General features: G+C 68.0%; 53 protein-coding genes (1 of these 53 running past the window's edge). 23 read left to right on the top strand and 30 right to left on the bottom strand.

Translation table 11 applies throughout. The annotated features are described in order from the left end of the window. A protein-coding gene (locus tag AC3FKH_RS24065) for a DUF938 domain-containing protein (RefSeq protein WP_488678295.1) crosses the window boundary here: on the top strand, nucleotides 1-311 show its 3' portion. The gene continues 298 nt to the left of window position 1, outside the view; 311 of the gene's 609 nt are visible here — the last part of the coding sequence; its start codon lies beyond the left edge, outside the window; its stop codon occupies nucleotides 309-311. Nucleotides 312-371: 60 nt separating this feature from the next. On the opposite strand, the gene AC3FKH_RS24060 is transcribed toward AC3FKH_RS24065, so the two are convergent. Beyond that, complete coding sequence (locus AC3FKH_RS24060; RefSeq protein WP_488678294.1) at nucleotides 372-860, bottom strand: GFA family protein; 489 nt, start codon at nucleotides 858-860, stop codon at nucleotides 372-374. Nucleotides 861-957: 97 nt separating this feature from the next. Then, nucleotides 958-1,629 carry a DNA oxidative demethylase AlkB gene (gene alkB / locus AC3FKH_RS24055; RefSeq protein WP_488678293.1) on the bottom strand — a complete coding sequence of 224 codons (672 nt, stop codon included), beginning with the start codon at nucleotides 1,627-1,629 and terminating at the stop codon, nucleotides 958-960. 207 nt (nucleotides 1,630-1,836) lie between these two features. Here alkB and AC3FKH_RS24050 point away from each other — a divergent pair, with 207 nt between their 5' ends. Then, nucleotides 1,837-1,971, top strand: a complete 135-nt coding sequence (locus AC3FKH_RS24050; RefSeq protein ID WP_483713112.1) for a hypothetical protein — start codon at nucleotides 1,837-1,839, stop codon at nucleotides 1,969-1,971. Nucleotides 1,972-2,059: 88 nt separating this feature from the next. Here the strand turns inward: AC3FKH_RS24050 and AC3FKH_RS24045 are convergent, their stop codons facing one another. The 6 genes from AC3FKH_RS24045 to fliF are packed head-to-tail and all read right to left on the bottom strand — an operon-like array spanning nucleotide 2,060 to nucleotide 8,889. Beyond that, nucleotides 2,060-3,496, bottom strand: a complete 1,437-nt coding sequence (locus tag AC3FKH_RS24045) for a flagellar hook-length control protein FliK (protein ID WP_488678292.1) — start codon at nucleotides 3,494-3,496, stop codon at nucleotides 2,060-2,062. Nucleotides 3,497-3,515: 19 nt separating this feature from the next. Continuing rightward, nucleotides 3,516-3,968: a flagellar export protein FliJ gene (gene fliJ / locus AC3FKH_RS24040; RefSeq protein WP_488678291.1), complete on the bottom strand. Its 453-nt coding sequence runs from the start codon at nucleotides 3,966-3,968 to the stop codon at nucleotides 3,516-3,518. Beyond that, complete coding sequence (fliI, locus tag AC3FKH_RS24035; RefSeq protein WP_488678290.1) at nucleotides 3,961-5,412, bottom strand: flagellar protein export ATPase FliI; 1,452 nt, start codon at nucleotides 5,410-5,412, stop codon at nucleotides 3,961-3,963. The genes fliJ and fliI overlap by 8 nt, the downstream gene beginning before the upstream one ends. Continuing rightward, on the bottom strand, nucleotides 5,405-6,181 hold the full coding sequence (fliH, locus tag AC3FKH_RS24030) for a flagellar assembly protein FliH (RefSeq protein WP_488678289.1): 777 nt from the start codon (nucleotides 6,179-6,181) through the stop codon (nucleotides 5,405-5,407). The genes fliI and fliH overlap by 8 nt, the downstream gene beginning before the upstream one ends. Then, nucleotides 6,168-7,187: a flagellar motor switch protein FliG gene (gene fliG, locus AC3FKH_RS24025; protein WP_488678288.1), complete on the bottom strand. Its 1,020-nt coding sequence runs from the start codon at nucleotides 7,185-7,187 to the stop codon at nucleotides 6,168-6,170. The genes fliH and fliG overlap by 14 nt, the downstream gene beginning before the upstream one ends. Continuing rightward, the gene (fliF, locus tag AC3FKH_RS24020; protein ID WP_488678287.1) at nucleotides 7,174-8,889 is read right to left on the bottom strand and encodes a flagellar basal-body MS-ring/collar protein FliF; all 1,716 of its coding nucleotides are present in this window, start codon (nucleotides 8,887-8,889) and stop codon (nucleotides 7,174-7,176) included. Before fliF ends, fliG begins: the two co-directional genes overlap by 14 nt. Before the next feature lie 443 nt (nucleotides 8,890-9,332). On the opposite strand from fliF, the gene fliE reads away from it, so the two are divergent. After that, nucleotides 9,333-9,656: a flagellar hook-basal body complex protein FliE gene (fliE, locus tag AC3FKH_RS24015; RefSeq protein WP_488678286.1), complete on the top strand. Its 324-nt coding sequence runs from the start codon at nucleotides 9,333-9,335 to the stop codon at nucleotides 9,654-9,656. An 84-nt stretch (nucleotides 9,657-9,740) separates the two neighbouring features. On the opposite strand, the gene AC3FKH_RS24010 is transcribed toward fliE, so the two are convergent. The 8 genes from AC3FKH_RS24010 to AC3FKH_RS23975 all read right to left on the bottom strand — a co-directional run bounded on the left by AC3FKH_RS24010 (nucleotide 9,741) and on the right by AC3FKH_RS23975 (nucleotide 15,966). Continuing rightward, complete coding sequence (locus AC3FKH_RS24010; protein WP_488678285.1) at nucleotides 9,741-10,022, bottom strand: EscU/YscU/HrcU family type III secretion system export apparatus switch protein; 282 nt, start codon at nucleotides 10,020-10,022, stop codon at nucleotides 9,741-9,743. After that, a complete protein-coding gene (gene fliK, locus AC3FKH_RS24005; protein WP_488678284.1) occupies nucleotides 10,019-11,344 on the bottom strand; it encodes a flagellar hook-length control protein FliK in 1,326 nt (441 codons plus the stop codon). The genes AC3FKH_RS24010 and fliK overlap by 4 nt, the downstream gene beginning before the upstream one ends. Before the next feature lie 50 nt (nucleotides 11,345-11,394). After that, entirely contained in the window at nucleotides 11,395-11,727 is a 333-nt protein-coding gene (locus tag AC3FKH_RS24000; protein WP_488678283.1) for a flagellar protein FliT, read from the bottom strand. 1 nt (nucleotide 11,728) lies between these two features. Next, complete coding sequence (gene fliS / locus AC3FKH_RS23995; RefSeq protein ID WP_488678282.1) at nucleotides 11,729-12,154, bottom strand: flagellar export chaperone FliS; 426 nt, start codon at nucleotides 12,152-12,154, stop codon at nucleotides 11,729-11,731. Nucleotides 12,155-12,176: 22 nt separating this feature from the next. Continuing rightward, on the bottom strand, nucleotides 12,177-13,595 hold the full coding sequence (gene fliD / locus AC3FKH_RS23990) for a flagellar filament capping protein FliD (RefSeq protein ID WP_488678281.1): 1,419 nt from the start codon (nucleotides 13,593-13,595) through the stop codon (nucleotides 12,177-12,179). Nucleotides 13,596-13,644: 49 nt separating this feature from the next. Next, nucleotides 13,645-14,016: a flagellar protein FlaG gene (locus AC3FKH_RS23985; RefSeq protein ID WP_488678280.1), complete on the bottom strand. Its 372-nt coding sequence runs from the start codon at nucleotides 14,014-14,016 to the stop codon at nucleotides 13,645-13,647. A 134-nt stretch (nucleotides 14,017-14,150) separates the two neighbouring features. After that, nucleotides 14,151-15,437 carry a FliC/FljB family flagellin gene (locus tag AC3FKH_RS23980; protein ID WP_488678279.1) on the bottom strand — a complete coding sequence of 429 codons (1,287 nt, stop codon included), beginning with the start codon at nucleotides 15,435-15,437 and terminating at the stop codon, nucleotides 14,151-14,153. Between the two features lie 211 nt (nucleotides 15,438-15,648). Further along, complete coding sequence (locus AC3FKH_RS23975) at nucleotides 15,649-15,966, bottom strand: RNA chaperone Hfq (protein WP_488678278.1); 318 nt, start codon at nucleotides 15,964-15,966, stop codon at nucleotides 15,649-15,651. 858 nt (nucleotides 15,967-16,824) lie between these two features. On the opposite strand from AC3FKH_RS23975, the gene AC3FKH_RS23970 reads away from it, so the two are divergent. Beyond that, the gene (locus AC3FKH_RS23970) at nucleotides 16,825-18,717 is read left to right on the top strand and encodes a methyl-accepting chemotaxis protein (protein WP_488678277.1); all 1,893 of its coding nucleotides are present in this window, start codon (nucleotides 16,825-16,827) and stop codon (nucleotides 18,715-18,717) included. Between the two features lie 271 nt (nucleotides 18,718-18,988). Continuing rightward, nucleotides 18,989-20,473: an MDR family MFS transporter gene (locus AC3FKH_RS23965; RefSeq protein WP_488678276.1), complete on the top strand. Its 1,485-nt coding sequence runs from the start codon at nucleotides 18,989-18,991 to the stop codon at nucleotides 20,471-20,473. A 12-nt stretch (nucleotides 20,474-20,485) separates the two neighbouring features. On the opposite strand, the gene AC3FKH_RS23960 is transcribed toward AC3FKH_RS23965, so the two are convergent. After that, entirely contained in the window at nucleotides 20,486-21,418 is a 933-nt protein-coding gene (locus AC3FKH_RS23960; protein ID WP_488678275.1) for an oxygenase MpaB family protein, read from the bottom strand. A gap of 172 nt (nucleotides 21,419-21,590) precedes the next feature. Further along, on the bottom strand, nucleotides 21,591-21,881 hold the full coding sequence (locus AC3FKH_RS23955; protein ID WP_488678274.1) for a hypothetical protein: 291 nt from the start codon (nucleotides 21,879-21,881) through the stop codon (nucleotides 21,591-21,593). A gap of 308 nt (nucleotides 21,882-22,189) precedes the next feature. Between AC3FKH_RS23955 and AC3FKH_RS23950 the strand changes: the two genes are divergently transcribed. After that, nucleotides 22,190-22,648: a BON domain-containing protein gene (locus tag AC3FKH_RS23950; protein WP_488678273.1), complete on the top strand. Its 459-nt coding sequence runs from the start codon at nucleotides 22,190-22,192 to the stop codon at nucleotides 22,646-22,648. Nucleotides 22,649-22,769: 121 nt separating this feature from the next. Here AC3FKH_RS23950 and ku read toward each other — a convergent pair whose 3' ends face one another. The 4 genes from ku to ligD all read right to left on the bottom strand — a co-directional run bounded on the left by ku (nucleotide 22,770) and on the right by ligD (nucleotide 29,291). Next, nucleotides 22,770-23,777 carry a non-homologous end joining protein Ku gene (ku, locus tag AC3FKH_RS23945; protein WP_488678272.1) on the bottom strand — a complete coding sequence of 336 codons (1,008 nt, stop codon included), beginning with the start codon at nucleotides 23,775-23,777 and terminating at the stop codon, nucleotides 22,770-22,772. Nucleotides 23,778-24,009: 232 nt separating this feature from the next. Further along, nucleotides 24,010-25,986 carry a hybrid sensor histidine kinase/response regulator gene (locus AC3FKH_RS23940; RefSeq protein ID WP_488678271.1) on the bottom strand — a complete coding sequence of 659 codons (1,977 nt, stop codon included), beginning with the start codon at nucleotides 25,984-25,986 and terminating at the stop codon, nucleotides 24,010-24,012. 210 nt (nucleotides 25,987-26,196) lie between these two features. Further along, nucleotides 26,197-26,586, bottom strand: coding sequence for a hypothetical protein (locus AC3FKH_RS23935; protein ID WP_488678270.1), 390 nt, complete (start codon nucleotides 26,584-26,586; stop codon nucleotides 26,197-26,199). A gap of 2 nt (nucleotides 26,587-26,588) precedes the next feature. Next, nucleotides 26,589-29,291 carry a DNA ligase D gene (gene ligD / locus AC3FKH_RS23930; protein ID WP_488678269.1) on the bottom strand — a complete coding sequence of 901 codons (2,703 nt, stop codon included), beginning with the start codon at nucleotides 29,289-29,291 and terminating at the stop codon, nucleotides 26,589-26,591. A 311-nt stretch (nucleotides 29,292-29,602) separates the two neighbouring features. Here ligD and AC3FKH_RS23925 point away from each other — a divergent pair, with 311 nt between their 5' ends. Further along, nucleotides 29,603-30,616 (top strand): SDR family oxidoreductase, encoded by a 1,014-nt coding sequence (locus AC3FKH_RS23925; protein ID WP_488678268.1) that lies wholly within the window; start codon nucleotides 29,603-29,605, stop codon nucleotides 30,614-30,616. Nucleotides 30,617-30,647: 31 nt separating this feature from the next. On the opposite strand, the gene AC3FKH_RS23920 is transcribed toward AC3FKH_RS23925, so the two are convergent. Further along, a complete protein-coding gene (locus tag AC3FKH_RS23920) occupies nucleotides 30,648-31,664 on the bottom strand; it encodes a sigma-54 interaction domain-containing protein (RefSeq protein ID WP_488678267.1) in 1,017 nt (338 codons plus the stop codon). A 291-nt stretch (nucleotides 31,665-31,955) separates the two neighbouring features. Here AC3FKH_RS23920 and AC3FKH_RS23915 point away from each other — a divergent pair, with 291 nt between their 5' ends. The 5 genes from AC3FKH_RS23915 (at nucleotide 31,956) to AC3FKH_RS23895 (ending at nucleotide 36,055) form a co-directional block, all read left to right on the top strand. Further along, nucleotides 31,956-33,359, top strand: a complete 1,404-nt coding sequence (locus AC3FKH_RS23915) for a sigma-54-dependent transcriptional regulator (RefSeq protein ID WP_488678266.1) — start codon at nucleotides 31,956-31,958, stop codon at nucleotides 33,357-33,359. A gap of 95 nt (nucleotides 33,360-33,454) precedes the next feature. After that, nucleotides 33,455-34,273 carry a sensor histidine kinase gene (locus AC3FKH_RS23910; RefSeq protein WP_488678265.1) on the top strand — a complete coding sequence of 273 codons (819 nt, stop codon included), beginning with the start codon at nucleotides 33,455-33,457 and terminating at the stop codon, nucleotides 34,271-34,273. A gap of 161 nt (nucleotides 34,274-34,434) precedes the next feature. Then, a complete protein-coding gene (locus AC3FKH_RS23905; protein ID WP_488678264.1) occupies nucleotides 34,435-34,836 on the top strand; it encodes a hypothetical protein in 402 nt (133 codons plus the stop codon). Nucleotides 34,837-34,932: 96 nt separating this feature from the next. Next, nucleotides 34,933-35,526: a hypothetical protein gene (locus tag AC3FKH_RS23900; protein ID WP_488678263.1), complete on the top strand. Its 594-nt coding sequence runs from the start codon at nucleotides 34,933-34,935 to the stop codon at nucleotides 35,524-35,526. A 64-nt stretch (nucleotides 35,527-35,590) separates the two neighbouring features. Further along, nucleotides 35,591-36,055 carry a PRC-barrel domain-containing protein gene (locus AC3FKH_RS23895; RefSeq protein ID WP_483733540.1) on the top strand — a complete coding sequence of 155 codons (465 nt, stop codon included), beginning with the start codon at nucleotides 35,591-35,593 and terminating at the stop codon, nucleotides 36,053-36,055. Between the two features lie 99 nt (nucleotides 36,056-36,154). Here the strand turns inward: AC3FKH_RS23895 and AC3FKH_RS23890 are convergent, their stop codons facing one another. Then, a complete protein-coding gene (locus tag AC3FKH_RS23890; protein WP_488678262.1) occupies nucleotides 36,155-36,466 on the bottom strand; it encodes a BON domain-containing protein in 312 nt (103 codons plus the stop codon). Between the two features lie 186 nt (nucleotides 36,467-36,652). On the opposite strand from AC3FKH_RS23890, the gene AC3FKH_RS23885 reads away from it, so the two are divergent. From AC3FKH_RS23885 to AC3FKH_RS23875, 3 genes are read left to right on the top strand one after another with little or no spacing between them, the layout of a single operon-like run. Continuing rightward, nucleotides 36,653-37,243 carry a low affinity iron permease family protein gene (locus tag AC3FKH_RS23885; RefSeq protein ID WP_488678261.1) on the top strand — a complete coding sequence of 197 codons (591 nt, stop codon included), beginning with the start codon at nucleotides 36,653-36,655 and terminating at the stop codon, nucleotides 37,241-37,243. A 1-nt stretch (nucleotide 37,244) separates the two neighbouring features. Beyond that, on the top strand, nucleotides 37,245-38,387 hold the full coding sequence (locus tag AC3FKH_RS23880; RefSeq protein WP_488678260.1) for a DUF3182 family protein: 1,143 nt from the start codon (nucleotides 37,245-37,247) through the stop codon (nucleotides 38,385-38,387). Beyond that, the gene (locus AC3FKH_RS23875; RefSeq protein ID WP_488678259.1) at nucleotides 38,374-39,204 is read left to right on the top strand and encodes an alpha/beta hydrolase family protein; all 831 of its coding nucleotides are present in this window, start codon (nucleotides 38,374-38,376) and stop codon (nucleotides 39,202-39,204) included. The genes AC3FKH_RS23880 and AC3FKH_RS23875 overlap by 14 nt, the downstream gene beginning before the upstream one ends. A 64-nt stretch (nucleotides 39,205-39,268) precedes the next feature. Here AC3FKH_RS23875 and AC3FKH_RS23870 read toward each other — a convergent pair whose 3' ends face one another. The 4 genes from AC3FKH_RS23870 to AC3FKH_RS23855 form a co-directional block, all read right to left on the bottom strand. Next, the gene (locus AC3FKH_RS23870; protein ID WP_483713173.1) at nucleotides 39,269-39,457 is read right to left on the bottom strand and encodes a DUF3008 family protein; all 189 of its coding nucleotides are present in this window, start codon (nucleotides 39,455-39,457) and stop codon (nucleotides 39,269-39,271) included. An 82-nt stretch (nucleotides 39,458-39,539) separates the two neighbouring features. After that, a complete protein-coding gene (locus AC3FKH_RS23865; protein ID WP_483733545.1) occupies nucleotides 39,540-39,698 on the bottom strand; it encodes a DUF3309 family protein in 159 nt (52 codons plus the stop codon). A 196-nt stretch (nucleotides 39,699-39,894) separates the two neighbouring features. Continuing rightward, a complete protein-coding gene (locus AC3FKH_RS23860) occupies nucleotides 39,895-40,548 on the bottom strand; it encodes a response regulator (protein ID WP_488678258.1) in 654 nt (217 codons plus the stop codon). After that, nucleotides 40,545-42,596 carry a type IV pili methyl-accepting chemotaxis transducer N-terminal domain-containing protein gene (locus AC3FKH_RS23855; protein ID WP_488678257.1) on the bottom strand — a complete coding sequence of 684 codons (2,052 nt, stop codon included), beginning with the start codon at nucleotides 42,594-42,596 and terminating at the stop codon, nucleotides 40,545-40,547. Before AC3FKH_RS23855 ends, AC3FKH_RS23860 begins: the two co-directional genes overlap by 4 nt. A 345-nt stretch (nucleotides 42,597-42,941) precedes the next feature. Here AC3FKH_RS23855 and AC3FKH_RS23850 point away from each other — a divergent pair, with 345 nt between their 5' ends. Genes AC3FKH_RS23850 through AC3FKH_RS23840 form a run of 3 tightly spaced genes read left to right on the top strand, consistent with a single transcriptional unit; the run spans nucleotide 42,942 to nucleotide 45,476 of the window. After that, on the top strand, nucleotides 42,942-43,367 hold the full coding sequence (locus AC3FKH_RS23850; RefSeq protein WP_488678256.1) for a hemerythrin domain-containing protein: 426 nt from the start codon (nucleotides 42,942-42,944) through the stop codon (nucleotides 43,365-43,367). 23 nt (nucleotides 43,368-43,390) lie between these two features. Further along, nucleotides 43,391-44,713, top strand: coding sequence for a hypothetical protein (locus AC3FKH_RS23845; RefSeq protein ID WP_488678255.1), 1,323 nt, complete (start codon nucleotides 43,391-43,393; stop codon nucleotides 44,711-44,713). After that, nucleotides 44,706-45,476 (top strand): Crp/Fnr family transcriptional regulator, encoded by a 771-nt coding sequence (locus AC3FKH_RS23840; protein WP_488678254.1) that lies wholly within the window; start codon nucleotides 44,706-44,708, stop codon nucleotides 45,474-45,476. The genes AC3FKH_RS23845 and AC3FKH_RS23840 overlap by 8 nt, the downstream gene beginning before the upstream one ends. On the opposite strand, the gene AC3FKH_RS23835 is transcribed toward AC3FKH_RS23840, so the two are convergent. Next, nucleotides 45,407-46,588 (bottom strand): NAD(P)H-dependent flavin oxidoreductase, encoded by a 1,182-nt coding sequence (locus AC3FKH_RS23835; protein WP_488678253.1) that lies wholly within the window; start codon nucleotides 46,586-46,588, stop codon nucleotides 45,407-45,409. The two genes, AC3FKH_RS23840 and AC3FKH_RS23835, sit on opposite strands and share 70 nt — an antisense overlap. 255 nt (nucleotides 46,589-46,843) lie before the next feature. Here AC3FKH_RS23835 and ubiU point away from each other — a divergent pair, with 255 nt between their 5' ends. From ubiU to ubiT, 3 genes are read left to right on the top strand one after another with little or no spacing between them, the layout of a single operon-like run. After that, complete coding sequence (gene ubiU / locus AC3FKH_RS23830) at nucleotides 46,844-47,872, top strand: ubiquinone anaerobic biosynthesis protein UbiU (RefSeq protein WP_488678252.1); 1,029 nt, start codon at nucleotides 46,844-46,846, stop codon at nucleotides 47,870-47,872. 29 nt (nucleotides 47,873-47,901) lie between these two features. Then, nucleotides 47,902-48,816, top strand: coding sequence for a U32 family peptidase (locus tag AC3FKH_RS23825; protein ID WP_488678251.1), 915 nt, complete (start codon nucleotides 47,902-47,904; stop codon nucleotides 48,814-48,816). After that, entirely contained in the window at nucleotides 48,813-49,277 is a 465-nt protein-coding gene (ubiT, locus tag AC3FKH_RS23820) for a ubiquinone anaerobic biosynthesis accessory factor UbiT (RefSeq protein WP_483733554.1), read from the top strand. The genes AC3FKH_RS23825 and ubiT overlap by 4 nt, the downstream gene beginning before the upstream one ends. A 38-nt stretch (nucleotides 49,278-49,315) precedes the next feature. Here the strand turns inward: ubiT and norR are convergent, their stop codons facing one another. Beyond that, complete coding sequence (gene norR / locus AC3FKH_RS23815) at nucleotides 49,316-50,881, bottom strand: nitric oxide reductase transcriptional regulator NorR (RefSeq protein ID WP_488678250.1); 1,566 nt, start codon at nucleotides 50,879-50,881, stop codon at nucleotides 49,316-49,318. Between the two features lie 143 nt (nucleotides 50,882-51,024). Between norR and ytfE the strand changes: the two genes are divergently transcribed. Beyond that, entirely contained in the window at nucleotides 51,025-51,702 is a 678-nt protein-coding gene (gene ytfE, locus AC3FKH_RS23810) for an iron-sulfur cluster repair protein YtfE (protein WP_488678249.1), read from the top strand. 38 nt (nucleotides 51,703-51,740) lie between these two features. Then, entirely contained in the window at nucleotides 51,741-54,026 is a 2,286-nt protein-coding gene (locus tag AC3FKH_RS23805) for a nitric-oxide reductase large subunit (protein ID WP_488678248.1), read from the top strand. Nucleotides 54,027-54,049: the final 23 nt, after the last annotated feature.

The following is a 54,049-nucleotide window of genomic DNA, read 5'->3' as shown; positions in this document are numbered from 1 at the left end:
CAGCCGATGCCGTGGTCTGCATCAACATGATCCACATCTCCCCGTGGGCGGCCGCACAGGCGCTGTTTGCCGGTGCCGGAAAGCTGCTCGGACCCGGAGGCGTGCTGGTCCTGTACGGGCCCTACCAGCGGGGCGGCTCGCACACCGCGCCGAGCAATGCGGCATTCGACGCGCAACTGCGGGCCACGGACCCCGACTGGGGCGTGCGCGACATGGAAGACGTGATCGGCCTGGGTGAAGCGCAGGGCATGCGCTGCGACGCGCCGGTGGCCATGCCGGCCAACAATTTCATGCTGGTGTTCCGGAAGTAGGGCGGCGCCGGGTCCGCGCGTGCCGGCGTGCCGAGAAGGCTTCGTTGATGACGGATGGCCTCAGGTCGACAGCAGGCCGTGCCGGCGATGCCATTCCTGCAGCGACTCGGCCGGCCAGGTGCCGCAGTGCACGTGGCCCTTGCCGCGTGGCACGTCCACCCACGCCGGAACGAAGTCGAGCCCGGCTTCCACCACGTCGGGCGGTTTGGGCAGCGGAGTGTCGATGGCCGATGCGTGCGGATGGACCAGATGGGGCCAGCGCGGATCGAACAGCCACAGCGCGCTGCCGCACCTGACGCAGAAATGCCGCTGCGCCGGCGAGCGCGTGGCGCGCTTGCCGGGTTCGCGCATCACCGCGTGGTAGATGCCCAGGTACTTCTTGCCGCGCACGCGCAGCGTCGTGGCATCGCCGCCGAGGTTGATGGCATAGCCGCCGCTGCCCGCCGTCTTGCGGCAGATCGAACAGTGGCAGTGCATGAACGGATACGGCGAATCGGACTCCAGCGAGAAGTGCACGGCGCCGCAATGGCACGAGCCTTCGAGATGCATGGTATGGCCTCCAGTCAAGCGTCGCGGGATGCCATTGACTGTAGGAGACAGGCCGCCCGCCGCAAACCGGGCGATATGCGCGCGGTGGCTGCGCAGCCTACAGCGCCCGGCGGAAGGTCAGGTTGATCCGTTCGTGCCCGAGCAGCGGATGGTCGCCGTCGGCCAGCGGCGCCACGCCATGGAAGGCCAGCCGCGCGGGGCCGCCCCAAACGACCACGTCGCCATGCGCAAGCCGTGTACGGGCGGGGCGCTCGGCGCGGCGCAGCCCGCCGAACAGGAACACCGCCGGCAGGCCGAGCGAGACGGACACGATTGGCGCGCGCAGGTCGCGCTCGTCGCGGTCCTGGTGCAAGGACAGGCGTGTGCCGGGCACATAGCGGTTGACCAGGCAGGCGTCGGGCACAAAGCCGGCAAAGCCCGCTTCAGCGGCGGCGCGTGCGGCCAGGTCGAGAAAAGTCGCTGGCATGGCGGGCCACGGCGCGCCGCTGAGCGGATCGAGCCGGTCGTAGCGGTAGCCTGTCCGGTCCGAAACCCAGCCAGCCTGCCCGCAGTTGGTCATGGCCACCGACATCTGCAGTCCGCCCGGTGTCACCATATGACGCCAGGGGGCTTGCCCGACGACGTTCGCGACGTCCCTGAGCAGCTGCGGAGCCAGCGCGCGCGCAAAGCCGCGCAGCACGGCGGCGCCGGTCGCCAGCGGCTCGGTCACGCCAGCCGCGTCACGGCCTTCGCCGGGGGCATCCAGGTTGTCGAAGAGGTCGAACGTCATGGCACGGGACAGGGCAGGGCACTACGCGGGCATTATCGCCCCGGCGCCTGCGCGGCGCTCTCGGCAGTGTGGCGCCGTGTCGCGCACATTGGCAACCAGCGCGATTTTCTTCGCGGGGATCGATAAAGTCAGGGTTTATACTTAGTTCGCCTTTCCCGAACTCTCGCCGCATCGCGCCAGTCCGCGCCCCGGTTCCACGGCCACTTCATGAAACGATTTCTCGCCTTCAGCCTTGTCGCGTGGCTCTCTGCCGCCTTGCTTATCCTTGGACGCGACTCGGTTGCGATGATCGCACTGAGCGGCGTGGTCGCCCTGGCGGGCCTGGATATCTTCCAGCCCTGAGCCGGGACTCTGCAGTACGCCGCAACACGACAAAGGCCGCCCGAGAGGCGGCCTTTGTCATGGCAGTGGCGTGCGAAGCGCCTGCCGGTCAGGCAAACGTGTCGACCTCTCCCTGTGCCGGCACGCGTGCCGGACGGGCCGGTGCGGCGATGGGTGCCCGGGCATCGCCAGCGGCCAGGTTCGCGCCGAAGCCCGGCTGGCCACGGCCGTTGCCGGCCTGCTGCTGTTGCGGCTGGCCATTGCCGGCCTGGCCGGCAAAGCTGTCGGCGCCTACCGACGTCTGGCCGAGCTGGATGCCGCTTTCCGACAGCGCGGTGCGCAGGTGCGGCAGCGCGGCTTCGACCGCGGCGCGCACGGCCTGGTGCGGCGAAACGAACTGTGCCTGGGCCTGGTCGTTGACCACGTTCAGTACCACCTTGAGCGGCCCGAGATCGGGCGGATTGAGCTGCAGTTCCGCGCTCTGGCTGCCTTGCGTGGTTAGCCGGATCATCTGCTGGCCCAGCGCCTGCGGCCATTGCGTATCGTTCAGCGGCGGCGCCACGACCGGGCGCGCGGCGGCTGCCACAGCGGCCGGTGCGGCCGAAGGCGTCTGGTTCGCCAGCGCGGCGGCAGTGGCCGTCGCGGCGCCATCGTTCTGCGTGACCGTTGCGGCATCGCCGGTCCTGGCGGCGACCTGCACCGGCGTGAACGGGGTGGCGGTGGGTTTGCTGTCCTGCCCGATGCCGTCCGCCTGCGCCAGCGCGGCATGGTGCGGGTGGCCCGTGCCGGGCTGTGACTGGCCATCGCCGAACTGGCCGGCCTGGCCCTGGCGTGCATCGCCCATCGCATGCGGCGCCGTGCCGGCCGTCACACCGGCCTGCGTGCTGTCGGTCGCTGCCGCTTGCCCCGAGGCGCCCGGCAGTGCGGCGCGCTGCGACAGGATGTTGGCCAGCGTGTCGGCGGCGGTTGGCGTGGCGGTCGTAGCGGTGGCGTCCTTGACCGATGCCTGGATCGCCAGCTTGCCGGCGGCGTCGGCATTCACATCAGCGAGTGCCGCGTTGGCCGCATCGGCCGGGGCGGCAGCGGGGGCTTGCAGCATGGCGAGGCCGTTGGCGCCGGCGGCACCGGCCGCGGCGACATCCGCCGCGCCGCTACCCGATGCAGCAGGGGCCGGGGCGGGCGGCAGCAGGGCGGCCAGCGCCGCGGCGGCGGCGCCAGCGTCGGCCGCCTGGCTGCTGCCGTCGTCCTTGTGGTCCTTGTCCCCTTGGTCCTTGCGGCGACCCGGCTGCACCGGCTTGCCCGCGGCCGCGCGGGCCGCGTCGGCGGCCTGGCTGTCTTTCGACGGGGAACCGCTGGCAGGCTGCGTACTGTTCTGCGCATTGTTCTGCGCATTGCTGCCCGAATCCTGGCGCGGCTCGGGGCGCGCGTTGTCCTTCGCGCGCGACAACGCGCCGCTGAAGGCAGCGTTCCCGGCGTCTGCCGTCATGCGGCTGGCGGGATCTGCCTTGGGGGTGGCGTTGCTGACGAGCTGACTGATATCGATCATGAAGGCTTGCCCTCTGGGCTCAGTTGATTCGGCTGCCGGCGTCGCGCGCCAGCCGTGCGGCGTATTCGTCGTTGGTGCGCTGCTCGCGGCGCGCGGCCACTTGTTCCTCGCGCGCATCGGCGCGCGCGATCAGGGTGTCGAAGGAGTTCAAGCGGCGCTTCTGCTGCTGCCAGTTGCTGCGCCCGGTCAGCAAGTCGGCTTCGGCCTTGTCCAGCGCGGCGGTTTGCTGGCGGATGGCGTGGTCCAGCGAATCGAGGAAACGGGAAAAATCATGCCAGCGGCTGGCGGTCATGCCTTCCGCCGCCACGGCCTGCATGCGCTCGCGGTATTCCTGCCGATACTGCGTGAGCTGGTTGAGCTGCTGTGCGGCCTGGGTCCGCAGCCCCTGCAGACGACCGAGTTCGCGCGCGGCGGCATCGGTGTCGTTCTGGGCCAGTTCGGACAACGTCTGCAGCGGATTCGGTTTAGCCATGTTCGCTCCTGTCGAAGAGGCCATGCAGCTGCCCGATCGCATCGTCGTAGCCGGCGCGCTCGTGGATGTCCTGCTGCAGGAAGGCTTCCATCCGGGGGTGGAACCGGATCGCCAGATCCAGTTCGGGATCGTTGCCGGGCACGTAGGCGCCCACGCTGATCAGGTCGCGGTTGCGCTGGTAGCGCGACATCAGCTGCTTGAAGCGGCGCACCGAAGCAAACTGCCCGGGCGGGATCAGCGCGGTCATCGCGCGGCTGATCGAGGCTTCCACGTCGATGGCCGGATAGTGGCCGGCCTCCGCCAGGCTGCGCGAGAGCACGATGTGGCCGTCCAGGATGGCGCGGGCCGAATCGGCAATCGGGTCCTGCTGGTCGTCGCCTTCGGTCAGCACGGTATAGAACGCCGTGATGGAGCCGCCGCCTTCCGGGCCGTTGCCGGTGCGTTCCACCAGCGTGGGCAGCTTGGCGAAGACCGACGGCGGATAGCCTTTGGTGGCGGGCGGCTCGCCGATCGCCAGGGCGATCTCGCGCTGGGCCATGGCATAGCGCGTGAGCGAATCCATGATCAGCAGCACATGCTTGCCCTGGTCGCGGAAATACTCGGCCAGCCGCGTCGAGTACGCGGCGCCCTGCATGCGCAGCAGCGGCGAGCAGTCGGCCGGGGCCGCCACCACGACGGAGCGCGCACGGCCTTCGGGGCCGAGGATATTCTCGATGAACTCTTTCACCTCGCGGCCGCGTTCGCCGATCAGGCCGACCACGATCACGTCCGCGCTGGTGTAGCGCGCCATCATGCCGAGCAGCACGCTCTTGCCCACGCCGGAACCCGCGAACAGGCCCATGCGCTGGCCGCGCCCCACGGTCAGCATGCCGTTGATGGCGCGCACGCCGGTGTCGAGCACCGTTTCGATCGGCGCGCGCATCAGCGGGTTGATTTGCTCGGCCGACAGCGGGACTTCCTGCGCGGCGCGAATCGGGCCCAGCCCGTCGAGCGGCCGGCCGGCGGCATCGACCACGCGGCCGAGCATGCCTTCGCCCACGGGCAGGCGCTTGGAGCCGGGCTCGCGCGGCGCGCTGGCGCCCTGGGGCTGCGGCGACGGCTCGAGCGGATAGACGCGTGCGCCGGGCAGCAGGCCGACCACGTCGGATTGCGGCATCAGGAACAGGCGGTCGGCGCCGAACCCGACCACTTCGGCTTCGGCCGTGCGCGGGCCGCCGGACCCGGCGCCGAACTGCCCCGCGGGCAGTTCGATCAGGCAGTCGCTGCCCACGGGCAGGCGCAGGCCCACGGCTTCCAGCACCAGGCCGGCCGCGCGCGTGAGCCGGCCGCAACTGCGTTTGCTGTCGAGCCCGGAGATATCCGCCTGCGCGGTGCTCAGCGCATCGCGCCAGTGCCGCGCGTGGGGTACGTGTGCAGCAGCCCGGACGGTGACGGCGTCAGTCATGCGGCGGCTCCCACGGGTCGTCGCGGCCCATGGCCTTGACCACGCGGGTCCAGCGCGTTTCCAGCCTGGCGTCGCGTTCGCCGCTGGCCGCGCTGGCGATGCAGCCGCCCCGTGCGACGGACGGATCCGCGCGCAGGGTCCAGCCGGCGGCTTCGAGTTCGCCCTGCATATGGGCTTCGATCAGGCCCACGTCCTCCGGGTGGAGCAGCAGGCATGGCGAGCCGGACAGCGCCGGTTCACTCGTGAGCAGTTCGCGCACGGCGGGCAGCAGGACTTCGGGATCGTCTTCCACGCGGCTGCGGACCAGCTGGCGCGCGACGTCGAGCGCCAGCGAGACCAGCGCATCGGACACTTCCTGGTCAACGCCGGCCAGGGCCTGGCGGAAGTTCTCGGCCAGTCCGTGCAGGCGCGTGGCCTCGTTGCGCGCGCCTTCCAGGCCGCGTGCATAACCTTCGCGGTGGCCGTCGCCGTAGCCCTGGGTCTGGCCCTGGGTATAGCCCTGTGCGTAGCCTTCCTTGCGGGCGCCTTCGCGCATGGCTTCGAGCGCCTCGAAGTCGATCGGCGGCGGTGCCGGCTCGGCCGGTGCTTCGTGCACGATCGCCTGCAGCGCGGTGCGCGGATCCAGCGAATCCATCTGCCAGCGCTGCCAGCCGGTGCCGCGCGAGCGGCGCGGCGCTTCGAACGCGGTAAAACCGCCGGCGTCGCCGCCGGTGGGGTTTTCGCTGCGCTGCGCGATACGTGCGGCCAGGCCGCGCTCAGACATAGGCATCGTCTCCTCCGCCAATCTGGACTTCGCCGGCATCGGCCAGGCGTCTTACCACCTGCAGGATGGCCTTCTGCTCGGCCTCGACCTGCGACACGCGCACCGGGCCCAGCGCATCCAGGTCCTCGCGCAGCATTTCGCCGGCGCGGGTGGACATGTTGCGGATGAACTTGTCGCGCAACTCCTGCGGCGCGCCCTTGAGCGCGACGATGAGCGATTCGGTGGCGATTTCCTTGAGCACGCGCTGGATGCCGCGGTCGTCGACTTCCAGCAGGTTTTCGAACAGGAACATCTCGTCGATGATCTTCTGCGCCAGGTCGCCGTCGTGCAGGCGCACGCCGTCGATGACGGCCTCTTCGTGCGCGGTGCTCATCAGGTTGATGATCTCGGCCGCGGTGCGCACGCCGCCCATGCGGCTGCGCTTCAGGCTCTGGCCGGACAGCAGCTTGGACAGCACGTCCGTCAACTCCTGCAGCGCGCCCGGCTGCACGCCGCCGAACGTGGCGATACGCAGGATCACGTCGTTGCGCAGGCGATCGGTGAACATGCCGAGCACCTCGGACGCCTTCTGGCGGTCCAGGTGGATCAGGATGGTGGCGATGATCTGCGGATGCTCCTCGCGAATCAGTTCGGCCACGGAGGTCGAATCCATCCAGTTCAGAGAGTCGATGCCGCTGCCCGGATCGCGCGATTCCAGGATGTCCTCGATCACGGACTGGGCGCGCTCTTCGCCGAGCGCCTTGTTCAGCACGCTGCGGATGAACGAGCTCGAATCGACGTTCAGCGCCAGGTACTGCTCGGTCTCGCCGCGGAACTCGCTGAGCACGCCAGCCATTTCCTCGCGCGTCACCGAGCGAAGCTCGGCCATGGCGGAGCCCAGCTCCTGCACTTCGCGCTGGGACAGGTGCCGGAATACTTCGGCGGCGGCGTCCTCGCCGATCGCCATCATCAGGATGGCGCTCTTCTGCAGGCCGGTGGCGGGGGAGGCGGAGGCGGCTTTAGCGGAGGTCATTGCCAATCCAGTTCTTGATTACGCTGGCAACCAGGCGCGGGTCGCGTTGCGCGGCATCGCGCACCAGTGCCAGGTCACTTTCATACTTCGCGGCCAGCCGCAGGACTTCCGGATTGGACGGCTCTTCGGGCGGCAGCAGTTCGGCGGCGGCTTCTTCTGCCGCCACGGGTGCCGGCAGCGGCGGGGCGGTGTAGCGGCGCAGGATCGGGCGCGCCACCTTGAACCACGCGAACAGTGCCAGCAGTGCCAGCAGCAGGTAGCCCGCGCCGGTCTTGGCCAGGTCGATCATTTCAGGTTGCTTCCACAACGGCAGTTCGGGCGTTACTTCGCGATCGGTGGTGAACGGGCTGTTCACCACATTGATCGAGTCGCCACGATCGGCAGAGAAGCCCATGGCTTCCTTGGTCAGGTTCTGGATCTGGGCCAGCAATGCCGGCGGCAGCGGCTGCGCGACCATCTTGCCCTTGGCGTCGGCCTGTTGCCGGTAGTTGACCACCACCGCCACCGACAGGCGGCGCACGCCGCCCGGTGCCTGCTGCACGTGGCGCACGGTGCGGTCGAGTTCGTAGTTGACGGTGGAGTCGCGGCGGTTGCTGCTCGGGCCGCTGGAAGCGGTCGAGCTCGAACCCTGTGCGCCCTGGGCCTGTCCTGCCTGCGCGCCCTGAGGCTGCGCGGGCGCGCCGGCCTGGCCGGGCGCTTGTCCGGCACGCGGCGTCTGGGCGGTGGTGATCGGTGCCGCGGCCGGTGCCGGCGGCTGGTTGGACAGCGCGCCCGGCACGCCGCCCGGCGGTGTCGCGCCCTGCTGGTTCGATTCGCTGGTCTGCTGGCTGCGGATGGCCGCGTGGGTCGGGTCCTGGTTCGGCTTGTAGCTTTCGTCGGTGTGCTCGACGATGGAGAAGTCCACGTCGGCCGTCACCTGGGCGCGCACATTGTCCTTGCCGACGATCGGCATCAGGATCGATTCGATGCGCTTCAGGTAGTTCTGCTCCAGCGCCTGGACGTACTTGAGCTGGGTGGCATCGAGCATGCGCTCGTTGCCGCTGTTCGACAGCAGGTTGCCGTGCTGGTCGACGATGGAGATCGCCTTGGGCGTCAGTTCGGGCACGCTGGACGACACCAGGTGGCTGATTGCCGCGACCTGGCCTTCATCGATGGCACGGCCCGGGTAGAGCTGCAGCACGATCGACGCCGTGGGCTTCTGGCGCTCGCGCACGAACAGCGTGGGCTTGGGAATGGCCAGGTGCACGCGGGCCGACTGCACGGCGGCGATCGATTCGATCGAGCGCGCCAGTTCGCCTTCGAGCCCGCGCTGGTAGTTGACCTGTTCGGCGAACTGGCTGATGCCGAACTTCTGGTTGTCCATCAGTTCCAGGCCCGTGTTGCCGCTCTTGGGCAGGCCTTGCGAGGCCAGGCGCAGGCGCGTCTCGTGGACCCGTTCGGCCGGCACCATCACCGCGCCGCCGCCTTCGGCGAACTTGTAGGGCACGTTCATCTGCTGCAGCGACTGCAGCACCGCGCCGCCGTCGCGCTCCGACAGGTTGCTGTACAGCACCTTGTAGTCCGGCGCGCGCGACCACAGCACCCCGACGGCGATGGCCGCGGCCAGCGCCGCGCCACCCAGCATCATTGGCAGCTTCGGATTGGCCTTGAGGCGCTCGATCATTTCACCCGAGCGGCCGGGCAAGGACACCGCCGCGGTCATGCGCGCGCTCCGGTCAGGGCCGGGCCGTGGCCCCGATCGCACTGGCGATGGAGATCGCCATGGACGTCGGCACGCCTCACTTCGGCACGGCTCATTTCAGGCAGCTGAGAAAACACGCGTACTCCCGGGATGGTTGTCTGGAACATCGCACCGGACGGGAGACGCAAGGCGAAGCCCGCGCCTTTCCGGCACGGTAGCGATGATCGGGCAACGCGGGCAGCCACAATCCGGTGAATAGGCCGGGTTTTCCTCCCGATTTCGGCTGATGGAGCGCTGGCGGCGGCAGGTACGCTTGGCCCCGCTGAAATTGGGCGACGAATGCACGCGAGCTGCCGCAATGTGAATCCTGCGGCATGTTCCGGCGATATTCGCGCGCCGGGCTTATCGTCAAACAACAGGAACCGGTACCGGCGCTCCAGCCTGGCCGGCAGGAAACCCGTCTCATGACCACGCTATCTCCCATCGAGGGCATGCTGCAGCAACTGCGCGGCCTGGCCCAGACCGCCACCGGCAACAGCGCGCAAGCCGCCGCGCCCGCTGCGGCCGGCGGCTTTGCCGGCGAACTGCAACGCAGCCTGAGCCGCATCAATGCATCGCAGGAACGCGCCTACGGACTGTCCGAGGCGTTTGAACTGGGCAAGCCTGGGGTGGCGCTCAATGACGTGATGATTGAATTGCAGAAGGCCAATGTGTCGTTCCAGACGGGGGTGCAGGTCAGGAATCGGCTGGTGCAGGCGTATCAGGAAATGATGAATATGCCGGTGTAAAGCCGTGCCGGCATGGCGCCGGCAAACTGGATATCAGGCAGCCCCTGTTCCGCGCGAGCGGGCAGGGGCTGTTTCCGTCTGGGTTCAGCCCGGTGCGTCGGTGCCGGCTTCGAGCTGGTAGAGCCAGGCCAGCAGCTCCGCGATGGCCACGTAAAGCTGCGGGGGGATGTGGCTGTCCAGGTCAACCTGCATCAACAGGTTCACAAGCGTGGGCGAGCCGTGTACGTAGATTCCGGCTTCCTTTGCCCGGGCGATGATGGCCTCGGCCACTACGCCATAGCCCTTGGCGACGACGCGCGGTGCCTTGTCGTCCGTCTGGTAGGACAACGCAATGGCGGCGCCGCGCCCCGGATCGGCTTCACTCATGGCGTACCTCCGGTGTCCATGTTGTCACGTGTTTCCACGTTCAGTCGCTGGAGCACGATGCCCTGTGCTTCGAGCTGGCCGCGCAACTGCGGCCGTGCCTCGATGAATCGTGCGGCAACATCGGTCTCGGCCGTCGCCAGGCGCGCTTCCAGACCGTTCGGTCCCAGAGTCAGCACGGCCTCCACGGCTCCAAGATTCGGCAGTTGCAGCCGCAGGCGGCTGGACCACTGGCGGGCGGCATCCGACGCATCCTGTCCGGCGGTGCCGTCGTCCCGGCGCGTGATGTCCCATTCCATCGGCGTGCCGGGCCAGGCTTCACCGGCGAAGCGAAACTGCTGGGTCGCCAGCAGTTCGAGCTGCTGGCGCACGGTGGCCTCGGTGGACGGGTGAATGGCAGGGTCTTGGGGTGCTTGCTGCTGGGCGGCCCCGGTGCCGGCGCCAAGGTCCATCAGCATACTGTGTCGCGGCGCCGCGGCCTGCGCCGGTGCGCGCGCGGCATTGGCAGTGGCCTGGTAGGCCTGCGTGGCGACCGAGCCGGCGGAGGGCCGCGACGGCATGCCGTCCGCCGGTGATGCGTCCTTGCTGTAAGAGGCATGCGAACCCATTCCCTGGCGCACGCCCTGTTCCGCCGGCGCGTGGCTATGGGCGACACGCGGGTTGCCCGGTGCCGCGAGCGCTTCGGCGAGCAGTTGCGATGCGGGAATGGTCGGGCCGGGTGCGCGCGGCAGATCCGGCGGTGTCGAACCGCTGCTGCCTGACGGGCCGCTGTAAGTCAGCAGCGGTGCATCTGGCCCGGCTTTGGCGCCCGGCGGCAGGAACGGTGCGTTGGGCTGGGCCGGTTGGCCGAGCGGCGCTTGCGGCTGCTGCCGGATGCTGGCCAGCGGGCGCGCACCCGCGACCCATTGTGCTAGGTGCGATTCGTAGAACAGTCCGCTCTCGTCCACCAGAGTGGCCAGTGCGGTCGCCACGGCGGCGCTGTTGCCCGTCGTCGGCGGTGCCGGCAGCACGGGGCCGGCCGAGCGCAGGGGCTGGGGAGGCGTGCCATCCATCAGCGTCAGGATCGCGCGCGCGGCAAAGCTGAGGGACTCGCGCGTGGAGGCGCCCGGCAGCAGCGTGTTCTGGCCAGGCTGGGCGTTGGCGGCCCTGGCTGCCTGGCTGTTGCGGATGGCCTGGTCGGTCGAGTTCTGCACGCCCGTTTCGGACGCGTCCAGCACGGGCTGGAGCAGCGCGACCTTGTCGAGCGTGGAGAGACCCGCGCGCAGTTGCTGCGGATCGAGCGTCTGGGCGGAAGTCAGCCCGGGAGGGAGATGGATGCCGGTCATCGGGCCGGGACAGACGATGAGGCGGGCACCGGGGCCCGCCAGTCAGGACCTTACGCGGTCGCGCCGTAGGCGGCCGACAGCTCGAACTGGCGGCGCGAGCTGGTCAGCAGGCTGCCGATGCGCTGGAGCTGTGGCATCGCCAGGTCGCGGATGCGTGCGTCGTAGGTCAGGATGCGGTCCAGCAGCTGGTAGCGGCGCATGCGCTCGGCGTCGGAGAACGGGGCTTCGTGGTCGAGCTGGCGCAGCCGGTCGACCAGTGCCAGGTAGCCACGCTGCTGCTCGGTGACGGTATCCCAGTCCGCGGCCTGCGCTGCTTCGAACATGCGGCCCGACAGCACGAGGATTTCCTCGTAGCAGGTGACGATGGGGGAGAAGTGAGTCATCTCAGTTGCCTTGCAGGGCAGTTTGGTGGTCCGCCTGCTGTGCCGGTTCGTCGATCTGTGCCCATGCGGAGGCCAGATTCTCGAGCAGTGCATCGACTTCGTTGAGCAGCGTCGCGTCGCTGCGCAGGTTGGCCAGCATCAGCCGGCGCACCATGTATTCGTACAGGGATTCCAGGTTGGCGGAAATCTCGCCGCCGGCCTCATGGTCCAGCACTGCGCGCAGCCCGTTGTCGATGATCTCGATTGCCTTGGAAATGGCGTTGCCCTTCGCCACGATCTCGCCGGCTTCCATGTGGAACTTCGCCCGTGCAATGGCGGCGCGAGCGCCGTCATACAGCATCGTGATCAGCTTGTGCGGACTGGCGCTCATGGCGCCGGTCTGGACGCCTACCTGGGCGTAGGCGTTGATGGCTTGGCGGGCGAACATGGATTGGCTCCGGGTAAGGCGGTTACTTGCTCGAGTTGGTCAGCGCGTTGAACTGCTGCGTCAGGTAGCTGCTGGTGCGGTTCATCTGGCTGACCAGCAGGTCGAGCTGGGTGAACTGGGCCTTGTAGCGGTCCATCGTGGCGGTGATGCGGTCCTGCGTGCTGTTGTAGTTCTTTTCCAGGTCTTTCAACGTCTGCGTGATGCCGTCCTGGGCATTCTTGAGCGTGCCGTTGGTCTGGGTCAGCCCGTCGACATAGTCGCTCACCCGCTTGCCGATGCCACCGGTGTCCGTCGTGCTCGAAAACATGGCGGTGACACCGCCAAGGTTGGTATTGAGCGCCTTGGTCAGCTTGGTATCGTCGACGGACATGGTGCCTGCCTTGGCGTCGAACTTGATGCCAATGTCCGCCAGCGTGATGGTGCCGCCGTTGCCGTCCGGCATGGCGCCGCCAAGCATTGAGCGCAGGCGCTGCTGGATCGAGCGCAGCGTGCTGTCGCCGGTCAGCGCGGCAGACGTTTTTGCTGTCGTGTCGAACGCCGTCAGCGTCTGGGCCGTGCTCTGGATGTTGTTGTACGCCGTGACGAATGCCTGGATTGACGACTTGATGGAATCGTTGTCACGCGTGATCGTCAGTGACGTGGTGCCGGTCTTGGTCAGGCTCATCGTCACGCCCTGCGCGGCGTCGACCACGGTATTGCTCTGGCTCACGACGTCGATGCCGTTGATCTTCAGCGTGGCATTGGCCGGTGGAACCTTTTGCTCCATGGCATTGCCGGTAGCCGTCGGGGCCGGATCAAAGGCAACCAGGTTGTTCAGCTCGGTGGTTGCCGACGATACGCGCATGGTGGCCTGCGTGCCGGTCTTGTCCGAGGTCAGGACCAGGCGGTAAGGCGTGCTGCTGCCATCATTGATGATGCTTGCCGTGACGCCGATGCCGGCCTTGTTGACGGCATCTCGGATATCCGCCAACGAGGCGTTGGCGGCAATGGTGATCTTTTTCGTGCTCGTCGGCGTGGCCGTTGCGTCGGCGGCCAGCGCCTCGCCGAAATCGAACACGATATCGCCTCCACTGCCTGCGATCGCCGTCTTCTGGTCCGCAACCCCGCCGCTGACCAGCGACTGGGCCGTCGCGAGCGTACCGACGGTGATGCTGTAGTTGCCGGGAACTGCATTGGAGGCCGTAGATACTGACATGAGGTCCGTTGAACCCACGGTCGCCTTGACGGCGGCAAAAGTGGTCGCGTCGGCGAGCTTCTTGGCGGCGGCCTGGTAGGCGCTTACCACGCTCTGTACCTGGCCGAATGCTGACAGCTTGGCCTGGTAGCTCTTAGCCTGCGCGTTGATGGCATCGAGAGGAGCTTGCTCGGCAGTTTGCAACTGGGAAAGCAGGGTGTTCAGATCCAGATTGGAGCCAACGCCGAGGGAGGAGATCGATGCCATTTTTTATTACCTCTTCTTCAACTGATGTTGCTTTGAGTAGTGGCCGCGCTCATACGGCCTGGCTGACGAACAGCCCTTGCAGCTTGTCCATGGCGCGCGCAATCCGCAGGACTTCTACGGTGGGCATCTGCCGGATCAGTTCTCCAGTTTCCTTGTCGACTACCTTGGTGATGACGCGGTGAGTGATGTCGTCAATTTCGAAGCGAAGACTGATTGACGTGGATTTCAGCGCGTCTACCAATTCCCCAACTGCTGCTGACGTCGCGGCGGGTACGCCGGAAACTTTCGTACGCGCGGCATCGGGCTTGCCGGCACCACCGCGCGTCTGGGTGTCTGCCCCAACCGGTGTGGCAGTGGCGCCTGTGGACACTTCGGATGGCAGCCGCACTGCGATCGGGGTCACTATCGGGGAAGACGCCATGGCTTGCTCCGTACGGTTTGGCGTGGTTCAACGTCGGAAAGAAACGCTTTGCAGGCAGTGGTCTGCCTGCAAAACGCTCCCGGCAAAAAAGGCCAGGCCTTGCGGCCCAGCCCTTTTTGCCAGCGCAGTTGCGATTAACGCAGCAGCGACAGCACGCCTTGGGTGGTCTGGTTGGCTTGCGCCAGAACCGACGTACCAGCTTGTTGCAGGATGTTCGCGCGGGTCATGTTCGACACTTCCGTTGCGTAGTCAGCGTCCTGAATGCGCGAACGCGAGGACGACAGGTTGGTCACGGTCGTGCCGAGGTTGGCGATGGCCGAGTCGAAGCGGTTCTGCACGGCACCCAGCGAGCTGCGCAGGTCGTCCACTTTCTTCAGGGCCGCGTCGATCTTGGCCAGCGGGTTGTTCGAAGCGGCGCCCGTGAATTGAGCGGTCGGGGTAGCGGTGCTCAGTTCGATAGTGGCAGGTGTCGTGTCGGTCACGGTGGTGCTGGCGCTGTTGGCGATAGAGGCTGCACTCGCGTCGTAGTTCTTGCCCTGAACCGTCACGTAGCCGGTGGCCACGCCGTTGGAGTCCACGCCGACCTTGACATACTGGTTCGCCAACGTCACGGCACTGGTTACGCCATTGTCCGTATCCGTGAAGTTGACCTGCGCGGTGTTGAGGTTAACTTTGCCGCTAGCATCGTCCACCGAGACGGCGTAGTAGTCTTTGCCCGACTGAACCACGTATTGGTTCGTAGCCGCGCCCGTTTTATCCTGCACGTTGCGCAGCGTCAGGTCGCTGGCGTTCACCTTCAGGGCCGCGGCGACGGACGACATATCGACAGTCTTCGGGGCTGCGCCCAGGTTGGTCTGCGTGATAGGCGCGCTGGTCGGCAGCGAGTTGCTGGACACAGAGAAGCCCGACAGGCCGAGCGACGAAGAGTCGATCTGTTGCAGGCCGATGCTGATCGTTTCGCCGTCGTTGGCGCCAACCTGGATCGTCAGCGGCTTGGCGCTGCTCGACAGGACCTTCACGCCGTTGAAGTCGGTCTGTTGCGACGTACGATCGATTTCAGCCAGGCGTTGGGTAATTTCGTCCTGGATCGACTTCAGGTCCGAACCCGAGTTCGAGCCATTGGCAGCCTGCACGCTCAGTTCACGGATACGCTGCAGGTTATTGTTGACTTCGGTCAGCGCGCCTTCGGTGGTCTGCGCCAGCGAGATACCATCATTGGCGTTACGCTGGGCTTGGGTCAGGCCCTTGATGTTGGAGGTGAAACGGTTCGCAATGGCTTGGCCAGCGGCGTCGTCCTTGGCGCTGTTGATGCGCAGGCCCGACGACAGGCGTTGAATCGCGGTGTTCAGCGACGATTGCGAAGCGGTCAGGTTGTTCTGAGTCATCAGAGACAACGAGTTGGTGTTAATGACTTGTGCCATTTACGACTCCTGTAAGCAATATATTGGGCATTCCGGCAGTTGCCGTAACGTTGGCTGCCTGCTTTGCAGGGCGTAGAGTGCCTCCGTTGTTTGGGTTATCGACAGGCGTCGCGAAAGGTTTAGAGTGACTTTTTCGGGGATTGCGACAGGAGCGTTGCGATGGCTTGCCTTCCGCGCGGTGCGGAAGACCGAGGGCCTGCCGGCCGATGCCTCAACGCCGCCGCTTGCGCGGCATATAGATAGGCATGAAATCCGGCGACGGATCCGGTTGCGGGGCAGGCAGGGCTTCGCCGCCAGCGCTGGCAGGCGTGATCATGGCAATCGCGTGCTTGTACACCGCGATCGGCTTGCGGTCGTCCAGGTCCTTGCCAAGCACCAGCACATATTCGTCCACGGCGATCGCGATGCCTTGCAGCCGGGTCCCGTTGCACAGGTGCACGACAAGCGGCGCCCGGCTGACGGCATGGAGCGACAGTTGCTGGTCCTGCAGTTTCTGGCCGCTTCGCGGGGGCCTGGTTTCCTTCTTCACGACGACTCCGGAAGAGCCCGCAAGGGTTCTGGCGGCTGATGGCGGTCCGCCGACCGGTACCCTCAGGAAGTATGGTCCGGTCAGCGAGATGGGCGAAACATTCGCGCTCGATACCGGTGCAGGGACGGGCCGCGTGGACAGGATCCGGTAAGAGATCGTTGTCTTCCGCGCGCTTGCCGGCACCGGGTGCAGCCAGGTGAGAAGGGGAATACTTCAGGGGCGAGGGTAACAAATTTCTACAAAGACCGACGGAACGGGCGTTGTCGAGGAATTAGAGGTTTTGCTCTAAACGGTAAGTTGTCGGTACGCCGTTCTTTAGGTAGGGGCCTGTCGACCACCGGTCGACAGGCAGCCTTGGCATTCCAGAAATGCTGATGAGCTCTGAAGGCGGGAATAAGTGAATGCTGACATGTCAATCAAGCGGTCTGATGGATGCGCGCAATGCTGTGCTGATAAAGTGCGGCATAAGACTCATGCAGCCTCGGCTTGACTGATAGAAGCAGGATTTACACCTCATGTAAGCAGGTTTATATTCATGCCAGAGCTAACTGGCTCTGAAGCAGTCCTGGAAAGCCTACGAGCACCCCGCGCGTGGGCTTCTTTTTTTGGCCCGCGTCGAACTGGCTGCGCCCCTCGGCGCACCGCAGCCATGTGGCCATCGGGATGCCTGGCAGGATTAAAAGGCACACGCCGGCCGCGCCATCGGAAGAAATGCGGGGACTTTTCCCGCCAATTCCAAATTCCCTTCAAGAAGTGTTCGGTCATCGCCGATAGGCAGCCGTGCGCCGGTTGCCAGCGGCAACGATCCCGTGCGCGCTCGACAAGAACATTGATCTAGGAATGTCCGGAGGGAGTGAGATGGCCTGGTTGCGAAATCTCGGCATAGGGACCCGCCTGTCCCTGGCCTTTACGCTGGTGGTGCTGCTCCTGATCGGCGTCGCTGTCTATGGCGTGACATCGCTGGCGGGCATGAATGCCTCCATGCACATGACCGTGGAGGGACGCCTGCTCAAGGTCATCGACCTTGGCCACGTCAAGGAGAACGCGCTGGAAATCGGCGTGATGGTGCGTGATGCCGCTCTCACCGAAGACGCTGCGCTGGTCCAGCGCAATACGCAGCGCATCGAAGGCATGCGCAAGGACATGGGCAGCACGCTCGACGCGCTGGGCAAGCTGATCGCGGCTTCCGGCCGACCCGACCTGCAGAAGACCTTTTCCGATCTCAACACCGCGCGCGAGACGTACAACGGCCAGCTCGACATGGTCCTGCGCCAGCTGGGCTCGGGCGAGTTTACCGGCGCGCGCTCGGCGCTCGTGGCGACCCTTCCTGCCGCGCAAGCGCCGTATTTCGAGAAGCTCGATGAGATCATGGCCGGCGGGCGCAACCTCGCCCTGGCCGCCGTCAAGCAGGCCGACGAAGGCTTTGCCTGGACCCGCAATGTGCTGCTCGGCCTGACCGCACTGGCCGTGCTGCTGGCGGTGGTGATGGGGACGGCGATCACGCGCTCGATCACCGGCCCCGCGCGCGACGCGCTGGAAGCCGCCGAGGCCCTGGCCACCGGCAACCTGCGCCATGCGTTCACCGTGCGCAGCCGCGACGAAATGGGCCGCATGCTGACGGCGCTGGAGCGCGCGTTCCGGCATTTGGCGGCGCTGGTGCATGGCATCCAGCAGGCCTCCGGCTCGATTGACGGGGCCACGCGCGAGATCGCGCGCGGCAACACCGACCTGTCCCAGCGCACGGAGCAGCAGGCCGCTTCGCTGGAGCAGACCGCCGCGTCGATGGAACAGCTCACCTCCACCGTGCGCCAGAACGCCGATAACGCCCGGCAAGCCAACCAGCTCGCGGTCAGTGCGTCCGAGGTGGCCACCGAAGGCGGTCGCGTCGTGCGCGACGTGGTGCAGACCATGGACAGCCTCTCCAAATCGTCCACGCAGGTGGCGGAGATTACCGGCGTCATCGAAAGCATCGCGTTCCAGACCAATATCCTGGCGCTCAATGCCGCAGTGGAGGCCGCGCGCGCGGGCGAGCAGGGCCGGGGTTTCGCGGTCGTGGCGTCCGAGGTCCGCAACCTTGCGCAGCGCTCCTCGGCCGCGGCCAAGGAGATCGCCGGGCTGATCGGCGGCTCGGTGCGACAGGTGCAGGACGGCGCGCGCCAGGCCGAGCAGGCCGGCAGGACGATGGACGACATCGTCGGCGCCGTGCGGCGCGTGACCGACATCATGGGCGAGATTTCCGCGGCCAGCTCGGAGCAGACGTCGGGCATCGAGCAGGTCAGCCTTGCCGTGACGCAAATGGAAAGCATGACGCAGCAGAACGCCGCGCTGGTCGAGCAAGCCGCCGCCGCCGCGGAGAGCCTGATGCAGCAGGCCGGCGGGCTGGTGACCGAGGTGGGCCGCTTCGAGGTGGCCCAAGGCTCGGTGGCAGTACCCAGGCCGTCCGTGGCGGTTCCGGCTCGCCCAATGGAGCCCGCACCGGTGCCGCCGGTGCCGCCGCGGCCGGCGCCGGTCGCGCGCGTCGAATCGGCACGCCCCCGCGCTCCCGCCGTGCCGGCCGCGACGCGTCCGCCGGTGCAGCGCAAGGCCCAGCCCCAACCGGTGCTGGCCAGGCGCCCGGCTTCGCTGCCGGCGACCGAGCGTGCGCCAGTCAGGCGGCAACGCCAGGAACCGGTGCTCAAGTCCGGCGCGCGCCGGATCACGGCGGCCGCCCAGCCGGCGATGGCGGAAAGCGGCGACTGGGAAACCTTCTGATCCGCAGCACCGCACCACACGCCGCGCCGGCGCCCGTCCCTTGCGGGCCGCCGTCGGCGCGGATGTCGCAAAGCGCCTACAATAGCCGCTCTTCCTGATCCTCGAAGCAAGAGCAGGCGGGTCCACCAGGCGCATGCGGCGCCCCGCGCGGCCGCCATGCCTGCCGCCGCTGGTGCCGATGACCGCCGTCCCCCCCCAGCCGCCCCGCGCGGCAGATGCGTCCTCTTCTTCCCCTTCGTCTTCTTCGGCCGCCGCGCCGCAGCCGCCGGTCATGCAGATCCTGTTCGGCTTGATGCTCGCCATCCTGCTTGGCGCGCTCGAACAGTCGATCGTCGCCGTGGTGCTGCCCGAGATTGCCCTGCAGCTGCGCGGCTTCGAAGACATGGCGTGGGTCATTTCGGCCTACCTGGTCGCCTCGACCGTGGCCACGCCGATCTACGGCAAGCTGTCCGACGTGCTGGGCCGGCGCTCGGTCCTGTCCTTCTCGATCGTGCTGTTCCTGCTGGCCTCGGTCGTCTGCGCGCTGGCGCAGACCATGCCGCAGCTGATCGTGGCGCGAATCCTTCAAGGCCTGGGCGGGGGCGGGCTGATCTCGGTATCGCAGGCCGCCATTGCGGACGTGGTGCCGCTGCGCGATCGTGGCCGCTACCAGGGCTATGTGAGCGGCGTGTGGGCCGTGGCCAGCATGGCCGGGCCGGTGATCGGCGGCTACCTCGCCCATTACCTGTCCTGGCGCTGGATCTTCTGGATCAACCTGCCGCTGGCCTTGCTGGCGCTGGTCGTGGTGCGGCGCGCGCTGCGCTTCCTGCCGGCCAGCGGCCGGCGACACCGCATCGATTACCTCGGCGCGCTGCTGTTCGGCGGCGGGCTCAGTGGCGTGCTGGTGTTCCTGACGCGGCTCGGGCAGGGCCATTCGCCGCTGCGCGCCGACTCGCTGGCGCTGCTCGTCGCGGGCCTGGTCGCGCTGGCATTGTTCATCTGGCAGGAGCGCCGCGCGGCCGATCCGGTGATCCCGCTTGCCATGCTGCGCGTGCCGACCGTGGCCATCTGCTGCGCCACGCTGTTCTTCTGCTTTTTCCAGCTGATCGCCATGTCGGTGCTGCTGCCGTTGCGCTTCCAGGTCGTGGGCGGGGCGCAGGCCGACGCCGCGGCCCTGCGGCTGGTACCGCTGACGCTGGCGATTCCGTTTGGCGCCTACGCGGCAGGGCGGGTCATGTCGTGGACCGGCCGCTACAAGCCGCTGCAGATGGCGGGGGCCTCGGTGGCGCCGCTGGCCATCGTGGCGCTGGCCTTTGTCGATCCGGCCTCGGTATGGCTGTGCGTGCCGGTGATGGTGGTCCTGGGGTTCGCGATCGGCCTGCAGTTGCCGAGCGGCCTGGTGGCCACGCAGAACGCCGTGCCGCCCCAGCAGGTGGGGATTGCCACGGCACTGACGTCGTTTTCGCGCATGCTCGGTGGCGCGGTCGGCGTGGCGGTGCTGACCACGGTGCTGATCGCGCTGCTGCGCCACGGCGGCATGGCGGTGACCGACCTGTCGGGCGGCGAAGACGTGCTGATGAGCATGTTCCACCGGGCGCTGGCGGCCGACACGCCGGCGGCAGACGCGGCGGCCGTGCGCGCAGCCGCCGAGCGCGCGTTCCGCCTGCTGTTCCTGATGAGTGCGGCGGTGTCGCTGCTGTCGCCGTTCCTGGTCGCGCGCCTGCGCGAAGCCACGCTGCGCGGCAGTCCTGCCGCGGCCCCGGCCGCGGCCGAATAGCCTGAGGCCGGATCAGGCGGCGCGCGCCACGCGCCGCCGCGCGCGGGCTGCCAGTCCGGCGCCGAGCGCCCAGCGCAGCGTTGGCGCCAGCACGCGCATTCCGGCCAGCGACACGGGACGGCGGATCGACGGGCCATCGAGTTCCAGCATCTGGCGGGCCCAGTCCGGCAACAGCGCAATGCCCGCATGGGCCATCACGCGCACCGCCGGGACCAGCATCGGGTTGGCCACGGGCAGCTTCATCACCAGCCGTGCCACCTCGCGCGTGCGCGCGCCGGCTTCGAGTTGCGGTCGCATGGCTTCGAGATAGGCGGCCACCGCCGCGCGCGAGCGCGGGACGCCCGTGGCGCCCAGCAGCTCGGCGACCTGTGCGACCTCGTTGTAGTAGCGGTCCTGTTCGGCTTCACTGAGCGGCCCCACGTAGCGCAGGTACCCGGCCAGGAAACTGGACACTTCCGCCACGTGCACCCATGTCAGCAGCGCCGGGTCGTCAGCGGCATAGGGCCGGCCGTCCGGCGCGCTGCCGCGGACGTGCGCGTGGATGCGCCGCACGCGGTCGATCAGCGACATGGCGTCCGCGCGGCTGCCGTAGGTGGTGCCCGCGATGAACTGCGCGGTACGCCCCAGCCGGCCCTGCATATCGGCGCGAAACGTCGAATGGTCCCAGACGCCGGCCAGTGCGAGCGGGTGCAGCGTCTGCAACAACAAGGCACTGACGCCGCCGGCCAGCATGGCCGGGAAATCGGCATGCACGCGCCAGCAGACCGCGTCCGGGCCAAACAGCCCCGGGTCGCCGGGTGGATTGTCGTAGTCCAGTGTCAGCCCCGAGTTGCTGCGCGTGAGGGCGCGCACCTGCGCGCCGGCCGAGGTGCGCACGCGTTTGGCAATGCGGTCGAGAAACTGGCCCTGGCGGCGAGCGGCCGCCGGATCGGTGGAAGCTGGCAAAGGTGGATGAATACGTGGCGAGTCCCGGTCAGGATACACGGGACGGTGCGCAGATGCCGGCCCTGGCGGCGCCACGGCCTTGGGCACGGCAACAAAAAGGGCCGGAACTCCGAAGAACTCCGGCCCCGCTGTTTCGGCGCCTCAATGGCGCCGCTCAGCCGTCATTGAGCCGTCATTGCTGGCGACCACCCGACGATCCACTACCCGATCCGCCTTGTCCCTGCTGATGGCCTTGCTGATGACCTTGCTGCGAGCCCTTGCCGCTTTCCTGCTGCTGCTGGCCCGAACCCCGGTCCTGGTTACCCATTTGTCCGCCGCCAGACTGTCCGCCGCCTGAGCGCTGGCCGCTCTGGTTGGAACCCTGCTGGCCACTGCGCTGGCCGCCTTGCGACTGTTCTTGCTGTCGCTGGCCCTGGCCTTGTTGGCCCTGTTGGGATTGCCCCGGCTGCTGTTGCTGTCCCATCACTCTCTCCATGGACGCGGCGAACTGCCGCGTGGTGCTTGTCGCAAGCCATATGCCAGGGCCGCCCCGCACGCCCCATGGCGGGATTCCGGTGGTCGGCCGTGACGGTTTCACTTCGGATTTACAAAGCCTTGTCGCGATTTACACAGCCGCAGGCCGGTTGGGCAGCCAACACCGCACATTGCGCCAGCGGCCATCCAGCCCTGGGCGGGTACGGGGATTGCGGATGACTACATCGTGGACTGCCCACGCCGCGGCGCACTCGGCGCGCGCGCGGGCCATGCGAGTTAACCGCCAAGGAGGAAACCATGCGACCCAGCCGACCTACTGCTTCGATCCTGCGCAAGGCTTGTCTGGCGGCAGCACTGGCCGCCGCCGCAGGCAGCGTTTTCGCGCTGGATGCCGGCGGCTTCATGCGCACGGCCGTCGACACGGGCACGACGACCGCGCCCGCCAATTCCGCGCCTGGCATGCCGGGCCGCGCCGAGATCAACCGCGATACGGCACCCCCGCCGAGCCATGACGCGGGCGCCGCCACGGCCAAGCAGGCCGTCTCCGACAGCACCATCACCACCAAGATCAAGACCAAGCTGCTGTCGACCAAGGACCTGAAGTCGACGGGCATTCACGTGAAGACCAAGGATGGCACGGTCAGCGTGAGCGGAACCGTGCCAAGCCAGGAACAGCACGACATGGCGTTGCAGACCATCCGCGGGGTGGAAGGCGTGATGTCCGTCAACGACACCCTGAAGGTGTCGTCGCGCTGAATGGCTCGTGCCCCGGTGCATGACTGCCGGGCCCTGACGCGTGACGCAGGGCCCGGCTTCTTCCACGCCAGCTAACGCCAGGCGCTATCGGGTCTCGCCGGCCGCACGGGCAGCAGGGCGGCTACGCTTGCTTGCGTCGCGCCGTGCTCCGGGCGGATGACGTTTTGCCCGCAGCGGCATGGGTGGAGCGCTTGGCCGATGCCCGGCTGCCGGCTGCGCGCCTGGCGGGCGCCGCATGTTTCTTTGCGGGCGCACGGCTGCTCTTGCCCTTGGCCTTGCGCGGCGCTTCGTCTTCCTCCGGCTCGGTCTTGTCCGTGCCGCGCTTGCCGTGGTGATCCAGGCTCTTCTTGAGCAGCGCCACCATGTCGATGACCTTGGCACCCTGGCGCGGGGCTTCCTCTTCTTCGGCGGCGGGCGTGAGCTGATGGGTCTTGCCCGATTCGATTTTCTCGTCGATGCGGGCCATGAGATCGTCGCGATAGGTGTCGCGATATTGCTCTGGCGACCACGCCTCGCTCATGTCCTCGACCAGCTTGACGGCCATCTCGATCTCGCGCGCATGGGCGCCGCTTCCCTTTGCGCCGGAGGTCTTCGGAAGCTTGAGGTCCGAGATCGGCAGCACCTCGTCGGCGAAGCGCATGGTGTTGAGCACCAGCGCGCCCTCCTGGACCAGCATGGCGGCCAGGTGCTGCCGGTTGCGCAGCACCACCATCGCCAGCGCGGCGCGCCCGGTGCGGCGCATGGTTTCCAGCAGCAGCGCGTAGCCGCGCTCTCCACGCTTGTCGGGCTCCAGGTAATAGGGCGTGTCGAAGTAGTAAGGCGGAATCTCGTCGGCCTGCACAAAGCTGACGATATCCACGGTCTGCGTGGCTTCGACATTGGCCTGCCGGAAGTCCTCGTCGCTCAGCAATACGTATTCGTCCTTCTCGTACTGATAGCCCTTGACGATGTGTTCCTTGTCGACCGGCTTGCCCGTGCTCTTGTTGATGCGCTGGTAGCCCACCGGTGCCATGTCGCGTACGTCCAGCAGGTCAAGGTCGAGCGACTGGCTGCGCGAAGCGGGCCGCAGCACGACCGGGATATTGACCAGGCCGAAGGTGATGGCGCCCTTCCAGATGATGCGTGACACGATGCGTCTCCTTGCGTCATGGGCTGGCCCGCTGCGGCGGCGGAGGCGGCTGGTCGCCCGGCGGCGGATCGACGACCGGCTCGGGCGCGCCCGGTGGCGGTTCCGGTGGCGGGACTTCCGGCTTGTGCGAGGGGGTGTCGGGGTCGGGGGTGGTATGCATGGTTCGGAACTCCGGTAAATCGGTGAGGCGCGTTGGGTCGCGCCGGATCGCGTGGCTCGCGTTGAGTCCGCGTCAGTCGCCAGGCTCATCGAACAGCCGGGTCAGGGACTCCAGGCTGGCCGGCTTGACCAGATGGCGGTCGAAGCCCGCTTCCAGCGCACGGCGGCGGTCCTCCGGCCGTCCGTAGCCGGTCAGCGCCACCAGCGTGGCGCCGCGCATCTCGGGCAGGGCACGCAGCCTGCGGGCGGTTTCAAAGCCGTCCATGGTCGGCATGCCCAGGTCAAGCAGTACCACCTCGGGCTTGACTTCGGGCGCCCGCGCGACCGCGCTCTCGCCATCGGCCGCGGTGACCACGGTGTGTCCCAGCGCCCGCAGGGTCATGCTCATTGCTTCGAGCGCATCGGTGTTGTCATCGACCACCATGATCACGCGCGGCGGTCCGGATGGCCGCTGTGCCACGGTGTCCGCCGGATGCCAGTTCTGCCACGGCTCGATCGGGAGCTCGACGATAAAGGTGCTGCCTTCGCCCGGCCCCGGGCTCTCGGCGCGAACGCGCCCGCCATGCAGCCGCACGAGTTGCTGCACCAGCGTCAGGCCGATACCCGGACCTTCGGGCACGGCAAGCTGCGCGCCGTCGGCATCGGGTTCGCCGTCGAATGGGTCGGTATCGCTGGCCACGGTTCCGGGCTCCGCCGGCGCCAGCGGGTCGAACAGCAAACGCTGCAAGGTCTGGGTCAGGCCCATGCCGTTGTCGTGGACGCGGACGGCGACGCGTCCATCCGCCGTCGTGGCATCGATGCGGATCTGGCCGCCGGCCGGCGTATAGGCGGCCGCGTTATGCAGCAGGTTGCTGAAGATCTGGGTGAGCCGGACCATGTCGCCGCGCACCGGCAGCGGCTGTTCCGGCAGGGCCAGCCGCAGCGTGTGCTGCTGGGCTTCCAGGAGCGGCCTCACGGCTTCGACCGCGGTGTTGAGCGCACCGCGCAGTTCCACGAGGTCCTGCCGCAATGTGATCGTTCCGCGGTTGAAGCGGGAGATGTCGAGCAGATCGTCCACCAGTTGCGACAGGTGCCTGAGCTGGCGCCCGATCACGTCGCGTGCGCGGAACGTGTCCGCCGGGGTGGGGGTGGGCTGCTGCAGCAAGTCCACGGCGCTGCGCATCGGCGCGAGCGGGTTGCGCAGTTCGTGCGCGAGCATGGCCAGGAACTGTTCCTTGCGACGCTCTTCGCCGAGCAGCGCCCGGCGCGCACGGTTCTGCGTGGTCACGTCCTGGCAGGTGCCGGCCACGCGCAGGACAGTGGCGTCGCTGCCGCGCATCGGCAAGGCGCGGGCGCGGATCTCGCGGATGCTGCCGTCGGTGCGCATGAGCTGGAATTCGATATCGAGCTGGCCGTCCTCCAGCATGCTGGCGAACGCCTGCGCCACGCGGGCCCGATCGGCCGGCGCCACGCGCGTCAGGCAACACTGCGGATCTTCGAGTATCTTCTCGGTCGGCTGGCCACACAGGTCCTCAAAACGCGGGCTGACGAACAGCAGGCGCCGGTCGCGCGCGTCGAGCAGCCAGACCACGTCGACCAGTGATTCGGCGAGCTGGCGGAACATGTCCTCATTGTCGTGCAGCGCCTGGCTGGTGCGATGGAAGGCATCTTCGGCCCGGCGCAGGCGCAGCAGCGAGTCGATGCTGGCCACCAGTTCCTCGGGCTCGGCCGGCTCGGCGATAAAGCTGTCCGCGCCACATTCGAGCGCCTGCACGCGTTGCGACGAAGAGGCGAGCGCAGAGGACGTCAGCAGGATCGGCATATGAGCCAGGTTGGAATCGGCCTTCAGCAGGCGGCAGACATCGAGGCCGCTGATATCGGGCAGCTGGAGCGCCAGCAACACCAGCGCGGGCGCATGCTGGCGCGCCAGCGAGAGTGCCGCCTGGCCGGTCGACGCCTCGATCACCGAGAAGCCGGCGCGCTGCAGGATGCTGCTTTTCACATAGCGCGGGCCTTCGCCGTCTTCCACATTCAGGATCAGGCGGCCTTGTCGGGCTGCGCTCGCGTTCATGGCCTGAACCCCTGGCATCGCGGCAGCGCGGCGCATGCTGTTGTAAAACTTACCTTGTACGATTGCGGGCGTTTTGTAGCGATTACATGGCGATGGATGCTCACGGCGTCGTCCCCCTTGCGTGGCTGCGTCTTGCGCAGATGGCCGGTCCCTTATGAATGGGACCACAGGGGAACACGCGCAAAAGGCGTGCCGGAAGCGCGCTGCGCACTAACGCCGCGCAGCTTCCCCGCTATGCGCCTCGGCACTGGGCGAGGTGCCGCCGTGCGGGCCTGCGGACTGCGGGGCTTCCGCGGCCTTCTGCGACACCTTGCCTGGCTCCGTGGTGGCCGCGGCCGCGCCGGCGGCGCCCTTCCTGCCGAACTGCGCGGCCAGGCGGTCTTGCACCTGCGCCAGCAGTTCGGCCTGGTGCTTGGCCTCTTCGGCTTCCTTGGCCTTGCGCGCGTCGGCGGCTTGTTGCTGCTCCGGCGTGGCGGCCGGCAGGCGCGCGCTCGCCGGCAGGGCCATCGCCATCAGCATCGCCGCGACCAGCGCGCGCCGCGGAGGACGCGGCGCGAGCTGGCGAACGTGGCGGATATAGTGGATAAAGGACCGGGTCATGGCTAGCTCCTTCCTGCGCGCGCCAGCCGGGCGGCCGCGCGCGTAATGGTTTGGCGGGTGCCCGCATAGGCTTCCCACGGGTCGTGGCGCGCGATCTCGTCGAGTCGTGGCGCCACATTGGCCACGGTCCACTGGTCGGCGCCCGTGACGCTGTCAAGCTCGTCCCAGGCGAGCGGGATCGACACCCCCAGGCCGCTGCGCGCGCGCGCCGAGAATGCCGCCACCGTTGTGGCGCCTACTCCATTGCGCAGGTAGTCGATGAAAATCTTGCCAACGCGGTTACGCGCGCCGCTCTTCGCGACGAATCGGTCCGGGAGCGTGCGGGCCATGTGAAGCACTACGCCATGGGCGAACGCCTTGACCTCGTCCCAGTCCGCGCGCGGCGTCAGCGGCACCACCACATGCAGACCCTTGCCGCCGCTGGTTTTCACAAAGCTGTCGAGTCCCAGTTCATCGAGCCATGCCTTCATCAGTGCGGCGGCTTCGCGCATGGGAGGCCAGGGCACGCCTTCGCCGGGGTCCAGGTCAAAGATGATGCGATTGGGCCGGTCGATGCTGCGCTTGCTGGCGTTCCAGGTGTGGAACTCCACGACATTGAGCTGGGCCGCCGCCACCAGCGCATGCGCGGAGACGATTTCCAGCAACGCCGGATGGCCGGGCCAGAGATCGGCGTCCAGCACGTTGATGCCGTCCACCCTGAGCGTGTCGCCATGCCGCTGGAAAAACAGCTGGCCGGCCACGCCGTCGGGCGCGCGCACCATAGCGATCGGGCGGCCCTGCAGGTGCGGCAGCATCAGCGGCGCCACGCGTTCGTAGTAGCGCACCAGGTCGCCCTTGGTCAGTCCGCTCGCGGCGTCGATGACGCGTGTGGCGTGGCTGATGGCCACTTTGCCCTTCGCCGCGGTGGGTTTGCCCTTGCGCGTGGCGGCGGCCGTCGTGCCCGACGCGGCCCCGGTCACGGGCTTGCCGCTGGCCGGCGCGGCCGGCTGCTCCACCGACACCGCATTGGCCGGCTTGTCGCTGCGCAGGCCATGGAACACGGCATGCCGCACGCGCCCGTCGCGCGTCCACGAACCGAACGACACCTCCGCTACCAGCCGCGGCCGTACCCACAAGCCCTTGACCGATCGGGGCAGCGCATCGAACGGCGTCTTGTCCGCACGCAGCGCATCGAGTTGCTCGCGCAGCTTCGCGAGGGTGCGGGTGTCGAAACCCGTGCCCACATTGCCGGCATAGCGCAGTCGGCCCGCGCTGTCGTGCACGCCGAGCATCAGCGCGCCAAGCCCTTCGCGGCTGCCTTTCGGTTCGGTATAGCCGCCGATCACGAACTCCTGCCGCTGCGTGCACTTGAGCTTGATCCAGGTATTGCTGCGCGTGCTGACATAGGGCGCGTCCACGCGCTTGCCGATCACGCCCTCCAGCTTCATGCGGCAGGCCGCATCCAGCATGTCGTCCGGGGCGGCTTCGAAGTCTTCGCTGAAGCGCACGCGCGTCGCGGTGCTGGCTTCGAACAAACGCCGCAGCAGTGCCCGCCGTTCGGACAGCGGCACCTTGCGCAGGTCGTGGCCGGCATAGAAGGGCAGGTCGAACACGTAGTATTCGATCGACTCGACGTGTGCCGTCTCGAACGCGTTCTGCAAGGCCTGGAAGTCGGTTTCCCCGTGCTTGCCGAGCACCACGATCTCGCCGTCGAGCCAGCCGTCCGGCAAGCCCAGCGCGCGCACTTCGCGCGCCAGCGTCTTCAGGCGCGAGGTCCAATCGTGGCCCTGGCGCGTGAACAGGCGCACGTCGTCGCCGTCGATGCGGGCCAGCACGCGGTAGCCATCAAACTTGATTTCGTAACGCCAGGCCTCGGCATCGGCCGGAGGGCGCTCCACCAGCGTGGCAAGCTGCGGCGACAGCGCCAGGGGCAGCGCGGCGGCGACGGCGCGGCGCGGCAGGGCCGGCGCTTTCGCTGTATCGCTGTCCTTGTTCTTGTTCTTGGCCTTTGTAGGAGCTTTTGGCTTCGCGGCCTTCCCGGTCTTGCGCGGCGCGCGTGCCGGTGAAGTGCCGGCCAGCACGCTGTCCGGCATGGCCTCGGTCACGTCGAGTTCCGAGGCCGGCACCGCCGCGTCATCGCGCTCCTTGATCAGCAGCCAAGCATCCTGCTCCTTCTGGCGGCTGCCATGCATGCGCACCAGGGTCCAGTGGCCGTGCAGCTTCTCGCCGCGCAGTTCGAATTTCAGCTTGCCGGCGCGATACGCCGCATCGGCATCGCCATCGGGCACCCACACCCCGCGATCCCAGACGATCACCGTGCCCGCGCCGTAGTGGCCGGGCGGGATCACCCCTTCGAAGCCTGCGTAGTCGAGCGGGTGGTCCTCCACATGCACGGCCATGCGCTTGTCCGCGGGGTCCAGGCTCGGACCCTTGGGCACGGCCCAGCTCTTCAGCGTGCCGTCCAGCTCCAGCCTGAAGTCATAGTGCAGGCGGCGCGCGGCATGCTTCTGGATCACGAAGGACAACGCACCCGTCCGAGCAGCGGCACGGGCCGTGCTGGGCTTCGATCCCTTGGCGCGCGAACGGACGCCGCCCGGTTCGGGCGTAGCGGCAAAGTCGCGCATCTGGCGGTACTTGCCCAAAGCGTCTTCGACATGCTTGCGCGCGGTCGGGCTTTTGCCGGCAGTGCGCGCATCGCCAGGGGCCTGGCGCGTGGTCTTGGCCATGGTGGACTGGCATCACCAGGAAAGGGCGAGGCGAAACCTCGGTGGCTTCAGCTTAGGCACCGCCCACTGCGACCGAAATCGGCGGCAGTCCTACACCCGGGTCGGCCAACGCCGCGCGCGTGTGCTTCTTACCGGACGTTGTAAATCCGCGCGGTCCGAGGCGGCATGCTGGCCGGCCAGCCAGCGGTGCGCGGTGACGCAGCGCGGGAACACTCCTTGCGAAGTTTGCCCTGCATACGCTCAAGCGTCGCCTGCGGTGCGTCCCGGACGCCGGCGATCGTGGTCTCGTGCCCGGGGCAGGAAGCAAGCAGATGAAACTCTCTCAGAAGACGATCGGATCGCAGGTCATCGTGCTGACCGGCGCCACCAGTGGCGTCGGCCTGGTCACCGCGCGCAAGGCGGCAGGCATGGGCGCCCGCCTGGTGCTGGTGGCCCGCAGCGAAGACTCGCTGCACCAGCTGGCCGAGGAACTGCGGGAGAAGGGTGCTGAAGCGATTACCGTCACGGCCGACGTCGGCCGGCACGAGGACGTGGCGCGCGTGGCACATACCGCTATCGAACGCTTCGGCGGGTTCGATACGTGGGTCAACAATGCCGGCGTGACCATCTTTGGCCGCCATGCCGATGTGCCGCTGGAAGACCAGCGGCGCCTGTTCGACACCAACTACTGGGGCACGGTGCATGGCTCGCTCGCGGCGGCCGCGCACCTGCGCGAGCATGGCGGGACCATCATCAATATCGGCAGCGAAGCGTCGGACGGTCCATTGCCGCTGCAAAGCGCCTATGCGGCATCGCAGCACGCGATCAAGGGCTTCACGGATTCGCTGCGGCTGGAACTGGAGCAGGAGATGGCGCCGATCAGCGTCACGCTGATCAAGCCGGCCGGGCTCGAAACCCCGCTGGCCTCGCATGCCAAGAACTTCCTCGACGTGGAGGCGCAGTTGCCGCCGCCGCTGTATGACCCCGCGCTGGCGGCCGATGCCATTCTCTTTGCCGCCGAGCATCCGCGCCGCGACCTGTTTGTCGGCGGCGCCGCCAAGGCGTTTTCCGCGGCCGCCTACTATGCGCCGCGCACCTTCGACCACTTCATGCGCCGCTTCATGGGCCGTGCGCAGCGGACCCGCTACCCGGCCGGTCCGCTCGAGGACAACACCCTCTACGGCGGCGGTAACGGCCTGCAGGAGCGCACCGGCAACCGCGTCGCATTGCAGTCCTGCCCCTACACCACCAGCGCGCGCCATCCGGTGCTGACCACGGCGCTGGTGGTCGGCGCTTCCGCAGCGGTTGCCGCCGTGATCCGGGCCCGGCGCGGCCGCGATGACTAGCTGGCGCGCGGCAGGTGGAACGGGCTGGCCCTCAGCCGGCCCGGTACGCTTCCAGGCGGTTGTAGAGGGTCTTGAGGCTGATGCCGAGCGCGCGCGCGGCCAGGCGCTTGTCGCCGTTGTAATGCGCGAGCGTGGCCATGATGATCTCGCGCTGGGTGTCGGCCAGCGTGGTGCCCACGCGCACGCTGACCACGCCGTCGACCGTGCTCGGGCGCTGCGGCTGCGTACCCAGGTTCGGGTTGCCGATCTCCACGACCGTGTCGGCCAGGATAAAGGCGCGGTAGACCGCGTTCTTCAGTTCGCGCACATTGCCGGGCCAGTCGTAGCGCGTCAGCCGCTCCAGCGTGCCGGCGGAAAACATCTTGTCGGTGCGCTCCATCGCGTTGTACTTGTCCAGGAAGTGGCGGGCCAGCGGGATGATGTCCTCCACGCGCTCGCGCAGCGGCGGAATATGCAAGGGAAACACGGCCAGCCGGTACAGCAGGTCTTCACGCAACTGGCCGGCCCGCACGGCGTCGAGCGGATCGCGGTTGGTGGCGGCAAGGATGCGCACGTCGCTGGCGATCAGCGTATCGCCGCCGACGCGGTGAAAGGTGCGGCTTTCCAGCACGCGCAACAGTTTCACCTGCATGGCCAGCGGCATTTCGGTGACTTCGTCCAGGAACAGGGTCCCGCCCTGCGCCTGCTCGAAGTAGCCGGCCTTCTGGTCGATGGCGCCGGTGAAGCCGCCCTTTTCGTGGCCGAACAGTTCCGACTCGATCAGCGTGGGCTGGATCGCGCCGCAGTTGACGGCCACGAAGGGCCCATCAGCCCGGCTGCTGCGCGCATGCACGGCGCGCGCCACGACTTCCTTGCCCGTGCCGCTTTCCCCCACGGCCAGCATGGTCACATCCGTGGCCGCGACGCGCTCGACCTGCGCCAGCAGGCGGCGCATCGCGGGCGCTGTGCTTTCCCATAACAGGGAGACCTGCGACGGAATGGCGCGGCTTCGCAAGCCCTCCGGTTGCGGGGGGGCGCCGCGTCGGGATGGACTGGCGGTGGTCGACACGTTGGCTTGGTTCTGGGGCGCGGGACGTTCCTATGCTAGCCCGTGCGGCGGGGCGCTACCAGACGTCAGGCGCGGCGCGCGGAAACATCCGACAGCCGTGTCAGAGAGACACTGGCAACATTCGGGCGCCGGGATGGGTAGACTTCGGATACGCACCTTGCGTTGTCCCCGCATGTCCGCGCTCCGACATGATGCGTTGTGTTGCATCGCAGCAGGCGGGAATGCCGTTTTTGCCTGTCGGCGCCTGCCGCCGATCCCGGGCAAACTTCCGGCCTTCGGGCCGCGCGATCCATGCCTCACATCCTGATTGTCGACGACGACGAAAACGCCTGCGCCGCGCTGGCCGAGATCGTGGCACTGGAAGGGTTCACTGCCGCCACCGCGGGCACCTTGCGCGAAGCCAGGCTGCAGATCGGCTGGCGCATGCCCGACGTGATCCTGACCGACCTGCGCCTGCCCGATGGCAGCGGCATGGAACTGTTTGGCGAAGTGGGCTCGTCCGGGGTGGAAGTCATCCTCACCACGGGCTATGCCAGCGTCGACAGCGCCGTGGAAGCCTTGCGTTCGGGCGCGACCGATTACCTGGTCAAGCCGATCAACGTGGCGCGTCTGCAAACCGTGCTGAAGCGGCTGGCCAATACCGGCGCATTGCGCGCCGAGATCCATTCGCTGCGCGGGGAACTGCGGCGCTATGGCCGCTTCGGGCGGCTGCTGGGCAGTTCCGATGTCATGCAGGCCGTCTATGACCAGCTTGCGCGCGTGGCGCCGACCGAGGCCACTGTCCTGCTGATCGGCGAAAGCGGAACCGGCAAGGAACTGGCGATGCAGACGGTCCATGAACTGTCGGCGCGGCGGCGCCAGCCTTTCCTGGCCGTCAACTGCGGCGCGATCTCGCCGACGCTGATCGAGACCGAGATGTTCGGCCACGAGCGCGGCAGCTTCACGGGCGCCGATCGGCAGCACAAGGGCTACTTCGAGCGTGCCGATGGCGGCACGCTGTTCCTCGACGAAATCACCGAGATGCCGGCCGAGCTGCAGGTCAAGCTGCTGCGCGTGCTCGAAACCGGCACCTTCATGCGCGTGGGGACCAACCGCGAGCAGCATGCCGATGTGCGCGTGCTGGCGGCGACCAACCGGAATCCTGAAGACGCCGTGGCGGAAGGCAAGCTGCGCGCGGACCTCTTCCACCGGCTCAATGTGTTTCCGGTCGAGCTGCCGCCACTGCGCGCGCGCGGCGACGACGTGATCCAGATCGCCAACACGATGCTGGAGCAGCTCAATGCCGAACAGGGCACCGCGCGGCGCTTTGCGCCGGGCGTGCTCGACAGCCTGCGCCTGCATGCCTGGCCGGGCAACGTGCGCGAGCTGCGCAATTTCGTGCAGCGCGCCTACATCATGGCCGACGACGATCTCATCACCGAGGTGCAGGTGCCGCTGCAAGTGGCGGCCACGCAGGCGCCGGCGGCGGCGATGGTGTCGGTGCCGGTGGGGATGTCGCTGGCCGACGCCGACCGGCAGCTGATCTTCGCGACCCTGGAACAGTGCGCGGGTGTGAAGAAACACGCTGCGGAAATCCTTGGCATCAGCCTGAAGACGCTGTACAACCGGCTGGAAGACTATGCCGCGCGCGGCGAGTTGCCGGAATGGCTGCGGGCGTCGCGCAGCAGCCAGGTCGGGGTCTCCGCAGCCGGATGATCCTCACGGGCGTGCCAAGGCAGTTCCGGCTGGCCCAGTCTGAGGTTGCATGCTTCTTGCATGGCAACTGCGTGGAAAACCGGGTCAACACGAACATGACGCAGCAATCGCCAGCCAGCGAGCCGGAACATCGCGACAGTGAAGGCGTGCCATCGCCCCACGTTGAACAGGACGTGCGGACCGTCACCGAGGTGGGGGCCCTGATCGACCAGACCGCGCACGACCTGCGTTCCTCGCTCAACGCCATCCAGAGCTGGGCCTATGTCCTCGAACGGGCCATCGACCAGGCCGCGGCGCCCGCCCGGCGCGCGCTGGACGGCGTGCGCGCCGGCATCCAGCAGCAGATCGCGCTGGTCGAGGAAATGGAAGAGGCCGTGCGGCTGCTTGCCGACGAAAGCCCGCCGCAATGGCGCCTGACCGACCTGCTCGCCGCGACCATGCAGGCCGTGACGGACCGCCGCCCGGCCGCGACGGCACGCGGCGTCGAACTGAAACCGGTGCAGGCCGACGGCGACGCCTTGGCGTGGATGATCGACGCGGATCCGGTGCGGCTCGGGCCCGTGTTGCGCCATCTGCTGGTGCATTGCATCTGGCGCGCGCAGACGGGCGGTTCCGTGGCGGTCCATCTGTACGCGGAGCCCGACCACGTCAAGCTGCGCATCACGGAAAGCCCGCCGCTGGACCCGGCGCGCAGCGCCACGCGCTTGTCGATGCTATCCGATTTCTTCGGACGGCAACCGCCGCAGGCGGGGCAGTCCACCCGGCAGTCCAGCGCATTGCTGCTGACGCGCCGCATGGTCGAACTGCACGGCGCCGTACTCAGTAGCGAGAGCGAGACCTGCGATTCCGACAAGGTCACGGTCTGCATCGCGGTGAAATTTCCCCGCCACCCGCAGCGTGCCTTCGGGCTGTAGCTTTTACACCGCACGGCACAAAGTGCCGGTCTCAAGCCGTTGCACGTCAGCGCGCTGGGGCCAGAGGGGGACCCGTTGCGGCGCCAGCGGCACAAAGGCCGCTCCAACGCGCCTGGCCCGGCGATTGCATGGGAAGGGATGTTCCTTACGGAGGCCCAGCCATGCAAAAAGCCCACGCTCCTGCCAAGGCCAGTCCGGCCCGCAAGCCCGCCGCCGCCAAGAAGACGGCCGGCGCCCGAAAGGTTGCTGCCAAAAAGGGCTCGGCCGCCAAGCCCGATGCCAGGTCCTCCGCGTCGGCGGACGACAAGCGCAAGACGTCCGCTGCGGACAAGCGCAAGTCTACTGAAGACAAGCGCAAGACCTATCAGGGCGCCGTTGACGATTCCCTGGAAATGACGTTCCCCGCGAGCGATCCCATTTCGCCGAGCGCGGCGATGCACGCCGAAAAGAAGACCCAGACCCATCGCGACGATGTCGACTGGAAGCTCAAGCGCGGCAGTGAAAACCAGCCTGCCGGCGCGAAGCCCGCCGGACATCGCAAAGGCGCCACGGGCCGCGGGTAAGCAGTAACGGCCAGCCATTGGGCCAGCCATTGCCAGACCCGGGACCGCCCCATTGCAAGCGCACGATGCCAGCGCCTGACACAGAGGAGAGCCACCATGTCTGATGCCATCATCGCCGGTCGTTTCGACAGCTTTTCCAAGGCGGAGACCACCGCCAGCCGCTTGCGCGCCCAAGGCGTCGCGGAGGACGACGTGAGCGTCTTCTACGTGAACCCGCCAGGCCAGCACGCCACCTACCCCATCGGCGGCGATACCGCGGCCGATCCGGGCGCGCGGCGCTCGGGCATGGGTGCCATGACGGGCGTACTGCTAGGTGCCACCGCGGGTGCCGCGCTGGGCGCGGCGGTCATTGCCGTGATGGCATTGTCGCCGCCGGTGTCCTTGTTCGTCCTGGTGTTCGCCACGGGGCTGTGCGCCTATGTCGGATCGCTGGTGGGCGCGCTGTCGCTGACGCGTGAAGGGCGTGCCGAAGGACGTCGGGGCCGTGCTCCGGTGCGCAATGCCGGGGTTTTGCTGGCCGCGCATGTCGAACCGGCCAACGCGGGCCTGGTCTGCGATCTGTTGCGCAAGGGCGGCGCCCACGACATCGAGCGTGCGCAGGGCCGCTGGCGTGAGGGCCGCTGGGCCGATTTCGATCCACTGGCGCCGCCGGTGCCGGCCGGTCGCGAAGGCGAGCCGCGCGGCGCGTGACGGACCATGGAAATGACGGGCGACTTCCTTCGTCCATCTGCTTGCATCACTTCAGGAGGTGTCCATGAGACCAGACCAACCCCCGACTCGTGAACCTGAATCGCAACCGCGCGGTGCGGCGATCGTCGGCAGCATCGATCGCGATTCACCGGGCCCGGGCCCGTTCGTGATGGCGGCCGATACGCTGGAAGGCAACAAGGTGGTCGACCCTGCCGGCGATGATCTCGGCACCATCGACCACATCATGATCGACGTGCCAGGCGGACGCGTCGCCTACGCCGTGCTTGCCGTCGGCGGCTTCCTTGGCATCGGCGAGAAGTTGTTTGCGTTGCCGTGGTCGGCGCTTACGCTGGACACGCGCCGCAAATGCTTCGTGCTGGGCGTGGAGAAGGACCGCCTGAAGGCCGCGCCAGGCTTTGACAAGGACCACTGGCCTGGCATGGCGGATTCGCAGTGGGCTACCAGCATTCACGAGTACTACGGCATTTCGCCGTACTGGGAGTCGGACCGCTACGACCCGTGGCGCTGACGTTCGCAGGAACCGGATTCAGGGTGGGAGAGAGGGGCAAGGGCCGGCGGCAGTTTGCGCCGGCCCTTGCTTTTTGCGTACCGCCACGACCACGCCGCGTCAGACCTTGTGGTTGATCTGGCCGTAAGGCGGCGCTACCGGGTCGGCATTCATGCCGCTGGCGACCGGCTGCCCGGGCGGGGCCGGCGGATCGTCATGCCGCGTGCGCAGCGCGTTGTGCACGCCGAGCACGCCGGGACTGATGGCCGCGGCCTTCTCGATTTCCTGCGCTACGGCAGGACCGTCGACGCAGCCGGTCAGCACGACGCGGCTGTCCTCGACTTCGATGGCAAGCCCTTCGGGCAGGTTGCCTGCGAACGCCTCGGCAATGCGGGCGCGGACCTGGTCTGCGAGTTCGCTGGATTGCGGCATGGAGATCTCCGGCTGGTGCGTGGGGGACTCCACCGCGGCGCAAGAAATGTTCCCGCGGACAGCGGGCTGCATCGCAAAGTGCCGTGCGCGTTGTAGGACGGCGCCCGCTGAACATTGGCGGCGCGCTCCATACAATGGAAGCAGCGTGTCGGCGGCGACTGTGCGCCGCGAACGAGGAGAACAGCGATGAGCAGAAAGGGCCCGGACCTGAGCGATGCACGGGGCGCGGCATCGGCCATCGGCGCGCGGCCGCGGTCATGGCTGATGCATCGGTTCGACCGCTTCGCCGGGGCGGCCACGCGCCGCGCGGGCTCGCCAGCGGCGTTTGTCCTGGCCCTAGCCGTGGTGATCGCATGGGCGATTACAGGTCCCATGTTCGACTACTCGGAAACCTGGCAGCTGGTGATCAACACCGGCACCACCATTGTGACCTTTCTCATGGTGTTCCTGATTCAGCAAAGCCAGAACAAGGACGCCGTGGCCGTACACCTCAAGCTCAACGAATTGCTGGCTTCGCATCGCGAGGCCAGCAATATGCTGGTCTCGGTCGAAGATCTCGACGAAGAAGAACTGCACCAGCTGGCTGCGTTCTATCGCCATCTCGCGGAGCTGGCCGACAAGGAGGGCGGTCTCAAGGCCAGCCACTCGCTGGATGAGGCCTGCCTGAACCAGGCCGCCAAGCACGAGGCCCGCACCAGCAGGCGCCCGGGTCCGAAGGCTGCCGATGCAAGCCCGGCCGGGCCGCAGGAACCCGCCGGGCTCCGACAGGAGGCGTGACATGCCGCCGGACGACGACAAGGCAAGGCAGGTGATGGTGTATGGCTGCGCCGAATACGGTCAGCAGGACAGCCACCAGGCCATGACGCTGGAGCGCATCGGGAGGAAGGTCGCCCAGCTCGCGGGCTACGGCTTCCACGGCGCCTACGAGCGTCGCGACAGCGCACCGGCGGCGGCCTTGTACCTGGTGCCGCTGGACACGCTGGTCGGGGTCGCGCACGCGCGTGCGCTCGGCGTTCATGGGGTCGACGACCTGTTTGGCGGCGTGGTGCCGTTTGCCTTCGTTGCAACCAAGGCGATCACGCATGGACTGGTCGCGCCCGATGCGGCGGCCCCGCAAGGCTGGGATCCGGACTTCGTGCGGCGCGCCCATTCGGCGGTGCTTCCTGGCTTTACCGCGTTTTCGCTTGAAGATGCCCGAAGTGCGGGCGCGCGCTTGCTGGCCGGGGGCGTGGTGCGCCTGAAGGACCCGTGCGGCATCGGCGGACTCGGCCAGCAGACCGTCGACAGCGAAGCGGCCCTCGACGCGGCGCTGGCCGCCATGGCGGCGGCGGATATCGAAGCCAATGGCCTGGTGCTCGAACGCGACCTGGCATCGCCGCGCACCTACAGCGTCGGTCAGGTGCTGCTGGATGGCTTGCTGGCCAGCTATTGCGGTACCCAGGATCTCACCGAAAACAACAGCGGGAAACAGGTCTATGGCGGCTCGACGCTGACGGTCGTGCGCGGCGGCTTCGACGCGCTGCTGGCGCAGCCGCTCGCGCCATGCGCGCTGGCGGCGGTGCGGGCGGCAACGGCCTATCACGACGCCGCGCTCGACTGCTATCCGGAGATGGTGCTGTCGCGCTGCAACTACGACGTGGCGTTCGGCGCGCCATCGGGCGACGCCGGCGGCCAGCCGCTGGGCGGCGTGCTCGAACAGTCCTGGCGCGTCGGCGGTGCGACCGGTGCTGAACTGGCGGCGCTGCAGGCCCTGCAAGCCGATCCGCATCGCCACCGCGTGGTGGCCGCGACGCGTGAAGTCTACGGTGAGGGCGTGTCCGTCCCCGCCGGCGCCGAAGTGTATTTCCAGGGCGAGGACCGCGACGTCGGCCCGCTGACCAAGTACGCATGGCTGGAGCGGGAAGACGATGGCAACCCATGAAGACACGATCGAGATCCAGAGCGAAGGCGGCAGTATTGCCGGCACGCTGATCGCACCGGCCACCAAGCTGTCCGGCGTGCTGTTCGTGCATGGCTGGGGCGGCAGCCAGGAGCAGTACCTTGCCCGCGCGCGCAAGGTGGCGGGCCTCGGCTGCGTGTGCCTGACTTTCGACCTGACCGGCCACGCCGGCACGCGCGCGCAGTACGAGACGGTCAGCCGCATGCGCAACCTGGCCGACCTGGTGGCGGCCTACGATGTGCTCGCGCGGCATCCGGAAGTCGATCGCAATGCCATTGCCGTGATCGGCAGCAGCTATGGTGGCTACCTGGCGGCGGTGCTGACGACGTTGCGTCCGGTGCGCTGGATTGCGCTGCGCGCACCGGCGCTCTACATGGACGAAGGTTGGGAGCTGCCCAAGCGCCAGCTCCACCGCGACCAGGACCTGGTCACTTACCGGCGCTCGGTGGTGCCGCCCGATGCCAATCGCGCGCTACGTGCCTGCGCCGGCTTCGAGGGCGATGTGCTCATCATCGAATCGGAGAACGACCAGATCGTTCCCCATGCCGTGGTGACGAGCTACGTGGACGCCTGCACGCATGTCAGTTCCCTGACGTACCGCGTGATCAAGGGCGCCGATCACGGCCTCGCCGACGAGGAGCACCAGCGCGCCTATTCCAGCCTGCTGGTGAACTGGCTGCGCGAGATGGTCACCGGCGCACGCTCGGGACCCGTTGCGGCGCAGCGGCCCGCGGCGGCGAATGCGCCCACCGCGAACAGCGAGACGCGGCCGCTGGAGGGCTCCGGCACGTCCCCCTGACGCGAGAACGCCCGCCCCGCATGGCGGGACGGGCGTTCCACGAGGTATCCCGATGCGCTGGCGCTCAGCGATCGGATACGTGCTTGGGTTTGCCCTTGGTCTTGGTCGACGCCATCTCCTTGAGTTCCTTCTTGCTCATGGATTTGGCCATCGACCTGGACGCGCCCTTGAGCGAGCTGGCTTTCTTCTCGCCGCGCTTGGCGGAGAGCGCCGCACCTGCGGCCTGTTGTTGCGCCTTCGATTTTGCTGGCATGACTGTCTCCTTCTCGAGTGAAGCGCTGCCCCACGGTCACCGGACGGTGCCCACAGGGCAGTGCGTTCCTGGTGCCGCGCCTCTATATGCGGCCCAGAACCACCAACAGCACGACGATCAGGAGGATCAGTCCCAGTCCGCCGCTTGGCCAGTAGCCCCATCCGGTGCTGTAGGGCCAGGCCGGCAAGGCGCCGACCAGCAACAGGACGAGGAGGATCAGAAGAATGGTGCCGATTCCCATAGCGTGCTCCAGGTTTTGGGCCGATAGGCCACGCTTGTCATCTGGGCTTGTCGCTGTCCGGGCGCCCATTGCTGCAGCGGGTCCGTGGACAGGCTTCGCCACGTACTTTCAGCGTAGCCGAGCGGCCAGCCCGGTCCTTCCGGAACGCGACTGAAAACGGTGTAGGAATCGGACGACGCCCGCGCACAGGTGGCGCCTAGCCCGCCTCGGTCAGGCCATGTTCCACCGCATAGACCGCCACCTGCACGCGGCTGGCGAGGTTGAGCTTCTTGAGGATGTTCTGCACGTGGATTTTCACTGTGCTTTCGGCGACGCCCAGGTCGCGGGCGATTTCCTTGTTGCTTTCGCCACGTGCCAGCCCCTGCACGATCTCGCGCTCGCGTGCGGTCAGCCGCGCCGTGTCGTCCAGGCGCGCGGGGGCCGGTGCCGGGGCGCGGAACTGCTGCACGAGCTTGGCGGTCATGGCGTCGGAGATCACCGGCTCGCCGGCGGCGGCACGGCGAATGGCACTGGTCAGGGCCTCGGTCTCGATGTTCTTCAGCAGGTAGCCGCGCGCCCCGCTGCGCAGTGCGGTGGCCAGCTCTTCGGCCTCTTCGGAAACGGTGAGCACGATGACCGCGGAGTCGGGCAGGTCCTCGACCAGCAACTGCAGCGCTTCGAGCCCCGACAGGCCCGGCATGTTCAGGTCCAGCAGGATGACGTCCGGACGGTGCTGCTTGGCGCGCTTGATGCCTTCCACGCCGTCGGCCGCCTCATCGACGATCTCGAAGTCGGACTGCCGCTGCAGCAGTGCACGGATGCCCGAGCGGAACAGCGTGTGGTCGTCGATCAACAGGATGCGGATGGTCATGACAGGGACTCCTGGGTTGGGCGCGGCAACGCTTGCCCCGCGGTGGAATGGGGTTCGGCGCGCGCGGCCTGGCCGCCGCGCGGCAGCACCAGCTCGATGCGCGTGCCATGCGACGGGCGGGCCTCGATGGCCAGCCGCGCGCCGAGGCGGGCGGCGCGCTCGCGCATGATGTTCAGGCCGACGTGCACCTCGTTGTCATGCCCGAGGTCGGCCGGATCAAAGCCCTCGCCATCGTCTTCGACCACGAGCCGGAAATCGTGGCCGTGGCTCAGCGATACGGTGACGTGCGCGGCCATGGCATGCTTGCGCACGTTGGACAGCGCTTCCTGCAGGATGAACAGCACCTGCAGTTGCTGCTCGGGCTGCAACGGCAGGTTGTTGCCACGGTCGTCGATGACCAGCTCGGCTTCGGTGCGGCACTGGCGGCGGAAGCGCTCGACGGTCTCCTCGACGGCGGGCCGCAGCTCGCCGGGCTTGAGGCGCGAGCGGAAGTTGTTCAGCAGCTCGCGCACGTCCTGGTAGCTCTCTTCGACGCCGTGGCGCAGCATCGGCACCAGTTCCCGGGTTTCCGCCAGGTCGTCGCGGTCCACTGCGTCGCTGAGAAGCTGGACCTGCAGGTTCAGGAAATTGAGGCCCTGCGCAATGCTGTCGTGCAGGCCCTGCGCGACCAGGTTGCGCTCTTCGACCACCGCCAGCTGGCGCGCACTGGCCGACAGCCGCAGGTGTTCCAGGGCGATGCCGAGGTGCTGCGCCAGCGTTTCGAGCAACTGGCGGTCCGACGCGGGCAGCTCGCGCGGCGCGCGGAAGTGCAGCACGAACGTGCCGATGGCGCCGCGCTGGCTTTCGATGCGAAACGCCGCCATGGCCGAGAAACCTTCGCGCGTGCAGGGCGAAGGCTGCGCCAGCAGCGGCCGGCGCGCTGTCTTGCGCAGGTCGGCAATGGCGACCACGCCTTCGTGCGTGGCGTCGCCGCAGTGGCAGGCATCCACGGCCATGCAGTGGTCGGCTTGCGCCAGCGCCGCGGGCAGGCCCGACGACGCGAGCAGATGCAGTTTGCCGTGCTGGGCATCCATGACGCGCACGGAGCCGCCATCGGCATCGAACAGCCGCATCACGCGCTGCAGGAAGCCGCGCGACATGGCTTCGGCATCGCGCGCCCGGTTGAAGAAGGCCGCCATGTCGTAGAGCGTTTCGAGGTCGCGGTTCTGGCGCTCCAGTTCGGCGGTCTTGCTGGCCACGCGTGAAGCCAGGTCCTGGTACAGGTCCTGCAGCTCGTCCGCCATGCGGTTGAAGCCCGCGTTCAGGGTGCCGAACTCATCGCGCGTCTCCACCGGCAGGCGCAGCGTGAATTCGCGCGCGGCCATGCGGCGCAGGCCGTCCTGCAGGCGCAGCACCGGCAGGATGATCCACAGGTAGAGCAGGTAGATGACCGCCACCGTGCCCACGCACGCAATGGCTGCGAGCCCGGCTTGCGACAGCCGCAGCAGGTCGGTCTTGCGCGCGCTGTCGTGCTCGATCAACACGACCAGCCGGTCGGCCTGGGCGACGAAATCCGGCAGCGCCCGTACATACGCGGGCCCGTTGCCGGCCTGCGCCAGCGGCTTGAGGCGCTGTTGCCAGTCATGCAGGACGTGGTCGAGCTGCGCATGGATGGCGGGCTCGTCGGGCAGGAACAGGGGCCGTACCGGATTGCCCTTGCGCAACTGGGCCAGCGTGTCGTCCAGCGCCTGGATCTGTTCGTTGCGCGCGCTGGGGTGGCCGGTGGCGGCGAGCCCCAGTTCGATCGCCACGCGGTTGGCGCGCATGCGCAGGCTGCCCGCGTCATTGATGGCCGCGCCCGCGCCCTCGAGCTTCCACGACAGCCACAGCGTACCGGCGATCATGGTGAGCACCACCAGCAGCGACGCCAGCGACAGCAGGATGATGCGCGTGGACAGGCGGTGACGGGGCGGCGTCAGGCCAGCGGCATCGGGAAGCGGGCTGCCGTCCGCGAACGGCGCAGTGTCGGTGTCCGCATGGGGGACGGCTTGGGTGTCAGGATCAGGCATGGGGAACAAGGTCTGGGGACTGGGGGCGGTCAACCTTACGGGCGATTGTCCGCGCCGACGCGTTGGCTCAGCATGCGCCAGATCAATAAAACGTCATTCCGTGACATAGCTTTGTGCGGGGTGCTGCGCTTGTTGCGCAGACGCCGGGCCTCGCTTTCGGACCTGTGGTTTTGCGCTTTTTTAAATATCACGGCGTGATATAAAAACGACGGCTTTTCTCCCTGCGCCACATAGACCCTGAGGGTGGCCGGGTCTTGTCCACGAATCTCGCGCCGACTTATTCGCGATCAAGTCCGGCCCGCGAGACGGGTCCTAGCATCCATCCGACTGAACCCGGAGAACACCATGTCCAGCGGCATTGAAACCCTGGTGCGCCAGCACCGCGATTGCGACCAAGCGCTTGAGGACCTTGAAGCCTGCCTGCGTAACACCGACTGGGAAGCGGCCGCTGGTGCGTTCGCGCGCCTCGACGCCGCGCTGGAGGGCAATTTCTCGGCCGAGGAGGACCGGCTGTTTCCCGCGTTCGAGCAGGTGGCCGGCTCCGCCTGCGGCCCCACGGCCATGATGCGGCACGAACACGACGAAGTCCGCGCCTTGCTCGACAACGCACGCGAATGGCTGGAGCTGCGCGACGCCAACGCACTGGCCGCCGAAATCGACACGCTGGTCGTGCTGCTGCAGCAACACAACCTCAAGGAAGAAAACGTGCTGTTTCCCTTGTGTCGCGCGCGCGTGCCCGGCCTTGACGCCTTGCTGGCGGAAGCCGGCTGATCGCAAGCGAAAGGATATCCACCTTGAAAGTCGCCAGCCTCGACTATGAACGCGCGCCGCGTCCCGGCGTGGTGTTCGGCTGCCTGATGCCGGCGCCCTGGCTGGGCGCCGCCGCGGGCCTGCTGCTCGCGCTCGGCCCCGTGGCCGGGCTGCCGGACAGGTTCGCGCCGCTGGCGCTTGCCGCCGTGCACATGCTGGCGCTTGGCATGCTGCTGCCCGTCATGCTGGGCGCCCTGTTCCAGATGATGCCCGTGGTGGCGGGCGTGGCGGTGCCGGGCTCGGGCGCGCTCGCGCCGCTGGTGGCACTGGCCGCCGGCACCACAGCCGGCGCGCTGGCCGTGGGCTTTCTCGGGGGCGGCAGCGCACCCTTTCGCCTTGCCGCCGTGGCGGGCGGCCTCTTGTTGCCGCTCGCGGGGAGCTTGCTGCTGCTGGCCGGGCGACGCGTCGCCGCGGTGGATGCCACCACGCGCACGCTCGCCGGCATCGGCGCACCGCTGGTGTTGACCGGCCTGCTCGGCGCGGCCCTGGCAGGCATGTTCGGCGGGTTGTGGACGGTGCCGCCGTCGCCATGGCTGGCACTGCACATGGCCTGGGGTCTGGGCGGCTGGCTGGCCGCGCTGGTGACGGGCATCGCCACCACGGTGCTGCCGATGTTCTGGCAGGCGCCACGCCTGCCGCGCTGGCTGGAGCGCTGCCTGCCGCTCGGGTACTGGCTGCCACTGGTGGGATTCAGCGCTGTAGTGATCGCCCAGCCCGATGGGGCGCTTGCGCGCTGGGCCTTGTTGCCCTGGCTGCTGTTTGCGGCGCTGGTGGCCGGCTTTGCGCTGGCGACCACGCTGCGTGCGCGGCGCCGCCACGATCCGGTCTGGCTGCTTTGGCCGGTCGCGGCCACCAGCCTGCTGGCCGCGGCGCTGTTGGCGGCGGTGCTGCCGCTGGTACCCGAGCCCTGGCAGGCGACGCTGTCGTGGTGGGTCGGCACGCTGGCGCTCGTCGGCGGTGGCGTGGTGCCGGTGACCGCCATGCTCGGCAAGATCGTTCCATTCCTGGTTTGGCTGCACCTGCGCCGGCTGCTGCCGCCGCGCGCGCGCGTGCCGGCCATGCAGGCCATCATCACGCCCGCCACGCAACGGCGCCAGGCGTGGCTGTTGCTGGCGGCTTTCGCGATGCTGCTGGCCCTGCCGCTCGCGCCCGCGTGGCTGGCGCGCGCCGGTGGCCTGGCGTTCGCGCTGGCCAATGCCTGGCTGGGGTTGCAGTTGCTGAAGGCAATGCGATGCATGCGCGCCATGCGTGCGCAGGGCGGGTTGCCGCCGCGCAAGCCACTTGCGCAAGGAGTTCACCATGGCTGAGATCGTGATGCTCGACCGGTTGCCGCTGTTCCGCGGCGTCGATGGCCGCGTGCTCGACGCAATCGTTGCCGCGGCCACGCAGCGGCGCCTGCAGAAGGGCGAATTCCTGTTCCGCCGCGGTGAACCCTGCCGCGGGCTGTTCATCGTGATGGACGGGCTGGTGAAGCTTTCGCTGACCGCCGCCGCTGGCAGCGCAAAAGGCGCGGAACGCGCGATCGAGGCCTTTGGCCCGGGTGCCGTGTTTGGGGAAGACGTGGTGTTCGTGGATGCCCCGCAGCCAGCCGACTGTCAGTCGATGGCCCGCACCACGGTGCTTTGCATCGACAGTGCCGCACTACGGCAGGCGATGGCCCGGGATCCGCTGCTGTCCGCGCGCCTGCTGCGCAACCTGTCGGGCCGGCTGCATGCGCTGATGCGCGATATCGAGGCCACCAGCCTGCACAACGCCTTGCAGCGCGTGGCCGGATTCCTGCGGGATGAAGCGCGCGCGGGGCGCCGCACGTGGCTGGCGTGTACGCAGCGCGTGATGGCCTCGAAGCTGGCCATCACGCCCGAAACCCTGTCGCGCGTGGTCAGCCGCTTCTGTGCAGAAAACCTGGTGCGGCTCGAGCGCGGCAAGATCTTCCTGCTCGATGCCGAAGGGCTGGGACGCCTGGCGGACGACGGGTCACGCGCGGACGTCCCGGTCGTCGCTCATGCCGCGACGGTGGCTGCCGTCGCCGGTGCGGCGATGGCAGTGGGCTTCTCGCCGGTCAGCAGGTAGTGGAGCAGGTCCGCCACCGGGCGGATCGCTTCGCCGAACGGCAGCGTGCCCTTGCCGCGGAAGAACAGCCCGCGCTCCACGTCGCCGCGCACGGCCTGTGCCAGCTTCAGGTCGATGCAGAACTGGCCGATGCGCGACACGCCATCGCGCAGGCCACAGGCCTGCAGGCAGTCAAAGCCTTCCAGGCAGTCGCGGGCCTTGGCGCGGCGCTGCAGGCGGCTTTCGCTCGACAGGTAGCGTGACAGCCACGGCGTGAGCACCGCGCGCGCCGGCAGGCCCGCCACGCTGGTGAACTCGCGCAGGTCTTCGGGGCCGGCGGTGGCCAGGACCTGCTTGAAGGCCGGATGGGCGTCGCCTTCCTCGGTCACAGCAAAGGCGGTGCCCAACTGCACCGCGGCGGCGCCTTCGCCGAGCCAGTGGCGCACCTTCGCATGGCTGTTGATGCCGCCGGCCAGGATCAGCGGGACACTGTCCCACGCGAGCCCGAGCGTATGGAACAACTCGCGGCATTCCGCCAGCACACGCGCGAACGAAAACCGGTCTTCGCCGAGATCCTGGATGGTCGACGCGCCGAGATGGCCGCCGGCATGGGCCGGGTGTTCGACCACGATGGCATCGGGCAGCCGCCCCTTCTTCATCCACTTGCGCAGCACCAGGCCGATGCCGCGTGCTTCCGACAGGATCGGGATCAACGCCATCTTCGGGTAGTTGGCGGTCATCTCCGGGAGGTCCAGCGGCAGGCCCGCGCCCATGACGATGGCATCGGCGCCGCTTTCGCAGGCCTGGCGCACCAGTTGCGCGTGCGAGCCCACGGCCTTCATCACGTTGACCGCGACCAGGCCGCGCCCGCGCGACAATTCGCGTGCGGCCTGGATCTCGCGGTCCAGCGCGACGAGGTTCGCGGCCTCGATGCGCGCCTTGTCGCGCGTGCCGCGGGTTTGCGCGAGCAGGTCGGGGTGGTGGTGGCGCAGGTCGATGCTGGCGATGGTGCCCACGCCGTTGTGCGAGGCCACGGTACCCGCCAGGCGGTGCGCGGAAATGCCGATGCCCATGCCGCCCTGGACGATCGGCAGCAGCCGGCGCCCGGCCAGTGTCAGCCAATGTTCTGTCATGAAGGTCTCGCTTATCTGAAACTACGTGCGGCCCGCGATATCGGACCGCGCACGAACGGCCAAGGGTGGCACAGCACCCGGCGCGGGCGTTTGCCTCAGGTCAATCGGCGGCCGCTCCTGCACCAATGGCGTAGGCCGACCGGTCTATGCCGCAAGGCGTTGCGGCGCGGTTTGCGCGTGGTCAAGTCCACACGCGAAGTGCGTCGCTAGCATCTGCGCTGGCCGAATTCCCGCGCCGCAAGCGGCGCTTCCGACATGACAACCTCATCTTCCGTGCGGGCGCGCGTCCCGCAGCTGGTCGCGCCTGCCGGCTCGCTGACCGCGTTACGCGCGGCGCTGGAGCACGGCGCCGATGCCGTCTACCTGGGCCTGCGCGATGCCACCAATGCCCGCAATTTCGGCGGGCTCAATTTCACCGAGGCCGATATCCGCACCGGCGTAGCGGAGGCCCATGCGCGCCACCGCGAGGTGCTGTTCGCCATCAACACGTTCCCGCAGATGGGCGAAGTGGCCAGGTGGCACCGCGCTGTCGACGCGGCCGCGGACCTGGGCGCCGACGCGGTCATCATGGCCGATGCCGGGCTGATGGCTTATGCGAGCCAGCGCCACCCGCAACTGCGGCTGCACCTGTCGGTGCAGGGCTCGGCCACCCACGCCGACGCCATCGAACTGATGCGCGAGCGCTTCAACATCAAGCGTGTGGTGCTGCCGCGCGTGCTGTCGCTCGCACAGATCGGCAAGCTGGCGCGGCAGACCAGCGTCGAGCTGGAGGTGTTCGGCTTCGGCAGCCTGTGCGTGATGGCCGAGGGCCGCTGCCTGCTGTCCTCGTATGCCACCGGGGATTCTCCCAACAACAAGGGCGTTTGCTCGCCCGCGCACGCGGTGCGCTGGACCGAACAGGACGGCACCATGCACGCGCGCCTGTCCGGCATCCTGATCGACAGCTACGCGCCCGGCGAGCCGGCCGGATATCCCACGCTGTGCAAAGGGCGATTCGAGGTCGAGGGCGAGCGCGGCTACGTGCTGGAAGAGCCCACCAGCCTCAATGCGCTGTCACTGCTGCCGGCGCTGCTCGACATCGGCATCGCCGCGATCAAGATCGAAGGCCGCCAGCGCAGTCCGCGCTACGTGGCCGATGTCGTCGGCGTGCTGCGCGCCGCCATCGACGCCGCCTGTGCCGAGCCGAAGCGCTTTGCGCCGCGCCAGGAGTGGCAGGGCACGCTGGGCCGCCATGCCGAAGGCGACCAGGTGACGCAGGGCGCCTACGACCGGCCGTGGCGATGAGCGCGGCAAATCCAACCACGGAGTCATTGATGCGGGATTCATCCACACCCGGCGCGGCCCGGTTCGGCATTGCGCTGGGACCGCTGCTGTACTACTGGCCGCGCGCGACGGTGATGCAGTTCTATGCCGACGTCGCCGATTCGGCCGTCGATCGGGTCTACCTCGGCGAGACCGTCTGCACGCGCCGCCACGAGCTGCGCCATGCGCACTGGCTGGAAATCGCGCAGATGCTGCGCGAAGCCGGCAAGGAGGTGGTGCTGTCGACGCCGGTGCTGGTCGAATCCGACACCGATATCGCCAGCATGCGCCGCGTCTGCGAACAGGACGATTACCTGGTCGAGGCCAACGATGCCGGCGCGGTGCGCTGCATGGGCGGCCGTCCGTTTATCGGCGGCCCGCACCTGAACGTCTATCATGCGGACACGCTCGCGTGGCTTGCCAGCCTTGGCGCCCGGGGCTGCGTGGTGCCGGTCGAGATGGACGGCGCTACGCTCGCCGCATTGTCGGCGGGGCGTTGCGCGGGCGTGGCGCTCGAAGTGCTGGCCTGGGGCCGCATGCCGCTGGCCTTCTCGGCGCGCTGCTTCACCGCGCGCCATCACCGGCTGCGCAAGGACGCCTGCGAATTCCGTTGTCTCGACTACCCCGACGGGCTGGTTGCCGCCACGGGCGAAGGCCAGGACTTCTTCACGCTCAATGGCATCCAGACCCAGTCGGCGACGTGCCTGGACCTTTGCGGCCAGGCGCAGGCCATGGCGCATATGGGTGTCGACATGCTGCGCGTCAGCCCGCATTCGAGCGGGACGCTGGAAGCGGTGGCTGCGCTGGCGGCGATCCGCGCCGGCGAACGTGCGCCCGCGCCAAGCGGCGTCATGCCGGCCGGCGCGCAACCGTGCAATGGCTATTGGCATGGACGTCCTGGCATCACGTGGGAGGACCGGCGATGAGCGTACTGCAAAGCCTGCTTGCCCGCGTGCATCGCCGCATGCCGGCCAGGGCCCGCGCATTGCCGCTGGTCTCGGCGCTGGAGCTCGCGCGCCGCGCCGGATGGCTGGAGCCGCCCGCCGCGCTGAACGGGCACACTTTCCTGCTGACGGTCGAGGATCTCGGCCTGGATGTGCCGTTCCGCTGCGAGCAGGGACGCTTCCGCTCGGCCGGCCGCGGCGCCGGGGAGCCCGAACTGACGCTGCGCGCCCGCGTGCCCGACTACCTGCGCCTGCTGGCGGGACAGTGCGATACCGATACGCTGTTTTTCCAGCGCAAGCTGGTGATCAGCGGCGATACCGCGCTCGGGCTCGAAGTGAAGTACTGGCTGGACGCGGCACCGCGGCCGCCATGGCTTGAACCGCTGGTGTCGCGGCTCGCCGCGGGGCTGGGCGTGGCGGCGCCGGAGACGGGACATCGCTGAGCGCGCAGGCGGCTTGCGCACCGTCATGGCCGAGCCGCCTATTTGCACCCGAGCCGCTTCGCCAGCTTGTGCAGATTGCTGGCGTCGATGCCGAGTTGGCGCGCGGCCTGGGCCCAGTTGCCCTGCTGCGCGTGCAGCGCCTGTTCGATGCAGTCGCGCTGGGTCTGCTCGACGGCGTCGCGCAGCGTGGCGCCGGCTGCCAGCGCCACGTGGGGGCGTACGGCTTCCGTGCCATGCGCAACCGGTGTGGACGCATCCGGCGGGGCCGCCAGGCTGTCCAGGTCGAGCAGGTCGGGCTCCAGCGTCACGATGTCATTGCGGTTGGCGCCGCGGCTCACGGAGCGCAGTGCCGCGCGGCTCACCACATGCTCCAGTTCGCGCACATTGCCGGGCCAGCGGTAGCGGCGCAGCGCATCCTGCGCGGCCGGCGACAGCCGCAGGCTGCGCATGCCTAGCCGCGCGCGGTTCAGTTCCAGGAAGCGCCCGGCCAGCAGCAGCACGTCGTTGCCGCGCTCGCGCAGCGGCGGAATCGGGATCGGGTAGACCGACAGCCGGTGGTACAGGTCCGCGCGGAACGAGCCGTCGCGCACATGGTCGCGCAGGTTGCGGTTGGTGGCGGCGATCACGCGCACATCGACGCGGCGCGGCTTGTCGGAGCCCAGGCGCTGGATCTCGCCGTTCTGCAGCGTGCGCAGCAGCTTGGCCTGGATGGCCAGCGGCAGCTCGCCGACTTCATCCAGGAACAGCGTGCCGCCATCGGCCGCTTCGAACCGGCCGGGCCGTTCGCCCGTGGCGCCCGAGAACGCACCCTTGACATGGCCGAACAGCTCGCTTTCGGCGAGCGATTCCGGCAGCGCGGCGCAATTCACGTGGATCAGCGGACGTTCGCTTCGGCGCGACAGGCGATGCAGCCGGTGCGCGAACAACTCCTTGCCGACGCCGGTTTCGCCGAGCAGCAGCACCGGCAACTCTGAATCCGCCACCACGTCCAGCTCGTGCAGCAGCCCGGTGATGGCCTCGCTTTGCCCGACGATCTCGCTCTCGTCGGCCGGCAGCTCGTTGTCGGGCGTCTTGCCGCGCGACAGTTGCAGCGCGCGGATATCGGCCTCCAGCCGCGTGGTGCGGATGGCGGTCTCGACCAGCAGCGTCAGCCCGTCCAGCTCGGCCTGCGCGGCATCGTCGAAGGTACCGACCTGCAGCGCGTCGAGCGTGAGCACGCCCCATGCGCGGCTATCGAGTTCCAGCCTGATGCCCATGCAGTCATGCACCGGCAGGGGCTCGCCCACGTGCTCGTCGATGAGGCCGTCATAAGGGTCGGGCAGTACGCTGTCATGGTGGAAACACGTGACGCCGCGCCGCGCCAGGATGGCGCCGAGGCGCGGATGCAGGCCGACCGCAAAGCGGCGTCCGAGCGCGTCGCGCACCAGCCCGTCCACGGCCACCGGACGCAGGTGTTCTTCTTCGAGCCGCAGCAAGGCCACGGCGCCACAGCCGAAGTACGCGCGCAATGCGCTGACCATCCGCTGCAGGCGCACGGCATGCGGCAGTTCGGCGAGCACATCCGCCAGCAACTCGGTAAAAATATCCCGTCGATTCAGGGTCATAAAAACCTTAAACGGTAAAAACAACCTCGATTCACAATGGGTTAATTATACCGTCATTTTTGTAAGTCAATGATTTATATGAAATAAAAAGCTGGCACGATACTCGCATAGTGATGTGCGATCCATTCGAGAAGGAGCACATCATGCGCTTGCAAGACCAGCCTCTGGGCCAGCTGGCCCGCCGTATTCCGGGTGCCACGGGCATCTTCCACGACTATGACCTCGACTTCTGCTGCGGGGGCAAGCAGACGCTGCGCGATGCCGCGGCCGCCAAGGGCCTGGATGCCGAAACCATCGAAACGCGCCTGGAGACCCTGCAGCGCGACAGCGAGCCGGTGCAGACCGACTGGGGCGCCGTGCCGCCGGCCTCGCTGATCGCCCACATCCTCACGCGGTTCCATGAGCGCCATCGCGAGCAGCTGCCGGAACTGATCCGCCTGGCCCGTCGCGTGGAGCACGTGCACGGCGACCGGCCCGATTGTCCGCTGGGCCTGGCCGACCACCTGGTAGTCATGCGCGACGAACTGGAAGGGCATATGCAGAAGGAAGAGCTGGTGCTGTTCCCGATCCTGGCGCGCGGCATGCAGGCCGCCGCCGCCGCGCCGATCTCGGTGATGCGCATGGAGCATGACGACCACGGCGAAGCGCTGCAGCGCCTGGCCGCGCTGACCAACGACATCACGCTGCCGCGCGCGGCGTGCAATACCTGGCGCGCGCTGTACCTGGGCCTGCGCACGCTGCGCGAAGACCTGATGGAACACATCCACCTGGAAAACAACATCCTGTTCGAGCCGGTTGCCACGCAAGCCGCCAACGACTGAGCCAACGCCAACATATCCCCAATAAAGCGAGCCTTATCATGGGTCCCTATCGCAGACTCTGGTTCCTGCTGATCGCCGTGCTGGTGGTCACGTTCTCCCTGCTCGGCTACTACGGTGTCGAGGTTTATCGGCAAGCGCCGCCCATGCCGGCCAAAGTGGTGGTCAGTGATGGCCGCACGCTGTTCACCGGCGAGGACATCCTCGACGGCCAGACCGCGTGGCAATCGGTCGGCGGCATGCAGCTTGGCTCCATCTGGGGCCACGGTGCCTACCAGGCGCCGGACTGGACCGCCGACTGGCTGCACCGCGAGCTGACCGCCTGGCTGGACCTGGCCGCGCAGCAGCAGTACAGCCGGCCGTACGCGAAGCTCGATGGCCCGGCGCAAGCCGCGCTGCGCGAACAGTTGCGCGCCGAATACCGCGGCAACAACGCCGATCCGCAGACGACCGTGCTGACCGTTTCGCCGCGCCGCGCGCAGGCCATCGCACAGACCGCGGACTACTACGACCGCCTGTTCTCCGACTCGCCCGACCTGCACACGAGCCGCGAGCACTTCGCGATGAAGGAGAACACGCTGCCGAGCGCCGAGCGCCGCGCGGAACTCACGCATTTCTTCTTCTGGACGGCATGGGCCGCGTCGACCGCGCGTCCGGGGCACGAAGCCACCTACACCAACAACTGGCCGCATGAGCCGCTGATCGGCAACCAGCCGACCAGCGAAAACGTGGTCTGGTCGGTCGTCAGCGTGGTGGTGCTGCTCGCGGGCGTCGGTCTGCTGGTGTGGGCCTGGGCGTTCCTGCGTGGCAAGGAAGAGAACCTGCCGCATGCGCCGACGCGCGATCCGCTGCTGGCCGTGGCGCTCACGCCGTCGCAGCGCGCGCTGGGCAAGTACCTGTTCCTGGTGGTCGCGCTGTTCGTGTTCCAGGTGTTCCTGGGCGGCTTTACCGCGCACTACACCGTGGAAGGACAGAAGTTCTACGGCATCGATGTCTCGCAGTGGTTCCCGTACTCGCTGGTGCGCACCTGGCACATCCAGAGCGCGCTGTTCTGGATCGCCACGGGCTTCCTGGCCGCTGGCCTGTTCCTCGCGCCGCTCATCAATGGCGGCAAGGACCCGAAGTTCCAGCGCCTGGGCGTGGACGTGCTGTTCTGGGCGCTGGTGATCGTGGTGGTCGGCTCGTTCACGGGCAACTACCTGGCCATTGCGCAGATCCTGCCGCCGAACCTGAACTTCTGGCTGGGCCACCAGGGCTATGAGTATGTGGACCTGGGCCGCCTGTGGCAGATCGGCAAGTTCGCCGGCATCGTGATCTGGCTCGTGCTGATGATGCGCGGTATCTGGCCGGCGCTGCGTACACGCGGCGGCGACAAGAACCTGCTTGCACTGCTGACTTCGTCGGTCGTCGCAATCGGCCTGTTCTACGGTGCGGGCCTGGCCTACGGCGAACGGACCAGCCTGACCGTGATGGAGTACTGGCGCTGGTGGGTGGTCCACCTGTGGGTGGAGGGCTTCTTCGAAGTGTTCGCCACCACGGCGCTCGCCTTTGTGTTCTGCACGCTTGGCCTCGTGTCGCGCCCGATGGCGACGGCCGCGAGCCTGGCCTCGGCATCGCTGTTCATGCTTGGTGGTATTCCGGGCACGTTCCACCACCTGTACTTTGCGGGCACCACCACGCCGGTGATGGCGGTCGGTGCCGCGTTCAGCGCGCTGGAAGTGGTGCCGCTGATCGTGCTGGGTCATGAAGCGTGGGACAACTGGCGCCTGAAGGATCGCGCACCGTGGATGGCTGATCTCAAGTGGCCGCTGATGTGCTTCGTCGCCGTGGCGTTCTGGAACATGCTGGGCGCGGGCGTCTTCGGCTTCATGATCAATCCGCCGATCTCCCTGTATTACATCCAGGGCCAGAACACCACGCCGGTGCATGCGCATGCCGCGCTGTTCGGGGTCTATGGCTTCCTTGCGCTCGGCTTCACGCTGCTGGTGCTGCGCTACGTGCGTCCGGCCTATCGCCTGAGCCCGGCGCTGATGAAGACCGCGTTCTGGGGTTTGAATGCTGGCCTCGTGCTGATGATCAGCACCAGCCTGCTGCCGATCGGCATCATCCAGTTCCTGGCCAGCGTGGAATACGGAACCTGGTATTCGCGCAGCGAGGCGTTCATGCAGCAACCGATCCTGCAGACGCTGCGCTGGGTGCGGACCTTTGGTGACGTGGTGTTTATCGTCGGTGCCGTGTCGTTCGCGCTGCAAGTGGTGCTTGGGCTGGCCAACCGGACGGTCTCTGCGGATCCGCAACCGGTGGGGATGGAGCCTGCACGGCGTTGAGTTGCTGATTGGTTGATGTAGTT

This window comes from Cupriavidus sp. 21MJTG02-4 (genome assembly GCF_057798975.1).
The sequence above is the reverse complement of the archived record's forward strand: the minus strand, read 5'-3'. Positions and strand labels throughout refer to the sequence as shown.

What these genes read in the sequence shown, in the direction of transcription:
- AC3FKH_RS23860 (WP_488678258.1), bottom strand. Translation starts at nt 40,548, where the DNA reads ATGACCATCCGCATCCTGTTGATCGACGACCACACGCTGTTCCGCTCG.
- fliG (WP_488678288.1), bottom strand. Translation starts at nt 7,187, where the DNA reads ATGACCTCCGCTAAAGCCGCCTCCGCCTCCCCCGCCACCGGCCTGCAG.
- fliJ (WP_488678291.1), bottom strand. Translation starts at nt 3,968, where the DNA reads ATGGCTAAACCGAATCCGCTGCAGACGTTGTCCGAACTGGCCCAGAAC.
- ligD (WP_488678269.1), bottom strand. Translation starts at nt 29,291, where the DNA reads ATGGCCAAGACCACGCGCCAGGCCCCTGGCGATGCGCGCACTGCCGGC.
- AC3FKH_RS23955 (WP_488678274.1), bottom strand. Translation starts at nt 21,881, where the DNA reads ATGGGACAGCAACAGCAGCCGGGGCAATCCCAACAGGGCCAACAAGGC.
- AC3FKH_RS23825 (WP_488678251.1), top strand. Translation starts at nt 47,902, where the DNA reads ATGCGGGATTCATCCACACCCGGCGCGGCCCGGTTCGGCATTGCGCTG.
- AC3FKH_RS23985 (WP_488678280.1), bottom strand. Translation starts at nt 14,016, where the DNA reads ATGGCGTCTTCCCCGATAGTGACCCCGATCGCAGTGCGGCTGCCATCC.
- ubiU (WP_488678252.1), top strand. Translation starts at nt 46,844, where the DNA reads ATGACAACCTCATCTTCCGTGCGGGCGCGCGTCCCGCAGCTGGTCGCG.
- AC3FKH_RS24000 (WP_488678283.1), bottom strand. Translation starts at nt 11,727, where the DNA reads ATGACTCACTTCTCCCCCATCGTCACCTGCTACGAGGAAATCCTCGTG.
- AC3FKH_RS23950 (WP_488678273.1), top strand. Translation starts at nt 22,190, where the DNA reads ATGCGACCCAGCCGACCTACTGCTTCGATCCTGCGCAAGGCTTGTCTG.
- ytfE (WP_488678249.1), top strand. Translation starts at nt 51,025, where the DNA reads ATGCGCTTGCAAGACCAGCCTCTGGGCCAGCTGGCCCGCCGTATTCCG.
- fliF (WP_488678287.1), bottom strand. Translation starts at nt 8,889, where the DNA reads ATGACCGCGGCGGTGTCCTTGCCCGGCCGCTCGGGTGAAATGATCGAG.
- AC3FKH_RS23835 (WP_488678253.1), bottom strand. Translation starts at nt 46,588, where the DNA reads ATGACAGAACATTGGCTGACACTGGCCGGGCGCCGGCTGCTGCCGATC.
- AC3FKH_RS23905 (WP_488678264.1), top strand. Translation starts at nt 34,435, where the DNA reads ATGCAAAAAGCCCACGCTCCTGCCAAGGCCAGTCCGGCCCGCAAGCCC.
- AC3FKH_RS23925 (WP_488678268.1), top strand. Translation starts at nt 29,603, where the DNA reads ATGAAACTCTCTCAGAAGACGATCGGATCGCAGGTCATCGTGCTGACC.
- fliI (WP_488678290.1), bottom strand. Translation starts at nt 5,412, where the DNA reads ATGACTGACGCCGTCACCGTCCGGGCTGCTGCACACGTACCCCACGCG.
- AC3FKH_RS23865 (WP_483733545.1), bottom strand. Translation starts at nt 39,698, where the DNA reads ATGGGAATCGGCACCATTCTTCTGATCCTCCTCGTCCTGTTGCTGGTC.
- AC3FKH_RS23935 (WP_488678270.1), bottom strand. Translation starts at nt 26,586, where the DNA reads ATGACCCGGTCCTTTATCCACTATATCCGCCACGTTCGCCAGCTCGCG.
- alkB (WP_488678293.1), bottom strand. Translation starts at nt 1,629, where the DNA reads ATGACGTTCGACCTCTTCGACAACCTGGATGCCCCCGGCGAAGGCCGT.
- AC3FKH_RS23875 (WP_488678259.1), top strand. Translation starts at nt 38,374, where the DNA reads ATGGCAACCCATGAAGACACGATCGAGATCCAGAGCGAAGGCGGCAGT.
- AC3FKH_RS24045 (WP_488678292.1), bottom strand. Translation starts at nt 3,496, where the DNA reads ATGATCGATATCAGTCAGCTCGTCAGCAACGCCACCCCCAAGGCAGAT.
- fliD (WP_488678281.1), bottom strand. Translation starts at nt 13,595, where the DNA reads ATGGCATCGATCTCCTCCCTCGGCGTTGGCTCCAATCTGGATCTGAAC.
- AC3FKH_RS23910 (WP_488678265.1), top strand. Translation starts at nt 33,455, where the DNA reads ATGACGCAGCAATCGCCAGCCAGCGAGCCGGAACATCGCGACAGTGAA.
- AC3FKH_RS23850 (WP_488678256.1), top strand. Translation starts at nt 42,942, where the DNA reads ATGTCCAGCGGCATTGAAACCCTGGTGCGCCAGCACCGCGATTGCGAC.
- fliK (WP_488678284.1), bottom strand. Translation starts at nt 11,344, where the DNA reads ATGACCGGCATCCATCTCCCTCCCGGGCTGACTTCCGCCCAGACGCTC.
- AC3FKH_RS23855 (WP_488678257.1), bottom strand. Translation starts at nt 42,596, where the DNA reads ATGCCTGATCCTGACACCCAAGCCGTCCCCCATGCGGACACCGACACT.
- AC3FKH_RS23870 (WP_483713173.1), bottom strand. Translation starts at nt 39,457, where the DNA reads ATGCCAGCAAAATCGAAGGCGCAACAACAGGCCGCAGGTGCGGCGCTC.
- AC3FKH_RS23970 (WP_488678277.1), top strand. Translation starts at nt 16,825, where the DNA reads ATGGCCTGGTTGCGAAATCTCGGCATAGGGACCCGCCTGTCCCTGGCC.
- AC3FKH_RS23885 (WP_488678261.1), top strand. Translation starts at nt 36,653, where the DNA reads ATGAGCAGAAAGGGCCCGGACCTGAGCGATGCACGGGGCGCGGCATCG.
- AC3FKH_RS23895 (WP_483733540.1), top strand. Translation starts at nt 35,591, where the DNA reads ATGAGACCAGACCAACCCCCGACTCGTGAACCTGAATCGCAACCGCGC.
- AC3FKH_RS23965 (WP_488678276.1), top strand. Translation starts at nt 18,989, where the DNA reads ATGCAGATCCTGTTCGGCTTGATGCTCGCCATCCTGCTTGGCGCGCTC.
- AC3FKH_RS24050 (WP_483713112.1), top strand. Translation starts at nt 1,837, where the DNA reads ATGAAACGATTTCTCGCCTTCAGCCTTGTCGCGTGGCTCTCTGCCGCC.
- ubiT (WP_483733554.1), top strand. Translation starts at nt 48,813, where the DNA reads ATGAGCGTACTGCAAAGCCTGCTTGCCCGCGTGCATCGCCGCATGCCG.
- AC3FKH_RS23980 (WP_488678279.1), bottom strand. Translation starts at nt 15,437, where the DNA reads ATGGCACAAGTCATTAACACCAACTCGTTGTCTCTGATGACTCAGAAC.
- fliE (WP_488678286.1), top strand. Translation starts at nt 9,333, where the DNA reads ATGACCACGCTATCTCCCATCGAGGGCATGCTGCAGCAACTGCGCGGC.
- AC3FKH_RS23880 (WP_488678260.1), top strand. Translation starts at nt 37,245, where the DNA reads ATGCCGCCGGACGACGACAAGGCAAGGCAGGTGATGGTGTATGGCTGC.
- AC3FKH_RS23900 (WP_488678263.1), top strand. Translation starts at nt 34,933, where the DNA reads ATGTCTGATGCCATCATCGCCGGTCGTTTCGACAGCTTTTCCAAGGCG.
- AC3FKH_RS24010 (WP_488678285.1), bottom strand. Translation starts at nt 10,022, where the DNA reads ATGAGTGAAGCCGATCCGGGGCGCGGCGCCGCCATTGCGTTGTCCTAC.
- AC3FKH_RS23940 (WP_488678271.1), bottom strand. Translation starts at nt 25,986, where the DNA reads ATGAACGCGAGCGCAGCCCGACAAGGCCGCCTGATCCTGAATGTGGAA.
- AC3FKH_RS23890 (WP_488678262.1), bottom strand. Translation starts at nt 36,466, where the DNA reads ATGCCGCAATCCAGCGAACTCGCAGACCAGGTCCGCGCCCGCATTGCC.
- AC3FKH_RS23805 (WP_488678248.1), top strand. Translation starts at nt 51,741, where the DNA reads ATGGGTCCCTATCGCAGACTCTGGTTCCTGCTGATCGCCGTGCTGGTG.
- fliS (WP_488678282.1), bottom strand. Translation starts at nt 12,154, where the DNA reads ATGTTCGCCCGCCAAGCCATCAACGCCTACGCCCAGGTAGGCGTCCAG.
- fliH (WP_488678289.1), bottom strand. Translation starts at nt 6,181, where the DNA reads ATGCCTATGTCTGAGCGCGGCCTGGCCGCACGTATCGCGCAGCGCAGC.
- AC3FKH_RS24060 (WP_488678294.1), bottom strand. Translation starts at nt 860, where the DNA reads ATGCATCTCGAAGGCTCGTGCCATTGCGGCGCCGTGCACTTCTCGCTG.
- AC3FKH_RS23840 (WP_488678254.1), top strand. Translation starts at nt 44,706, where the DNA reads ATGGCTGAGATCGTGATGCTCGACCGGTTGCCGCTGTTCCGCGGCGTC.
- AC3FKH_RS23915 (WP_488678266.1), top strand. Translation starts at nt 31,956, where the DNA reads ATGCCTCACATCCTGATTGTCGACGACGACGAAAACGCCTGCGCCGCG.
- norR (WP_488678250.1), bottom strand. Translation starts at nt 50,881, where the DNA reads ATGACCCTGAATCGACGGGATATTTTTACCGAGTTGCTGGCGGATGTG.